Here is a 40,982-nt window from a genome sequence, read left to right on the forward strand (position 1 = left end):
GTACTCAGCATAAACTAAAGGCGAAATGTCTTGAAAATCAAAAACATAGATTTAGCTACGCTGAACCTTACGGTTTCTCGACTACACTTCGACTACGCTCTGTGACCACGCTCGAAATGACAGTTACATTTTGATTATTACACTTTAAGGATATACAGTAAAAAGGATAATCAATTTATATAATTAATATTTCATCTAAAGTATTAATTAAGCTAGCTATTAGAAAAGCGCGTTTTTTAATTGTAATCTAACCCTATGATGTTTCTTATTTGGTCTAAGGTGCTAATAAGTTCTATACTTTTATTAAAAGTCATAATATCACTTTCCGTTTTTCCTTTTCTTAGTAGCTCATTTATATGTTGTATTTCATAACTATAACCTAAGGTTTTGCAATTAAATAGTTTAGTTTCGGATTGGCCATTTTCATAAATGAGTTCCACAGAATTTGGTTGATGAAAATTATTATTTACTCTAATTGTACCTCTTTCACATTTAATAACAAGCTTAGTTTTTGTGTTTTTCAAAAATGTACTATTCAGAAAAGCTTTAGCTTTATTATAGTGAAATATTATGTTGCAGCTAGAATCAGTTCCGTTAGAGAAAAAATCTGCATTTGCTTTAATAGAGTTTGGTAACCCCAATAATGATAGTGCTGCAAATACAGGATAGATGCCGATATCTAATAGACTTCCTCCACCAAGACTTTTATCAAAAAGCCTTGAATTTTCGTCGTATTTAGGATGCAATCCAAAACCAGCTTCAAGTTTAATTACGTTTCCAAAATACTGGTTGGTTACTAGTTTTTTTATTTCCTGAAAGTGCGGTAAAAAAGCTGTCCACATTGCTTCCATTAATAATAAGTTATTCGTTTTCGCTGTGCGAATCATTTCATTTACCTCATTTAGATTCATAGCAAAAGGCTTTTCACATAACACAGGTGTTTTTAGATTAAGACAAAGCAATGTATGTTTTTTATGAAGACTGTGAGGTGTTGCTATATAAACAACATCAACCTGTTCATCTTTGGCAAGGCTTTCATAATTGCCATAAGCTTTCGTAGCTTTAAATTTACTAGCAAATTTTTCAGCTTTTTTAAGATTTCGAGAGGCGATACCATAAAGTTTGCAATTAGAAACTGAATGTAAATCTTTGGCAAATTTTTCAGCAATATTACCTGCTCCAATAATTCCCCATCTTACTACTTTAGTTTTCATGTATTTAAGACCTTTTCCCTGTCGTAGCTTGAATAATATGTGTAATAGAAATTACTAAAATACATCCAAAAAGGTTAAGCCATAGGTAAGGCATCCAGTCATACCACCAACCAACAATAATAATAACTTGTGTAATTAAAGCACCAATGAAAACAGCATTTCCTTTTATATGCTTAAAGAAAAATGCTAATAAGAAAATACCTAAAACATTACCATAAAAGATAGAGCCAATAATATTTACGAGCTGAATGAGATTTTCTGCTAAATTGGCAAAACATGCAATGATGATTGCTATGATTCCCCAAGTCAAAGTAAACCATTTAGTTACTCTAACCATATGTGCATCGTCTTTTTCTTCCTTTTGATTACGCGCATACAAGTCCATAGATGTAATCGTTGCCAATGCGTTTATTTCTGAAGCCGTCGAGGACATCGCAGCAGATAATATAACCGCTAATAATAATCCTATAAGACCAACAGGAAGATGTTTAAGCACAAACCGAATAAACATGTAGTCTCTATCATTGGTCTTTGTATCTTTTGCTGCAGATTTATAAAGTATTTCTAGTTCCTCAGATTTAGAAATATAAGCTTCGCTTTTTGGATTTACCGAGAGTTTTTCAACTTCAGATTTTAATGTGCTGTATTTATCAACATATTCTGGATAAATTGCTTTTTTAATCAAAAACTTTGACTCTAATCGATAAGCCTTTTCAATGCTATCTAATTTAAAAAGTTGATTGTACGTTGCTATATTTTCCTCTTTAGCTAATTCTAAACTCAGGCTTTTTTTCTCTAAGAATAATTCATTCTGCTTTTGCTGGAGTTTTTTGTATTCATCACTATATTCTGAAGCCAATACTTGTTCTGTAGATGTATCAATAAAGTTTAATGGCGAAGGATTAAACTGATAAAAAACAAATACCATAACACCAACCAAAAGAATAAAAAATTGCATTGGTACTTTCAATAAGCCATTGAAAATTAATCCCATTTGCATTTGTTTCATACTCTTACCAGAAAGGTAGCGCTGTACCTGACTTTGGTCTGTGCCAAAGTAGGAGAGTGCTAAAAAAGTTCCGCCAATTAAACCTGACCAAACGGTATATCGGTTTTCTAGATCAAAAGAAAAGTCCAAGACTTCCATGCGACCACTCGCACCGGCAATATCTAAAGCATCGGTAAAAGAGACGTCCTTAGGTATTAAGTCTAATGTAATAAATAATGCTGCTAACATTCCAGCAAAAATGACAAACATTTGTTGTTTTTGTGTTACTGTTACTGCTTTTGTACCACCGGAAACGGTATAAATAATAACCAATACACCAATAATAATATTGAGATAAATGATATTAATACCCAAAACTATAGATAAAATTATCGCAGGTGCAAAAATGGTAATTCCTGCTGCGAGTCCTCGTTGTATTAAAAACAGAATGGCAGTAAGACTTCTGGTTTTTAAATCGAAACGGTTTTCTAAAAACTCATAGGCTGTGTAGACTTTTAAGCGATGGTAAAGTGGTATAAATACCAAACAAATAATGACCATGGCTATAGGCAAACCAAAGTAAAATTGTACAAAACCCATACCGTCAGAGAATGCTTGACCAGTGGTCGACAAAAAGGTAATTGCACTAGCTTGCGTCGCCATTACCGAAAGTCCGATGGTCCACCAACGTGATGTATTTCCACCTTTTATATAGTCTTGCGCACTTTTATTATTTCGGGTAACCCAAGTACCATATCCAACGATAGTAAGTAGGGTAACAGCTAAAACCGTCCAATCAATCCAGCTTAAAGTCATATTAAAAGGCTTGGGTTAAAAAGTAAAATAAGATGATGTAGATGAGATTAGCCACGAGTACTAAGGTGTATGATTTTAACCAAGGCTGTTTTTTATGTGATTGCTCTTCCATGGACTAGTTTTTTAAATTTGTAGATGTTTTTTCTTTACCAGCCGAAAGCATATTAGCAAATAGGCGATAAGCCCCAGAAACACCTGCAGGAAATTCTCTAAAGAAACTCAAACCTGTATAGATATAGTTGCCTTTTCCGTACTTAGCTACTAATAGACTACCATCTTTTGGACTTTCGCCCTTATCATTTGAAGAAAATAACGGGGTAAATTCTTCAGACCATTTGTTTGGAAAGTATAAGCCTCGTTCTTGTACCCAACCCTCAAAATCTTGTTCTGTTATTTTATTTGGAAAGTTTAATAGCGGATGATTAGGTTCTAAAATGCGTATTTTGGCATTTTCGTCAGTAACTCTGTCACGAGATAATTTTAGTTCGTAAGGTGCAATGTTATCGACTTTTATGCGTCTACTAGTGTTGTATTGGACAATTAAATTTCCGCCGTCTTTTACAAAATCTAATAAATATTTTTGTTTAAATTTTAATTCATCCAAAATGTTGTAAGCTCTAATACCGACAACAATAGCATCAAAGTTACTCAGGTTTTTAGCTGTAATTTGCTCTGGTTTTATAATGGTAACTCTGTAACCAATTTGTCTAAGGCTTTCTGGTACTACATCTCCCGCACCTTCAATATAACCAATATTACTGCCACGTTTTTCGATATCTAGTCTTACCAATTTACTTTCACTTGGTAGATAAACGGTTTGGAAAGGGATATGGTTATAATCAATTTCTATGAGCTCTTTTGTGTAGAATTCACCATCGAGATTTACCATCGGTGTGATTAATCCTTCGCTTTGATATTTAGGAGGAATAACAGTAAACACCAATCTTTGTGCATCACCTTTATTAGCGATGTTTATTTTTTGTTTTTCCGGATAGACGCTCCAATCATTTGGGTAAGCCATCTGCACAAAACCTTCAATATTATCTTTACCAGCTTTTACAATGACTTCAATATCTTTCTGTTTATCATTTTCAAAAATGTAGACCTTGTCTTTTAAGTTTGCAGAAACTGGTGGTACAACTTCAAATGGTCTATACAATTCACCTTTGTCAGGTTTTGAATAGCGATATACCACTGGTTTTGTAATTGGAATTAAAACGTTTTCGATATTCAAGTTAAAAGTAACGTTAATCGCTCTTGGTGTTTCTGGTTTACCTATTAGTATTTGGTCTTCGACATTGTACATTCCTAAACTTCCTTTTTTATTGAGCCAATATGCAGATGTGTAATTACTATTATCAGGAATTGTGATACCTTCTTCAATATTAATACGCAGATTTTGTGGAAGTGTAATGTTTTTTGAAACAGCATTATCTAAAGAGGTCATGTTATAAGAAACCAATTGAATACCTATATTGCTTCTGTTTAAAGCTTCAATTCGTAAATTTACGGACTCATTTTTTGTAGCCGTTGGACTATTGGCTGAAACTTCTAAATACAAACCAGAACATGCCTCGATTATTGACTTTAATTCTTCAGATTTAATGGATTTCCAATGGTTATCTTTAACTTTTTGAAGCATTTGGTATGCTCTAACCAATTCTGGAATATGTGCTGATGGGTGAGCAAAGTTGAAATTATTTTCAACTGATTTTAAAATGGTACCTATTGCTTTTCCTCCTTCAATTCTATTCCAACTGATATCAATTCCAGCAAAAGGGTTATCGTCTTCTAGAGCATCACCTTTAAGGAATTCTATGTATTCTTCTTGCGAGCCTCGAGAGGTCATTCTACCAAAACCTTGACATAAATGCTGACTGCTAGCCATAGACGCCAATTCATTATTTGAAAGTCCTTTTAGCGGATAGTAAACACCAATATCAAAATTCAGCATATTGCTTTTATCGATTTTATTGAAAGCTTCTCGGCTACCATAACGCCACCAAGAGGTATTATAGAAGATACGTTTGGGTTGCCATGTATCTACATGTTTTAGTTGCGAAGGGTATGCCGAAGCATCATCTACTAAGTCAAAAGCCTCTAAACTAAGTATGGCTGAGCTTGTATGATGTCCGTGTGTTTGGCCTGCGCGTCTGTGGTCAAAACGGTTAATGATAATGTCTGGCTTAAACTGTCTAATATTCCAAACTACATCAGCCAAAACTTCGTCTTTATTCCAAATACTTAGAGTTTCGTCTGGGTGTTTTGAATAGCCAAAATCATTAGCACGTGTAAAACGTTGCTCGCCACCATCAATACCTCTTGCAGCCAAAAGTTCTTGGGTACGCATGATACCTAAAAGCTCTCTAATTTCTGGACCGATAAGGTTTTGTCCGCCATCACCACGTGTTAGAGATAAATAAGCAGTACGTGCTTTTACTTCGTTAGACATGTAAGCTATAAGTCTTGTGTTCTCATCATCAGGATGAGCGGCTACGTACAATACAGAAGCCAAAACGTTTAACTTTTGTACAGCTTCATATATTTCTGAAGAATTTAGTTTTTTTGGTTGCTGTGCATTTACAGAAAATAATGCTGAAAAAAGGAATAAAATCCCAAATGTTATGCGATGCATCTTAGAGCTGGTTAGTTACTTTTCAAAGTTATAAAAGTTGACTAGCTACTGGTCTGATTTTAGATTTATTTAACGGTTAAAATTACAACCACTTTTTTCTTTTGAAATAAAATAGAAGCCCAATAAACATAATAAACATTACACCTATAAGTACAAAATAGCCATAGCGGTATTGCAGTTCTGGAATATATTCAAAATTCATCCCGTAAATACCAGCTAAAAAAGTCAGCGGAATGAATATTGTAGATATTATAGTGAGTACTTTCATTACCTCATTCATCCTATTGCTAATGGTCGTCATGTACATATCCATTAAACTCCAAATCATTTCCCGGTAAATATCAATGTTTTCTGATACTTGGATTAAGTGATCGTAAACATCTCTATAGTAGGTTATTGTACGCTTGTAAATTAATGGATGTTCTCCTTTTTCAATACGACTTATGATTTCTCGAAGTGGAAATATAGCCCGACGTACTTTTAAGATTTCTCTTTTAAGTTGTTGTACTTCAACATTAATATTATCTCGAGATTGTCCAGCAAATAACTCGGTTTCTAAGTCTTCGATTTTGTTGCCTAAGGTTTCAATAATACTAAAATAGTTGTCAACGACTGCATCAATTAATGCGTACATTAAATAATCAGATTTTAAACCTCTAATACGTCCATTGGCATATCTAAGACGTTCTCTGATTGTATTAAAAACATCACCTTCAGATTCTTGAAATGTTATCACGTAGTTTTTACCCAATACAAAACTTACTTGCTCAATAACTATGTTTTCATCTCTATCGTAATACAACATTTTTAAAACTACAAAGAGATAATTTTTGTACTCATCTATTTTTGGACGTTGTGTTGTATTTACAATATCCTCTAAGACTAATGGATGAAGACCATATTGTTTACCAATATTTTCGATTTGATCTGTATACTTTAATCCATCGACATTAATCCAAGTTACAGAGTCGGTATCTTTATAGTTTACCGCATCTTCAATATTAATAAGCGCGGATTCTTCAATAGTATCTTTTGTATAGTCAAAACATTCTACGTGAAAATCTTTATCAGATTTTTTTCCAGTATAAATAAGTGTACCAGGTACTTGTCCAATATGTTTTTGAAAATCCTTGGTGCGCTTTTTTGGTTTTATCTTCATAGTTTATAAAATACTACTATCGTTTAAAGCATCTTTCTGAATTAAAGTTACAGCTTTTTGAAGTATGAGGTTGTTAGGGTAAGTTACTAAATCTCCATTATCTTCCCTTAAAATTAACTGAAACGCTCTTATATCTTCTATAATAGCTTCTATAGGGTAATCCTTGTCATGAATTTTTATTTTATCACCGACTTTGTATGGAAAGGAAAAGAACATAATAACACCTGAGGTTACATTGCTCAATATTGACCAAATAGCAAATAAAGCAATACCAATAACTGCAAATACGGATGAAAATACGACGGAAATATCACCAAAGTCAGCACCAAGTATAAATGCCTCTATGAGTAATCCAAGAAGTAAAATAGTTACAGTGGCGTAACGTCCAATAAGATTGGCTCTTGCCTCTGTGGTACCACTACGCTTACCAATTTTTTTTACTGAAATTACGATTAACGCTCTAATAATTATTAGGATTACGAGCAAAATAGCTGAATATACAATTTCAGTCTGGTAAGTATTAAAGAGGTTGGCCATTTCTATATAGTTGTTACTACTAACAAATATAGCTTAGAGATTTAGATTTATTGTAGACCTAGGTCTTCTCTTAGGATTTGATACTTATTGGCATTCTTGCTCCAATATGCCGATTTAATCGTTTTTATTTTGGTTGCCTTAGTCGTTAACATTTCGGTATGAGACCCATATCCGCTAGGTGTAGTTTCTTCCCAACTAGTGATTTCAAAAGGAAATACTTTATTAAAATTAATAATTAAAGTTCTTTTTAATTCAGGATAGTCTAATGTATAAGAACCTTCCTTTAAAGTGGCACTAGCATTATAGGCTTTAAAATCTATGTGTCTTAAACGAATATATTCTAAGGAAGGAATAACGGATATCTTCCCAGTTGGAAGCGATTGAGGATTGATACGGAGTTTTGTCCATAATTCGTTTTCAGAGATACTTTTATCTAAATTAAACTTTTGGTCGGCTTCAGATTGAAAATAGGAGTGAGACATCACTTCAAAATCTGCTCTATTGTTTAATTGAGCATAGACATGTCCGCACCATTCTTGTATTGAGGCTGATGCTTTTATCAAATGCTGGTTATTAGCAACAGGGTAAAACGTACTCTGCATTATCGAATATGGATAGATACCCGTGTTAAAATTTTTAGTAGCGTTTAACTTTAAGACCGAGACGTTTTCTTCACTGTAATTATCTGCTTTTACTTGTACTTCTGGAAGAAAATCTTCTGTAACATAAACCATGACGGCATTGCCATTTCGTACCTCGGCATAACGTACTTGTTCTAATTTGTAAGATGTAATTTCGGCTTCACCACCATGCCAATAGTCATTAAATGCTTTTGAGGGTTTAAAAGCAGGTTTTTTGATTACCTCATTAATTTGAGCTTCAGCAATGATTTTTGAATTTTTTTTCTGAACCTCCTCCTTACATGATATCAAGGAAAATAAGACGATTGGAAGTACATATTTTAAGGCTTTCATAACATTCAATTTTTAGCAAAATTACAATGCTATTTTTCTTTAGCAATGGCATTTAACGTTTCGTAAAGTAAATGGGTAGGTAGACCAACGACATTGTTATAAGAACCTTCAATGCTTGTAATGCCAATAGAGCCAATCCACTCTTGGATGCCATAAGCACCAGCTTTATCAAAGGGTTTGAAGTTGTTTATATAAAACCAAATTTCCCTGTCAGATAAGGTTTTGAAAGTAACTTTGGTGCTGGTATTTACAACAATTTGCTTATCCGGTGTTGTAAAACAAACCGATGAAATGACTTCGTGCGTTGCATCGCTCAAAGATTTGAGCATATAAAAAGCATCTTGAGGGCTTTTAGGTTTGCCAAGGGCTTCATTCTTATACCAAACAATGGTGTCACTCGTGACTATAATGGTATTTTCTTTCAGTTCGTTTTGAAAAGGTTCTGCCTTTAATTTTGATAGGTAATCAGTAATAGCTTCACGCTCGAGATGTTTAGGATAAATTTCTTCAATAGGTTTTTGGGCAACTTCAAAATCTAAGTTTAAATCTTTAAAAAACTGGTGACGTCTGGGAGAACCAGAAGCTAGAATAAGGCGGTATGGCTTTAAAATTTTTTTTAGCATTATTTCAATAATATAAATTGAAACAATAAAAGCGAAAGGATACCTGTAAGCATTACTAATTTTAGAATGTTACTTATCATTTTATAATCTCTATTAAGTTCTGCGCTAAACAGCTTTATGCACGTATATATTAATGGTGCTATGATTAATAATAAGACATAACCCATGGCTATTGGCTGTTTGTAGAGATTGTTGGAAAGGTATATAATAATTACTCCGAGTGGAATTAAAGACAATATAAAAGCTAGTTTTGTGGCACGCTGTCTTCCTAAGACTATTGGTAGACTTTTAATTCCCATTTTATAATCGCCGTCTATGTCCTCAATATCTTTTATAATTTCACGAAGTAAATTGAGCATAAAAGCAAAAATGGCATAGTCTTTAATGAGATCTAAGAAAAATAACTGCGACGATTGATTTGCTCTTGTTACAGCAGGAACTAAATCAAACACACCAACTAAAAGAATACTTAGACTAACAAGACCTGCAACAATAATATTACCAACTAAAGTGATACTTTTAAGGTATGTGGAGTAGATGTAAAGCAATGCAGAAGCTAACACAAAAATGATAAAAAAGGAAGGTTTGCCAATAGCTCTTGAGATTAGGAAACCTAAAATAACACCAATAAAATTTAGAGCGATAAATAAATTTGTTGCTGTTTTTTCAGAAATATGTCTACCGACTATAACTGATTCGGGTTTATTGATTTTATCAGCTGTAACATCTTCAATGTCGTTAATTATATAACCAGCGGCGGCAATAAAGACTGTAGCTAAAACTAAGATTATAAAGTCCATAGTACTTAAAGCTGTCCTGAAGCCGTAATCTTCTTTTAAAGGTTCTAGAAGTGCGTATTTTATGAGAGCTTGGGTTAAAACTATTAATAGTAAGTTTTTCCAACGAATGAGTTTAAGAATATAATTCATATATGCTTATCGCGACATAATTTGACTGATGAGGTGAAATACAGAAACGGACAATAATGCAAATAAAAAAAGAGTTAGAATTGCAGTTCTTTTATTAACGATACGCTCTTGTTTTCTAATTTTATCTTTTATTTTTTGTTTGTCTTCCTTAGTTAAATTCTTATGCAAAAAATCCATCTCGTAGTGCAAATGTGCTTCGAGGTCTAGTTTTTCTTTGTATTTTGAGAATGGTTTTTTTGAACTTTGATTGAAAGTGTTTTGATTGTTGCCAAAACCAATGTAACCGAATCCTGTGCTATGTCTTCTTCCCATGGTTTATTGATTTTAGACTTTAAAGATAATAATCAAAAATAATACTTTTATTTAAAGACTAATCAATCGTAATTAGCTTCAAAATTTCCATTCCATTTGCCTTGTACTTTTAGTACTTGTTCAATAACATCTCTTACAGCACCTGCACCACCATTTTTATGAGATATGTATTTGGAAATAGCCTTTATCTCAGGTACCGCATCTTGCGGACAACAGGGCAAACCTGCTAATTGCATTACAGGATAATCAGGGATATCATCACCCATATACAAAGTTTGAGATTTTGAGATATTGTTTTTCGAAAAATAATCGTTAAGCTGTTCAATTTTATTTTTTGCTCCCAAATAGACATCTTTAATACCTAAATGATTAAGTCTTTTCCTTACACCTTCGTTAGAGCCACCAGAAATAATACAAATATTATAGCCTAAGTCTACAGCAGTTTTTAGAGCGTATCCATCTTTAATATTAAAATTTCTAAGCATTTCGCCATCTGTAGTTACGGTAACAGTTCCATCCGTTAGCACACCATCCACATCAAAAATAAATGTGGTAATATCGTTTAGGTATTCTTTATAGCTTTTATCTTCCATATTATTATTAGCTCTTGCTTTTAGGTTTTTTAGCGTTTATTCCGTTTACGGTTGTAAGGATATTTAATGCCATGTGTTTTTTGAATGGATTGCGTTAGCAATTCATAAATATTAGAGTGTTCCTCATTTTCTAGTAACTTAAAGTGCTTCTTTAATGTTTTTATATCATTACGTTTTGCAGGACCAGTTTGTGCCATGTAAGGTGACATCTCTTGTACTTTGTTTGCTGTTTCAGCAATAAGGGGTTTTAATATTTCAAAATTAATACTTTTTGCATCGCTAATTTCATGAGCAATTCGGTATAACTGATTGGCGAAATTATTTACAAATACAGCCGAAAGATGAAGGGTTTGCCGCTGTTCTGTGGAAATTTTGTAGTGTTTACTACCTACAGCTTCAGCCAAGTTTTTAAGTACTTCAAGTTTAGATTTGTCTTCAGTTTCAATGCAAAAAGGGACATTAGCAAAATCCATTTCCGCATCTTTAGAAAAACTTTGCAGCGGATAAAAAACACCACGGCTATTTTTCTTGTCCAAATCATGCAAACCTACACTTCCAGAGGTATGTACAAGGAAGCGATTATCAAAAGGTAATGCTTCAGATAGTTTAGCTACAGCATCATCAGTGACTGCTAAAACGTAAATATCTACATCTTTTAAATTTGAAAGATTATCTATAACCTCAGTTTCATTTTGAAATGACTTTATTCGTTCAAACGTGCGGTTATACCATTGCTTAACGGCAATAGATTTAGACTTTGAAAACGCGCGATATAGATGCGAAGCCACATTACCAGCTCCAAGAATTGTTACAGTAATCATAGCGTAAAAATACTAAGAATTATAGCGTCTAAAAAATGAAGTGTCTTTCAATAAAATAAAAAATTAGTCTACCTTTAAAACCATGTCAAAACTAGATATAAAAACCAGAGAAGATGTTTTTCTTCTTGTTACTAAATTCTACGAAAAAGTGAAAAAGGACTGGGTTCTTGCCCCTTTTTTTAACAATACGATTAAAGACTGGGATGAGCATTTGCAACATCTAACAACGTTTTGGGAGTCGAGTTTGTTTTTAAAAACAAAGTTTACAGGAAATCCGTTAGAAGCTCATGTAAATATTGATAAAGCTCATCATAATAGTATAACAGAATTGCACTTTGGTTTGTGGTTAAATCTTTGGTTTGAAACTATTGACGAATTATTTGTAGGCCATTATGCTGAAAATGCCAAACGTCGCGCCCGTAAAATGGGGACTTTCTTGTATTTAAAAATTTTTGAAGCAAGACAAAATCAATGAGTTTTATTATAAATATAAAAATAACATGAAATTACTAAAAGAATTTAAAGAGTTTGCTGTTAAAGGAAACATGATGGACATGGCGATTGGTATTATCATCGGTACAGCTTTTAATAAAGTTATCGATGTATTAGCCAAGCAAGTTTTACTGCCACCGCTATCATTATTGTCTGATGGTGTCAATCTCCAAAACCAAAAATTTGTATTACGAGAAGCAGTATTTAATGGTGAAGGAGAACTCACTATATCTGAAGTTGCTATTGCCTATGGTAAGCTCGCTGAGGTCTTTTTAGATTTTTTCATCATTGGATTTACTGTTTTTATCATCGTTAAATTTATGAATAGGTTAAAGCGTAAAGCTCAAGACACCAGTGACAATACCGTTGTGACACCTAAAGACATTGAGTTGCTTTCAAATTTAAATACATTGATGGAAGAACAGAATCAACTATTGAAGGCTCAAAAAGCTTCATAATTATTGAAAGAAATTTAACAACTTTTTGCATTTGTTAGAAGTCAAAAAAATGGGTTAAAAGCCTTATCTTTGCCTGAGCTTAAAATAAGCCGTTCGTTATGCAAAAGAAAATCGCTAATTTCCTATTTTCCACAAGACTTACCTCAATATTATTTATTCTATTTGCTGTTGCCATGGCGGCAGGTACTCTTATAGATCGCAACATGGATACCTCTCCAACACCATTTACTAGGCATTACATATATAATGCTTGGTGGTTTGAAGCAATTATGGTGTTTTTTGTTATTAATTTTATGGGTAATATTTTTAGATTTCGTTTATGGCGAAAAGAAAAATGGGCAACACTCACATTACATTTATCTTTTATACTAATCTTATTAGGCGCATTTGTAACACGCTACGTTGGGTATGAAGGTGCACTAGCGATTAGAGAAGGTGATACATCTAATCAACTGCTATCTCTTAAAACTTATATTAAGGGGCGCATTATTGGTAATTATCAACTTAATGGTCAATTACAGCAATATAATTTTGAAGAACATGTCGATTTCTCTGAAAGATTAGATAATGATTTTGAACAGACGTATACTTACGGAAATATACCTGTAACCATTGCTGTAAAAGAGTTTATTAAAGGAGCTGAAAAAGATATTGTACCTAGTGATGAAGGAGAAAATTACCTTAAAATAGTTGAAGCTGGTGGAGGAAAACCACATAATCATTTTCTTAAAGAAGGCGAAACACAGAGCATCCATAATATTCTATTTACGCTCAATAAATTTCAAGAAGGCGCCATCAATATCACAAATAATGATGCAGGAATTTTTATTAACTCACCTTATGATGGAGAATACCTAACCATGGCGACCATGCGCCAAGGTAAATTGGTGAAAGATAGCTTACAGCGATTGGCATTGCGTTCTCGATATATTATAGAGAACATGCAAATGGTTTTCCCAAAGCCTGTGGTCAAAGGTAAATTTGCCGTGGTTAAAAAATCGCAAATTCTCAAAAATGATGAAGATGGTGTTATTTTAGATATTACCGCAAACGGAGAAACTAAAGAACTTGGTCTAATTGGAGGTCAAGGTATTAATAGCGGATATGAAACTATTAAAGTTGGTGGGTTAGATATAGATGTTCAGTATGGTTCTAAACTTATTGAACTACCATTCTCAGTAAAATTGAATGATTTTATAGCGGAGAAATACCCTGGTACAGAAAATCAGTACTCATCCTATGAAAGTAAAGTAACGGTCGTTGATAAAGAAAATGAAGATTTTGATTACCGAATTTATATGAATCATATTTTAGATTATCGCGGTTATCGCTTTTTTCAGTCAGGTTTTGACCCAGATGAAAAAGGAACTATTTTATCCGTAAATCATGATATGTGGGGAACTTACATCACTTATGCTGGATATTTATTGTTGTATTTTGGATTATTAGCAATCATGTTTGCAAGACATACACGTTTTGATGAGTTACGTAAAAACTTAAAGAAACTTAAAAAGAAAAAAGCTAAGATTTTAGCAACTTTATTAGTGTTGTTTAGTTTATCAGGTTTTTCTCAAGAGCATTCTGCAAATGACGGACATGACCATAGTATGGAATTGCAAAAACAGCAAATAGACTCTATACTTAAGGTTAATATTACACCCAAAAAGCATGCCGATAAGTTTGCAAAAATGGTCATTCAAGACATTAGCGGTCGAATGATGCCCATGCATACCTTTGCTTCAGAGATTTTACGTAAGCTCAGTAAAAAAGATACTTACGAAGATTTTAGTGCGACACAGGTTTTTCTTTCCATGCAAGAAAGCCCACAATTATGGTCTAATACACCTGTCATCTATATGAGGCGAATGGAGACAGATTCTATTAAAAAAATTATTGGTATAGATAAATCTGTTAAGTATGCACGGTTTGTAGACTTTTTTGATGAAAGAGGTGCCTATAAATTAGAGCCGTATCTAGCAGAAGCCTATAAAACACAAACACCAACTGGACATCAAAAGAAGTTTCGAGAAACAAATGACCGCGTTAGATTACTATTTGATGTGATAGAAGGTAATTCTCTAAAAATATTTCCAGTACCTAATGACGAAAATAATAAATGGATTTCTTCAGATGAATTTAGACTTGGAGATTATAGAACTAAAATAAAAGATACGCTTTACGGTAATTTTATTAATAATGGTTTTAGTGCTTATTTAATGACCCTCAACCAAGCTAAACAAACCGGTGATTTTTCACAAGCGGAAGCTTTATTAAAAGGTTTTAAAAAGTCTCAAGAGAAATACGGGAGTGAGGTTATGCCGTCTGATAAAAAGATTGAAACTGAAATTGCGTATAATAAGTATGATATTTTTCAGAAGCTCTTCAGCTGGTATATGTATGCGGGTACTTTGTTATTTATACTTATAATTATTCAGATTTTTAAGTATAAAAGCACATGGTTAAAGTATGCTATAAAAGCTTTTATTGGAGTTATTATTTTATTATTTGCGCTTCATACAGGAGGTTTAATTGTTCGTTGGTATTTGTCTGGACATGCACCATGGAGTGATGCTTATGAGTCCATGATTTATGTAGCTTGGTCTGTTATGTTATTTGGTCTATTATTTGGTAGAAAAAATAGTCTCACAATTGCTGCTTCGGCTTTCGTAACATCTATGATTTTAATGATTGCGCATTGGAGCTGGATGGATCCGGCTATTGCAAATCTTCAGCCAGTATTACAAGGTTATTGGCTAATGATACACGTATCTGTTATTGTTGGTAGTTATGGTCCTTTTGCCTTAGGTATGATTTTGGGGCTTGTTGCCCTGTTATTAATGATTTTTACGAATAAGGAAAATAAAGAACGTATGCTTATCAATATAAAAGAGCTTACTATTATAAATGAGCTGGCACTTACAGTTGGTTTAGTCATGCTAACCATTGGTAATTTCCTTGGCGGTATGTGGGCAAACGAAAGTTGGGGTCGTTATTGGGGCTGGGATCCAAAAGAAACTTGGGCATTAATCAGTATTATGATTTATGCATTTGTGATTCATATGCGGCTCGTACCAGGATTGAGAAGTAGATGGATGTATAGTTTAATGTCTGTATTGGCTTTTGGCAGTATTTTAATGACATATTTTGGAGTCAATTTCTATCTGTCAGGATTACACAGTTATGCTAGCGGTGACCAAATTCTAAGTTTTCAATTTATTGCCATAACACTAGGTATTATTGCTATTATAGGCTTTTTTGCCTATAGAAAGCATAAGACTTTTTACAGATAGTGTACAAATTTCTTACATTATTAATCAGGTCAACTTCATTTTTATGTAACTTGTGCCTATTAAATTAACCAATTAAATGAATTTCTTCAAAAAATTAGGAGCTGCCAATATTTTTATATTAGCTTTATGTGCAGTTATAATTATTGTTGCAGAGTACTTATTTTTAACTGGTAATAGATTACACGGTATCTTTATAGGTCTTTGGGCTCCAACGTTATTGGGTGTAATTATTTACCTCAAAATTATTAACAATGGAGGCAGATGATATAGTATTTTGGTTCTCCATTATAGTTTCGGCTCTAGTAGTTCTGTGGGCTTATTTTATAATAAGAGCTTTTAATAGAATTAAGTAGTAAAGCATAATTACATTAAGTTAAACACACTTTATTAATTATTTTTATTACTTTATAACAGGCGTTTATATAATTATTTTAATTTGTATACTCTCTTCATGACTTTGTTTGGTGATTTAGTTTCTTATTTAGTACTAATCAAAATAACACTGATTATAACTTGAAATTATCATGATAAAGTACCTTCGTATTATATTGATTGGTTTTTATGGGTTTGCAGGAAGTTATCATTTTATAAACCCAGAGTTTTATTACCCTTTAATTCCAGATTATTTACCGTATGCTGAGTTTATAAATTATGCAAGTGGTTTACTTGAGATACTGTTAGCAATTGGTGTAACACTACCGAGAACACGATTATTAGCAGTTAAAGGGATTATTACATTACTTATATTCTTTATTCCTTCACATGTCTATTTTATTACTGAAGGTGGTTGTATGTCAGATTCTCTTTGCGTACCGTTATGGATAGCTTGGGTACGGTTAATCGTAATTCATCCTTTACTGATTTTGTGGGCTTGGTCGATTAGAACAACTAATAAATTATGAGCATAAATGAGATACGCTTAATTATTGACTCTGGGTTTTTAGTATTGATTTGGGCAGTGCAATTAGTTATATACCCAAGTTTCGGTTATTATTCACAATCAAATCTATTCAAGTGGCATCAAAGTTATACCAAGCGTGTAACTATCATAGTATTACCTTTAATGTTTAGTCAGCTTATTTTAGGAATTATTCATTTATGGCAAACTCAGAATTGGTATACGGTTTTGAGTATGTTTATTATAATTTTACTTTGGCTTGTGACATTTCTTATTTTTGTTCCACTTCATCAAAGCATAGATAATAAACCCTTAGAAAATGTTTGTAAAAAACTAGTCAAGTATAACTGGACTCGAACACTTCTTTGGACATTATTGTTTGGTATTACATTATACTACTTTCTTTCTATTTTAAAAAATAATGTGCATATTTGTGCCATTATGGTTGCATAAGACACTTACTAAAAGAAAAATTATCGCTAGTTCTTTAGCGAATTAAATGCTGTTTCAGTTTCTGAAATAGCCAGTACTTATTTTACTTTCAATATTATGCAATCCAATAGAATTTCAATAAAACAATTTTTTAAATATTTACAAATCGCTGTTTCTGGTAAAGAACAAGATTTTACCAATGGTACTATTCGCAGAGCAGTTTTTATGCTTTCCATTCCGATGATTCTTGAAATGCTCATGGAATCTATATTCGCTATTGTGGATATTTTTTATGTATCTCAAGTGAGCGTTAATGCTGTAGCCACGATTGGTTTAACGGAATCTGTAATTACTTTAGTTTATGCTGTTGCTATAGGACTAAGCATGGCTGCAACCGCAATTGTGGCAAGACGGACTGGTGAAAAAGATAAAGAAGGTGCATCAAGGGCAGCTGTACAGGTTATATTCTTAGGTATTGTTATAGCTGTTTTTATTAGTGTAGTAGGAATTATTTATCCTAAGGAAATTCTTGGGCTTATGGGAGGAGAAGCAGACCTCATAGAAGAAGGCTATGGATATACCCAAGTACTTATGGGCGGAAACGTCACTATAATGTTACTCTTTCTTATTAACGCTATTTTTAGAGGTGCAGGAGATGCTTCTATAGCAATGTGGGCCTTGATTGTTTCAAATGGACTCAATATTATTTTAGACCCAATATTCATTTTTGGATTTGGACCAGTACAGGCATATGGTGTACAAGGCGCAGCAATAGCAACAACTATTGGCCGTGGTACAGCTGTCTTATTTCAGTTATTGATTTTGTTTTATGGATGGAGCAGAATAAAAGTTGGTTTTAAAGATTTGGTAATAAGGGTAGCCGTGATGATAAATCTTATAAAAGTTTCGCTCGGTGGAATAGCACAGTTTTTAATTGGCACATCCTCTTGGGTTTTTTTAATGCGTATTATGAGCGAATTCGGTAGTGAAGTATTAGCAGGTTATACAATAGCTATTAGAGTTATGATGTTTACGTTAATGCCTGCTTGGGGATTGAGTAATGCTGCCGCCACTTTAGTCGGCCAAAATTTAGGAGCAAAAAAACCTGAACGTGCGGAACAATCAGTATGGAAAACAGGAAAGTATAGTGCTTTTTTCATGGGAGTTGTTTCTATTGTCTATTTGCTATTCGCACCTCAGATTATTCAATTATTTTCTAATGAAGTTGAAGTGGTCAAGAATGGCGCTTTATGTCTTAGAATTATTGCAGCAGGTTATGTGTTTTATGGTTACGGTATGGTCGTTATTAATGCTTTTAATGGCGCAGGTGATACAAAAACACCTACTTGGATTAATTTTATCTGTTTCTGGGTATTCCAATTGCCATTTGCTTACCTCATGGCATTAACATTTGATTTTGGACCAATTGGCGTATTTACGGCTATTACATTAGCTGAAGTTTTAATAGTAATTTTAGGAATTATGTGGTTCAAAAAAGGCTACTGGAAATCTGTAAAAGTATAGATTAAATTTATTGATTTTTCATTACTTTTATGGAGATTAAAACAATACCATGTTAAAAGATAAATTAGGAATTAATACCATTTGTACACACGTAGGTGAAGTTAAAGATGAGCAGTTTAAAGGTGCTGTTTCTCCAATGTATTTAAGCTCTTCTTATGAGTTTTTAGACGTTGATGTAAAGCGATACCCACGTTATTTTAATACACCAAATCAAGAGTTCTTATCTAAAAAAATTGCAGCTTTAGAAGGTACAGAAGCAGCTATGATTTTTGGCTCAGGTATGGCAGCCATAAGTCATATGTTTTTGGCATTTTTGAAAAAAGGAGACCACTTGGTTGTGCAGAATACACTTTATGGCGGAACAGTTAATTTCATTAAAGAAGAATTTCCAAAGTATGGTATAGAATATACTTTTACAAATGGTTATAGAGCTAAAGATTTTGAATCTGTAATACAACAAAATACAAAGCTCATTCATATAGAAACGCCGTCTAATCCTTTATTAACGGTTACAGATATTAGAGATATTACACAGTTAGCCAAAACAAAAGGCATACTTACTTCAATAGATAATACATTTGCTTCACCAATAAATCAAAAGCCTATTGACTTCGGAATTGATATGGTCATGCATTCTGCTACTAAGTATTTTGGTGGTCATAGTGATATTTGTGCTGGAGCAGTAGCCAGTTCCCATGAATATATGGAACGTATTTGGAATGTATCTAAAAATTTAGGTGGAAGTCTAAGCGATATGACCGTTTGGATGTTAGAACGTAGCATGAAAACACTAGGCTTGCGGGTTAAAGCGCAAACCAAAAACGCGATGAAATTAGCAAAATGGTTAGATAAGCATCCTAAAATTTCGAAAGTGTATTATCCAGGTTTAAAGACACATCCTGAGTATAAATTAGCTAAAGCACAAATGAAAGGTTTTGGCGCTATGTTATCTTTTGAATTAACTAATGACTTGGATTCTTATAGATTTCAAAAGCAGCTAAAATTAATAAAATCCTCTATGAGTTTAGCAGGTGTAGAAAGCACAATGATTTCACCACATTTAACTTCACACGCTTTATTGACTGAAGCGGAACGTGCTGCTATTGGTGTTAGCGACCAATTGATACGTTTTTCTGTAGGTATTGAAAATGCTAAAGATTTAAAAAAGGATATCAATCAAGCTATAGACGCGATACGTTAGTCGTAGTTTTTCTGTGGTCAGTTTTAATACTTATACCAACTTGAATTCTATTCAAGCTATTTTTTCTGATATGTTGTTTTAAATAGCCTATTTGGAGTTGAGAATGTTCCATAATTTGAAATCCAATACCTAAATAAAAACGATTTTCATGAAATACTTGATCTTGAAAATTTACAAAAGGTTCTTCAGTTGCAATTAAGAAGAGTGTTTTGTTTAATGTATATTTTAGGCTTAGTCGATACCTAAATCTATTTTGTGTTTCATTTCTGTCTTTAAAATCTAAAAAACGCTGCTCTAAACGTGCGCGGTGTATTAGCACAAATTTCTCGAATTTTCTACTCAAAGTGTATTGCTCAAATAGGCGGTTTTCATGAACATTAGGTTCGTTATCAAACTCAAAAACAGTATCAATATCTAAATACGCATAGCCCAAACCAATAGACTGATTATCTTTTAAGTGGTAGTTTCCTCTTATAGAGAAAAAAGCTAAGTTATAATTGGATGAAGGTTCATAGAAGCGTAATTCTCCATAGGGATTTACACTATATTTTTCACTTAACCTATGGTTACTACCATAGGTATACCAAGAGCCTAAAAAGGCTTCTGAAGGACTTTGGCTTTTGCCAACTAAGGCTAATAAAGATACTAATAGTGTCAGTAATTTTTTCATCTATATATAATAAAAAAGAGAGCCCATTTCTGAGCTCTCTCGAATCATGGAATTATTAAACGTGGTCGTTTAAATGATGGTGCTCATCAATTAGTGGACCGCCTTCTATAATTTGCTCTGAAGCTTCACTTGCAAATTTTTCAAAATTTAAGTGGAATGAGTGTGCTAAGTTGATAGCCTTACTGATATAACCACCTTTCTGTAACCATGTGTTCATTGGGTCTAACATTTCTGTTGGAACATTAGGGCAGTATTTAGGCATAAATAAGCCAAATATTGGGTGTTGTTCGTAATCTACATTCTCTAATTCTCCATTAAGGATTGCCGTAATCATAGCTCTGGTGTATTTGAGTTTAATACGAGAACCTACGCCATAAGGACCACCGCTCCAGCCAGTGTTTAGCAACCAAACATTAACACCTGCTTCTTGCATTTTTTTACTCAACATTTCTGCATATTTTGTTGGGTGTAGTGGCATAAATGGCTCTCCAAAACAAGCTGAGAATGATGGTACAGGTTCAGTAATTCCAGCTTCAGTACCAGCAACCTTAGCAGTGTAACCAGAAATAAAGTGGTAAGCTGCTTGTCCTGGTGTTAATTTAGATACTGGAGGTAATACTCCAAAGGCATCACAGGTTAAGAAAAATATATTCTTGGGGTTATCTGCATACGATGGCTGTTGGATATTGTCTATATGATAAATAGGGTAACTTACACGCGTATTCTGTGTAATTGAGCTATCCATATAGTCTACTTCATTATTATCTTTAAAAACTACGTTTTCAAGAATAGCACCAGGCTTAATAGCTCTATAGATGTCTGGTTCTTTTTCTTCAGTTAAATCAATGACTTTGGCGTAGCAACCACCTTCAAAATTGAAGATTCTGTTTTCTGCTGTCCAACCATGCTCATCATCACCTATTAGCTTACGATTAGGGTCTGCAGATAATGTTGTTTTTCCAGTTCCTGATAATCCAAAGAAAATTGCAGTATCTCCATCTTCACCAACATTGGCAGAACAATGCATTGGTAATACATTTTTATCAACTGGTAAAATCATATTTAATGCAGAGAAAATACCTTTTTTCATTTCACCTGTATATGCAGAGCCACCTACTAGAGCTATCTTTTTTGTAAAGTTTAAAATGGAAAAGTTACCTTGTCTAATACCATATTTTTTTGGCTCTTTACATTCGTAACCTGGTGCGCAAAGGACCAACCATTCTTCTTCAAAATTTTCTAATTCTTCTTCTGAAGGTCTTAAAAACATATTATAAATAAACATGTTAGACCATGGATATTCTGTAACAGTTCTTACATTCATTTTATATTTAGGATCGGCACAAACGTAACCATCTCTAACATAGATTTCTTTCCCGCTTAGATAATTTTCAATTTCAGATTGTAAATAATCAAAGTTTTCAGGAGAAATACCCTTATTAGTTTTTCCCCACCAAACGCGATCTTTTGTATAATCATCTTTTACTAAAAAGCGATCCTGTGGGGAACGTCCTGTAAATTTTCCTGTGTTTATGGCTAATGTTCCGTTAGCTGTTTCTTTTCCCATTCCTTTTTTAAGAGTAATGGCTTGTAGTTCTTCTGGCAAAAGATTCCAATGGGCATTGGTGTCTTTTAATCCGTACTTGGTGAGGTCTCTTGTTTTCATAATCGGTTTTTTAAATAAAGTTTCCATGATTTAAAATTTTTTTAATTCGACTTTCGATTTAAAATGGCCATATCAATGGCACTAATAGTAAAGTTGTTATTAGAAATAGCAGAAGCAATGGTGCACCTACTTTTAGGTAATCTTTAAATTTATATCCGCCAGCAGTCATAACCATGGCATTAGTTGTTGTTCCTACGGGTGTTAAAAATGCTGTAGATGCACTAACAGCTACAGTTATCATAAAAGGCGCAGCAGATAATTCTAGAGTACTTGCTGCAATTAATACAATAGGTGCCATAAGTACTGCCGTTGCTGAGTTATTGATAACCTGACTAAATGTTGTAGTAAGTAAAAAAACACCAGCCAAAAGTGCAACAGGATGTAAAGTTCCCAATGTTTCGACTAATCCGTTTGCAATTAACTGTGCAGTTCCTGTTTTTTGTAGTGCAGTTCCCATAGGTATCATTGCGGCAATCATTACTACACTTATCCAGCTAATACCTTTATAGGCTTTTGCAATTGGTACACAACCAGAAATTAGTACAATACCGGCAGAAATCAACGCTGCAACTGCGCCTGGCACAATTTTAAAGACCAAAAGCACAATCATTAATGCTAAAGCAAATAAGGCAATGTAAGATTTGTTAGATAAAATAGTTACGGTTTTTGCCATACCTTCTGGACTACCACAAATGACTAGGTTTTCATGATATTCTTTTAATTGTTCTATATCGCTCCAAATACCTCTAACTAAAAATGCATCACCTGCCTTTATAGTTATTTCACGTTCTGTAAACGGTTTGTTATTACGAGATGCAGCCATAAGTTGCACGCCAAATCTTTTAAAGAAATTTCCAATTTTTATTTTACGACCTACTAAAACAGAGTTAGGTGTCACTAATATCTCTGCCATACCAACCTCTTGGTTTATAAGGTTGTTTTTAAGTTCATCTGCAATGGGCTCCAAAGGCAGTAAGCCTAATCTAAACTTTATCATTAAGGCATTAATTGCTTCTGTTTCACCTTTGACTGTAATAATATCGTGGTAAAGAAACTCAGTTGAATTTTCAGGAAATTCTATAAATGGTTCGTTACCTTTTAAACGGTTAGGGTGCCTTCTTTTAATTCTTATTATAGAGACATGATAGTTGTTTTCAAAATTCCATTCGCCAATCTTTGTGCCCAATAGCGGAGATACAGAACGTACTCTAAGTCTGTAGTAGTTATCATCTACTTTATAAGCTTCTATCCATTTGTGCATTGTAGTACTTATGTCTACAGGCTTATTGTTGGTTTTGTTTTTTGGTAGTAATCTGTAGCCAATATATCTGAAATAGATTAATGCGATAAGAAGTAGAGGAAGTCCAATTAATCCAAATTCAAAGAAAGAAAATCCCTCTAAACCACTTTCGAGCATTGTATTGTTAACAATAATATTTGGTGGCGTACCAGTTAAGGTTAATAATCCACCAGTATTAGACCCAAACGCAATTGGCATTAATAATTTTGAAGGTAAAGTACCTATACTCCAAGCAGAAGAAATAGTAACAGGCATTAATGTGGCCACTGTACCTGTATTACTAACAAAACCAGATAAAACGCCAGCACCAAGACTTGTTATAACTAGCAAACGTGAAATACTTTTACCCGCAAGACTCATAAATTTTTGACCTGCTAACGCTGTCCAACCTGTCTGAGATAAACCTTCACCAATAATAAAAAGAGCGGCAATCATAATCACAGTTGGGTTACTAAAGCCGCTTAAGGTCTCATTTAAATCCAGTATACCAAACATAAATAGACTTAACATAGATAAAAGAGCTACAATATCTGGCGTGAATTTTCCCCAAATGAATAGTAGAATTGTAATAGATAAAATGATTAGCATCAAGCTCATTGGAGAAATCTTTTTTATTATACCATAAAATTACAGGCATTTATATCCAATTATTATGACGGTTGTCATACTTATAAAGAATTGCTAATTTTTCAAATTTGTGCAGAAAAGTAAGGTTTATATCGAGATATTTTAAAACGAAACCGTTTGCGGAATAGAAAGAATCCTATAATCTATATTCTTTTTAATATTTTTGACAATGAATAGGTATATAATAGGAGCAAAAAAGCTTCTTTTTTTAAAAATATAAGATGAAATTAGACATATTAGCTTTTGGAGCGCATCCTGATGATGTAGAATTAGGTTGCGGTGGAACATTGGCAAAGGAAGTATCAAAAGGTAAAAAAGTTGGAATAATAGATTTAACTCGAGGCGAATTAGGCACAAGAGGTACTGCTGAAACAAGAGATAAGGAGGCTGCTGACAGCGCCAAAATTCTTGGTGTTAACTTAAGAAAAAACTTAGGTTTTGCTGATGGATTTTTTGTTAATGACAAAGCCCACCAATTCGAAATCATAAAAATGATTAGAAAATACCAACCAGAAGTTGTTCTTTGTAATGCTATAGATGATAGACACATTGACCATGGAAAGGGAAGCAAATTAGTTAGTGATGCCTGTTTTTTGAGTGGACTTATCAAGGTTAAAACTTCAATAAATAAAGTAGAACAGAGCAAGTGGCGACCAAAAGTTGTTTATCATTATATACAGTGGAAGGATATAGAATCTGATTTTGTAGTAGATATTAGTGGTTTTATGGATAAAAAAATGGATGCTGTTCTTGCTTATAAAACCCAATTTTACGACCCTAAAAGTAATGCTCCAGAAACACCAATATCTTCCAAAAATTTCACAGACAGTATAGAATACAGGGCCAGAAATCTCGGACGTTTAATCGGTGTAGAACACGCAGAAGGGTTTACGGTTGAGCGCTATGTTGCCGTCGAAAGTTTATTTGATTTGAAATAAAAAAAAGCCTTTCATTTCTGAAAGGCTTTACTGACAAGGGTGGAAGACCGGTCTCGAACCGGCGACCTCTGGTACCACAAACCAGCGCTCTAACCAACTGAGCTACAACCACCATTTTAATTAGGACTGCAAATGTAATTGAAAACTATATTTCAGCAAAACCTTTTTTAGAAATATTTAAAAAAATAAACCCTTCTAAATATCAGAAGGGTTTTGTTTATTGATAATGAGAAGTTTTATCTAAATCACTTTTATTCAGCTTTATCCACTACTGGACGATTTTTGCGATTGGCAAGTTCCCAAGCAGTATAAAAAACCAGTCTTGTTCTATTTTCTAACAAATCATATTCAATTTTATCTGGTGTATCGCTAGGCTTATGATAATCATCATGCGTACCATTGAAATAGAAAATTACAGGAACATTGTTTTTAGCAAAGTTATAATGGTCAGAACGGTAGTAGTAACGGTTAGGGTCGTTCTCATCATTATAAGTATAATCTAATTCTATGTTGGTGTACTTTTTATTAATCTCTTCAGATAGCTTATGGAGTTCTGTACTTAACTTATCACTTCCAATGAGGTAAACATAATTTCTGTCTCCTTCATTACGTTTTGGGTCTATACGACCAATCATATCTATATTTAAGTCTGCAACAGTATTTTCTAATGGAAATATTGGGTCTATGTCGGTATAATATCTAGAACCTAAAAGGCCTTTCTCTTCACCTGTAACGTGTAGGAAGAGTATTGAGCGTTTTGGTGTATAACCATCTTTAACAGCTTGCTGGAAAGCTTCAGCAATTTCTATTAAAGCTATAGTGCCAGAACCATCATCGTCTGCACCATTGTAAACCTCACCATTCTTTATACCTTCATGGTCAAGGTGTGCAGAAAGTACTAAAATTTCACCTGGTTTTTCAGACCCTTTTATAAAGGCCACTACGTTTTCAGACATAACGTCTTCAGCTTTTCTTTCAGCCTTTAACACCATGTCTGTTTTTAGAACTTTTGGTGTGTTGTCATCGGCTATAGAGTTGTAAATTTCTTTGGCTAAATCTTCGTTTATCATAACAAATGCAAAATCTCCATCGTCACTCTTAAGAGATAATCTCCCCGAAAATCCCGACTCGGCTTGTCTTTGATAGAAAGGCGCATACCTAGAAAATAAATTACCATCTAAATAAAGTAAAGCCTTAGCTCCTTGCTCTTGAGCAGCATTTCTTTTGCTAGAAAGCGATTGACGACCATTAGTCCATTTCGTACCTTCAGTTTTACCAGAAGTTACGTAGTTTCCATTAGCATCTTTTGGTTCACCTGCTTTTGCCAACACAATTTTGCCTTTAACATCTATATTCTTGTAATCTGAATAATTTTCATCATCGATGCCGTGACCAACATATATAATTTCTGATGTTTTTACATCTAAATCTTTTGAAAGTACTAAAACAATGTGGTTTGTAAAAGCGTCAAAGGATTTACCATTTACTGCTACTTGTGCTTCAGCAACTTTTTGTTTTTGTAAAGGGACTTCTTGAAAATAATCATCATTATTATAAGCTGATGAAATACCCATAGAAACGTATTGGTTTTTAAGATATTCAACAGCCATTTTTTGTCCTTTTTCTCCAGTGTTTCTACCTTCAAATTCATCGGAAGCATAGGTGTAAAGCATATCTTTTAACTCTTCTTGAGTTATGGTTTCTGCATAATCAACTGGGTTTGCAGTGCTTTTTTTAGAAGCTATTGACGTATTGGTCTTGCCGCCACCACAAGCTAGTAGTACTGTAGATAAACATAGTACAAAGAATAATCTTTTCATTATGTAATTAGATTTTATTTTAATTAATATACCTGTATTTGGTCTGAGGCATTAAAAATAACCAAATAATGACGAGTAAAAATACAAATCAAATATTATTAACAAACTTTAGTATCAAAGCACTTCTCTTAAGGGTGCATTATTAGAATTAGCAATATACCAAGTTGTTACAAATATAAGTTGTGTTCTTTTTTTTAAAGCTGAAAAACTAATTTTATCTATCGTATCTGAAGATTTATGATAGTCTTTATGCTCACCATTAAAGAAAAATATAACAGGGATATCTTGAAGCGCAAAATTATAATGGTCAGATCTATTGTAGTATCTGTTAGTATCGTTTATATCATTATACTTGTAATCTAAGTCTAAGTTAACAAACTCATCATTAGCTTCACGTACAATAAAGTCTAGTTCTGTACTAATGCGGTCAGAACCTATGAGATATACGTAATTGTCGTTACCCTCATGTCTTTTGTCAATACGACCAATCATATCTGTATTAAGATTGGCAACTGTATTTTCAAGAGGAAATACTGGATTTTGAATATAATACTGTGAGCCATAGAGACCAAGTTCTTCTGCTGTAACATGAAGAAAAACAATACTCCGCCGTGGTCTTATACCATTTTGTTCGGCAAGTTTGAATGCTTCGGCAATTTCAAGTATTGCTGAGGTTCCTGAACCATTATCATCTGCTCCGTTATAGACTTTGCCATCTACAATACCTATATGGTCGGAGTGTGCAGAAATAACCACATATTCGTCTGGAAATTCTGAACCTTCTACATAGGCAATGACATTTTGAGATGTATTTGTGTCCTCAGGAAGAAAAGATTTTGGAACCGTTTGAAAATAGCCTGGGTAATTCTTAGGAGCTTTAATTTGAAGGGCTTTGTATTGACTTTTTATATAGTCACATATTGCATTGTGCCCAGGTTCTCCAGACATGCGACCGGCGTATTTGTCACTGGCTATTTCTGTGAGGTGTTTCTCTAAATCAACTTCAGTGATTGTGTTTAAATACGTTTGTACTGTTGGGATTTTTTTAAATACAATAGACGCTTTTACTTCTTTAATTTTTTCACTATGCCTTTGTTTAGAACAGGTCCCTACTAAAAGTAGAAGTGAAGCTATAAGTATTTTCATTTTCTTTCAATTGGTGCTCAAAAATAAATGAATAAACAGACTTCTCTAACAAATCTACTCATCAATTTCTATATCTTCAAGAAGTTCTATAGCATCTTCTTCCGATTTGTCTTCACGTTGTTCTAGTTCTTCAGTATCTCCTATTTCAGCTTTATAGAAAACACTTTTATAAATGATAAAGCCAAGTGAAATTATACTAAGTAAAAAGACATACTGTATGGCTTTGGTTTTTATTTGTTTCTTTTTGGTTAGGTACAAAAGGCCTAGTCCGCAGAGAAAAGCAGCAATAACAGGAAAAACAGCTATTTTAAAAAGAGGTGTTACGGCGAGTATTACTGCTAAGACTGAAGTAATAAACCCTAAAATGACTAATAATCGTTTCATGTGTTTATATCTATTGTTTTTTTAAGGACACATGCTGTTCGCTATTAATTATTCCTTTGGATGATAATATGTTTAGCATGCTCGTTTCATGTGTTTATATCTATTGTTTTTTTAAGGACATATGCTGTTCGCTATTAATTATTCCTTTGGATGATAATATGTTTATCATGCGCGTTTTATAATTTTAGTGTTTAAGACCTGTTGCTGATTTGATTTTTAATTCGCCATTTCCAACGGGTATTTTAAACTTTGCTAGCAAAGGTACTTTATTAGCATCTGCTGTTAACCAGATAATATTAGTGTTATTTCCTTTTAATGCGTCAGAACCTTTGAGGGTAATGGCAATTTTATAGCATTCTTTTCTACCAATATTAGAAGAAATAGATTCTTTACCTAAATATTTAAAGACAACCGTAGATTCCTCATTGTCAAATAATACTTTAAAACTTGATGAATCCCCGACATTTGCTTTATCTATATCTAAGTTACGAAGTGTATACAAAGTAGCTACTAAATCTTTTGTGCCTGGGTTTATACTTACATTTTTCTTTTCTTCCCAAATAGTGCCATCACTGCGTCTTTTTTTCTTAACGCTATTTACAGTTTTTGTTTTATGGCGGTATTTGTACTGCATAAACTTATAATATCCACCTTCATCAATTTCTCTTTTGTAGAGGTAAGGCGTCAGATTGCTTGGGCTTACGTAACTTTCATATAAGTCTCTAATTTTAAAAAAACTATCAAAACTACTATAAGTACTAGCCGAGCACTTGAGGCGCATCAATGTACTTTTCGAGGTTTTAATTTTACTTGTTTCCATGGTGACTTGCGCAATATCAGTTAGTAAACCAGACATGTTGTAAGAAGCTGTATAAACTAATTTTTCTCCAAATGCAATTGTCTTATTCTGAGCAAATAAAGACAAACAAAAAAATAGACTTATAGATACTAGGATATGTTTCATTTATAAAGTTTTTTATATAAACGTTTTATGAATCATTTATTGTGCCGAAATTACAACTGTACAATTAATTCTAAACTTTTTTTGGATAAAATTTAAACAAAAGTAAAAAAGCAAAAAAAGCCTTGGCAAAAGCAAAAAAGGATTTTATATTTGCATCCGCATTTAGGGAATACCTAATGAGACACTCAAGGAGAAATGGCAGAGTGGTCGAATGCACCAGTCTTGAAAACTGGCGAGGGTCACACCTCCGGGGGTTCGAATCCCTCTTTCTCCGCAAAAGGAAACCTACAACCAAAGTTGTAGGTTTTTTTGTTTTCAGGCATGTTGAAAATTTATTTTCATAAATAGATGAAAACAAAAAAACAAGCAAGTGTAACTTGTGTAGGTTTCTATGCTTGTACTAGATTCCTTATTAGGGATCATTGAAAATAATCCCTCTTTCTCCGCCAAGATTTATTCAAAATCGACGAAAGTCCTGTAAACTCAATGTTTATGGGACTTTTTATTTTACCCAAAACATCAAAATATGTATTAAAAACCATTCTGTTGGTGACCTATTAGGTGACCTTTTTTAAACCTTAATTAGGTCACCTAATTACTTATAACTAATTATAAATCAGTAAGATAAAACAATTAAAAGACCTTAATATTTTGTAAATTAATGTATAATTAAAGGTCACCAGAATGAACAAAACATTTGGATTATTATTCTACTTAAAAAAGAGTAAAGTAGATGCACAGGGCAAATGCCCTATTTACCTACGTATTACTATAGATGGTAAGCGTACAGCGATTAGTACAAAGCGTACCATTGCCATTGAAAAATGGAGCGTTGAAGCCAATAAAGCTATTGGAAGAACAGAAGATATACGAGAACTAAATGCCTATTTAGATTCACTTGCTACAAAAGTATATCAAAGCCAAAGAGACTTAATTCAAGATAACAAAGAGGTTACTACAGAAACCCTTAAAAACAAGTTTTTAGGTGTTGAGGAAAAACAAAGAACACTAATAACCATCTTTAACAATCACAACAAGCAAGTTGAAAAATTAGTTGGTAGAGAGTTTTCGGCAGGAACTTTAGAGCGTTATAAAACGGTGTGTAAGCATCTGCAAGAGTTTATGCAACATCAGTACAAGGTAAGTGATATTCCTGTGAATAGAATAGACCACAAGTATATTACAGATTTTGAGTTCTATTTGAAAACCGTTAGAAACTGCGGACATAACAGTACTATCAAGTATATTAAGAATTTTAAAAAGATAGTGCGTATAGCAATAGCCAATGATTGGATTAAAAAAGAACCATTTCTAAATTATAAAGTGCGTTTAAAAGAAGTGGAACGCCAATTCTTATCAGAAGTAGAAATACAAACAATGCTCGAAAAAGAATTACACACTAATCGATTAGAGCAAGTAAGAGACATTTTTATATTCTGTTGCTTTACAGGTTTAGCGTATAGTGACGTTAAGAAGCTCTCAAAAGATAATTTGGTATTTGGTATTGATGGCGATAAGTGGATAAAAACAAAGCGTACTAAAACAGATACACGCAGTAATATTCCACTACTTCCAACCGCTTTAGAGATTATAAAAAAATATGAGAACCATCCAGAAGCAGTTACAAAAAGTTTGTTGCTTCCAGTATTAAGCAATCAAAAGTCTAATGCCTATTTAAAAGAGATAGCAGACTTGTGTGGTATCAACAAAAACTTAACCACCCATTTGGCTCGTCATACCTTTGCAACTACTGTAACATTGTCTAATGGTGTACCAATGGTGTCAGTTAGTAAAATGTTAGGGCATAAATCATTAAAAACGACACAACATTATGCAAAAATATTGGATAGAAAAGTAAGTGATGATATGGCTATTTTAAAACAAAAGTTTGCTGATAAAACTACTATTGACGCTTCTAAGAGAATAGCCAATTAACACTTATATACAATAACGTTAAACAAATTTCTTAAAACCGCTTAAAACCCTTGTTAATTCAAAGGTTTTCGCTTTTAATAGAGTGTCTTTTTTGTTTACAACTGTTAATAAGTTTGTTTTATGTAAAGGTCAAAATATCGTAAATTAACGTAATATAAATCAGGTGTTTACACCTTTTAATACGTTTTAATACAGAATGACATTTGAAGTAATTACAAAGGATGATTTAAAGACTCTTAAACAGGAAATCATCACAGAACTTAAGACAATTTTAGGAAGCCAAACAGAGCAAAAAAAGTGGTTAAAATCAGCAGACGTACGTGAGCTATTAAATATCTCACCAGGTACTTTGCAGAATTTACGAAATAACGGAACATTACCTTATACCAAAATGGGTAAAACAATGTACTATGAGTATGATGATGTAATCGGAATTTTAACCCAAAACAAGAGTGCTTAATGAAGTTACATTTTTATTTTCCAGAGAATTTAGATTTAGACAATCTAATTGATGACAACTACCCAACATTTAAGCCTTTTGTTAGAGAAAAAGCAAGATACTTACTACATCTAATTAGTGTAAAACGACTGAATAAAAAAGATTCGGTTACAGAAGAATACACCAAACTTTCATCAAAAATGATGCAGGATATGGTGCATAATTATCACGAATATTGGGATTACTTTATAAACGATTTAAAAATTGTTGAGCGCACCAAATCTTATCAAACAGACAAATACTGTAAAGGTTACAAGTTTGTTGAAGCGTATAACACATCAATAGTGAAATCACCTTTAACGCTTCAAGATAGATCCATTAGAAAAAAGCTGATAAACTACATCAACAGAATAAAATCTCAAAACAGGTCGTATACATATCTATCAAAATGGTTTGATGATAAGCTACAAATTGATGAAGAAATTTGTGTTTGGGCAATGAATGAGATATTTAACATCAAACAAGAATTTCCAGAGTTAAGAGATATTAATATTATAAACGGTAAAGAAAAAAGTCCACAAAAACAGAAAGACTTTGCTCTTGGCTCAATAGGGAGATTTAAAGAAGCATTAAATCAACCTCGTCGAGATAATAATGTACTGCGTTACCATTCTGTACTTACAAATATGAATAGCATATACAGAAATGCGGTTACCTACAATGGCGAAGAGTTGTATGCACTCGATTTAAAAAACAGCCAAGTGTTTTTGAGCACAAAACTTTTATCTACTAATTATTTAATAAGAAGCTATGGAAATGGTGCAAAAGTCGACATCATCTTTGATAATCCTATTGAAATGTATAAACGTTTAACTAATCAACCCTTTTTAGAGGTTGATAGTTTAAACTCTAAAATAACTAAATGTAATTTAAGTAAATCCTCTTACATTATGTTAGGACTTTTTAAAGATAGCCCTTTAAATATGAGGTTTCAGGAATACTTCAGATTGGCTATTAAGGGCAATTTCTACGAGAGTTTAAGAGAAAAGATACATCAGGAGTTAGGTGTGTATATTGAGTCCAGAGGAGATGTTAAGCGTAACGTATTCAAGTTTATGTTTTCAGAAGTACACTCTAAATCAAAGTTTGTAAAACTATTTGAGGCGCTCTTCCCAGAAGTATATAAAGTGTTTTATGATATAAAAGAATATGACCATACAATACTACCTCGCATACTGCAACGTATAGAAAGCAATTTATTTATAGATAGAATTGCAAAGCGTGTCTCAAAAGAATTGCCAAAAGCATCTATTCACACCATACACGACAGTATTGCATCTACTAAACAATATATTCCTGCAATAAGAAAGATTATGGAAGAAGAATTTGTAGGTGGCATAGGTGCGATTCCTGGTATTAAAGAAGAACATTGGTGTAAAGCCAATATTATTAAAGAAGTTAATGAACTAAAGCAAAAAGCATTTGCTGTAGCCTCATAATCAACAAATAGTGTTTAATATCAATACTGTATTGACTTTAAAAATATACTTGGAGAATTTCCTAATTCCTACAAAAAAGATTTATATTTTTAAGGTTCATTAAAAGCGAAGGTCAATCAAAAGAATGAATAAAACCAACACAAGAAAAGCATTAAATCCTGCATATAGAAAACACAAACCATTACGTAAAGACGTTACACATTTTACAACCCAATTAGTAGAATGTATTGAAGCTGTTAAATTAAGTGATGATAATGGAGAGCACGAAGAACATACAAAACAGCATTATATTAATTTCTTCAAATCAACATTTTATAAAGGAAACTATGTAAACACAAAAGAGCGTATCGATTTAGCAATCTATACAGATGCTACCGCTAATTCTGATGTTGGTGTTATTATTGAGGCAAAAAAGCCAAGTAATAAATCCGAATTTCTAACAGAGACTAATTTAAATCGTAAGGCATTACAAGAATTATTATTGTATTATTTACGTGAGCGTTTAGATAATGAGAATAATAATATAAAACATTTAATAGCTACTAATGGTTATGAGTGGTATCTATTTAAAGCAGAAGATTTCTACAATTTCTTTTACAAGAACAAAGCGTTACTAAAAGAATATAAAGCCTTTCGAGATGGTTTAAAAGACACCTCAAAAAATGAATTGTTTTATAATGAAATTGCAAAAAAATATATTGCAGAAGTTGAACAAGAATTACCATTTGTTCATTTAGATTTTACCAAAACCAATTTTAATAAATTAAGTGATGCGCATTTAAATACACTCTTTAAGATTTTTTCTGATGTGCATATGTTAGGTCACGCTTTTGGAAACGATAGCAACCAACTAAATAAAGCCTTTTATAATGAGCTACTTCACATTATTGGTTTAGAAGAAATAAAAGTAAAAGGTAAAAAATTGATTAGTCGTAAATCTCAAAAAAGCAGAGACTATGCCTCACTTTTAGAAAACACCATAGTAATACTTGAAGATAGAGATTACCTCTCGCAAATTAAAAGCATAGAAAACGGAGAAGATAAAGCCTTTAACGCTGGTTTAGAGTTGTGTTTAACTTGGGTGAACAGAATTTTGTTTTTAAAGCTATTAGAGTCTCAATTATTGTCATATCATAACAAAGACCCTAAATATAGATTTCTTAATGCATCATTTATAACTGACTACGATGAGTTAAACGATTTGTTTTTTTCCGCTTTAGCTAAAAAAGAAAACGAAAGACATCCTAAATACAAAGAAAAGTATAAAGATGTACCGTATTTAAACAGTTCTTTATTTGAGCGCAATACTTTAGAGAATGAAGCTTTTGAAATATCTGCGCTAAACAATGACGAAATTACCCTCTACAATAGTACCGTTTTAAAAGATGCTAATGGTAAACGATTAAAAGGAAAACTATCTACATTAGATTACCTATTTCAGTTTTTAGATGCCTATGATTTTGCTACAGATGGAAAAGAAGGTATTGAAGATGAGCAAGAAACAAAATCGTTAATTAATGCTTCTGTATTAGGCTTAATTTTTGAGAAAATTAATGGCTATAAAGAAGGCTCATTTTACACACCTGCATACATTACAATGTATATGTGCAAAGAGACTTTAAGACGTGCTGTAGTTCAAAAATTTAATGAACAAGAAAACGACCAAATAGAAACTTTTGAAGACCTACAAAGTTACTGCAACAAGTATTTTAAAATAGATGATTTAAAGCGTTTTAATACCATAGCAGACAGTTTACGTATATGCGACCCAGCAGTAGGTTCTGGTCACTTTTTAGTAAGTGCTTTAAACGAGCTTATTGTAATTAAAAACGAATTAGGCATTTTAGTAGATGCTAAAGGCTTACCATTACGTTGCGATATAGAAATTGTAAATGACGAACTCTATGTTATAGATGATAAAGGCGCATTGTTTGAGTATAATCCCAACGACAAAGAAAGCGTACGCATACAGCACACCTTATTTCATCAAAAACAAACCTTAATAGAGAGTTGCTTATTTGGTGTAGATATTAACCCAAATTCTGTTAAAATATGTCGTTTACGTTTATGGATAGAGCTATTAAAAAATGCCTATTATACTAAAGAAAATACGCTACATACCTTACCGAATATAGATATTAATATTAAATGTGGTAACTCGCTAATAAGCCGTTTTAATTTAGATGATGATTTAAAAGGTGCATTTAGAAATAAAAAGAACCCAAAACTGAAATATACGTTTACAGATTATAAAAATGCAGTTGCAGGTTATAAGGAAGCAAATAGCAAAGAACGTAAACGTGAAGTATTAGAAATAATAGAAGAGGTTAAGGATAACTTTAAAAGTACTTTGGATAATAAGTTTATTAAGAATTTTGAAGATGCGCAATATCAATATAACCTTAAAAACGACCAGATAAATAATCTGAAACAATTTGGTGAAAAAATATCTAAAGCAGAAAAAGACCGTTTAAAAAGTCTTAAAAAAGAGGTAGAAGATGCATATTTAGAAAAAGAAGAGATAGTAAATAATGTTATTTATAGGAATGCCTTTGAGTGGCGTTTTGAATTTCCAGAAGTTCTGGCAGAAGATGGCAGTTTTATAGGTTTTGATGCAATAATTGGAAACCCACCTTATGGTGTAAAGTTAGAAGAAAAAGAAATAAATTATTATCGTGAAACTTATAAATACATAGTTGGTCACGCTGAAATATATTATCTATTTACTGAATTAGCTTTAGAAGGTATTTTAAACAGTAAAAGAGAACTAACTTACATAATTCCAAATGCTTGGTTCTCTAATAAATATGCAAGAGAGTATAGAAAATCCCTTTTAGAAAATCATAAAATTATAAACTTGTTAAACCTTAATAATAAAAATGTATTTGAAGAAGCATCAGTAGAAACATGTATTATATCCATACAACGTACTTTGGTTGAGAATGATTATTTAGTGAAAGTAGGTACAGATGTTTTGGAAAAATTTCAATATGACTTTAAAGTTGATAAATGGAAAGGGGATAATTATTTGATTTTTTTCGCTGAAAACCCACTTATTAATAAGCTTATAGACAAAGTTAACAGCGCTAAATTTAAAATTGATAATGTTTTAGATGTATCAAATGGCATTAAACCATATCAAAAAGGGTATGGTGTAAATTTAGATGGGGATAGATTAAGTGAGACTGATGTAAAGAATAAAATTTATCATTCAAAAGAAAAGATTGACGATTCTTATAAAAAGGAAATAAAAGGGAAGCATATTAAGAATTATGTAACTCTAACAGGTGATATGTATATTAAATGGGGTAAATGGTTAATGTCACCAAAGGATATAAGGTATTTTGAAAATGATAAGATTTTAATGAGACAAATAATTGGTAAGAATTTGATTTGCTCAATAGATTATAATAATTTATATGCTGACCAATCTTTATACATATTGATTAAAAAACAAGAAACAATTGGTTCTTTGGAGTATTATTTATCAATATTGAACAGCAAGTTATATGGTTTTTATTTTCGTAATTATTTTTCAGAAGACGATGCTTTATTTCCTAAAATAAAAGTTAATGAACTAAAAAGCTTACCTATTATAGTCTTGGAAGAGAAAGAGCAGTTAATTTTCAAGGAAAAGGCTATGAATATAATAAAACTTAAAAAAGAGAGCCCAGAAGCAGACACCACTGTATTAGAAAAACAAATAGACCAAATGGTGTATGCGTTGTATGGGTTGACTGAGGAAGAAATTAAGATTGTAGAGCAATCTTAATTCACGAGTACCTATAAAAAAATAAATAATCGACGAGCTAAATCTCAATAGGTGAAAACTCTTGAGAATAACAATAGCATCAATTTAAAATAAAAATAACACCAACTAAATAAAAATTGTAGAAAAAACATCAAAATAAAACAAAGATGACTTCGCTACGCTCGTAATGACCAGTACAGCGTCACTGCGAGGCACGAAGCAGTCTCATATTAGCCCAAACAATGAAACCAGGTTTTATATACATACTAACCAATAAAAATAATACCACACTATATGTAGGCGTAACAGCTAACATTATAAACCGTATAAAGCAACACAAGGACAAAATTGATAAAAATCATTTTCGGCTAGATACAACCTAACAAAATTGGTTTATTATGAAGCTTTTCAATACATTGGTGATGCAATTGGTAGAGAAAAACAACTAAAAGCTGGTAACAGAGCAAAAAAGATAGAGCTCATTAAACGTTTAAACCCAAATTGGATAGACTTATACCCTAAGATTATCGATGAATTTTAATAAAACAATTTTACCAATTAATAAAAGATAAAGAACTAGAGAAAATAGTGTTAACTAAAGCTTAACCAATTAACCTAAAAAACACACAACAACACCTCGATACCTGGATAAAAACCTAATGTTTAAGGTGTTTAACTAGCTATACACAAATAATTTTTATGAATATTTCTAAGCTTTTTGACCTATTTAACCAAGACCCTAAAGAAGAAGAACAATCTTTAGAAGACATAGTGCCTATTCTTAAAAATAAACTAGTAAAAGCACACCAAGACAAAGAAGTTGTTATTTTTAAAATAATACGTGCAAAAAAAACAGGGTTTTTAGTTAAAGTTAAAGGTATTTATGCCTTTGTTCCTTTCTCGTTAATGGCTTGGGATTACCAATTAATGTCTTGGAAAGTAATGGAGCGCGAGTTAATTGGCTATAAATTTTTTGCCCAAATAATAGAAATAGATTTAACTAAAAATAGAATAATTCTAGATGCCAAAGTTACCGAGTTTAATGATTTTAAATTAATAGATGGGCATACCTATAAATGTATAATTTTAAGTAAACATAAAGATTATATTATTGTAGAATTAGGTCACAGATTTCAATGGAAATATGGTAGTCAGTGTTATATGGTTAGGTTAGATAGTCCAAATTATACCGAAATAGATTACAGCATACATTCCATAAGTGATGAAATTAATTTAACGTATGTAAATTCAGCCCATAATTGGAAAAAAATAAGCTTTTCAAAAAAGCAAGTAAAAACACATACGTTTAAAACAGCAAAAGAAGAAGAAAAGAATATTCAGGATAAAACCCAAGAATTAATCTCTAAAAATGAAAAATTAAAGGCCTCATTACTAAAGAAAAATGATAAATACAAAAAACTTAGAAATGATTACAAAAACCTTGTAGAACATAGAAAAGAAGAAAAACAAAAAATAATATCTCTACAAGAAAAATATAAAAAACAATCAAGCCTTATTTATTTTTTAGAAAACAAAATAGATGAATTAAATGTAAAATCAGAACGATTAAAAAGTCAATTGCAAAACGAGCTTAATTCTAATACATCTCAAAAAACTAAACAAATAGAAAAAGAGCTTTTAAATCTAGAAAATAACGTCAGCAAATTACACTTTCAAAACCAAAAACTAACTAAACAATTAGAGGACGCAAAAGATATAATATCAACCCAAGAAACCTTAATTTATTACTTAAAAAATGGAGCTAATAACGAGAATATTTAAGCAATGACTATATTAAAAAACAGAGCTGTTGAAAATATTGATAGAGAAACTGCATTAGCCAATAATCAGAATTGGAGCCTAATTTTTAAGTTAGATAAATCTATTTTAAAATTAAATTCAAAAATAAAAAACACTTCAATTTCTTTAAATTCTATTTTCCCAGAAATAAGCCAAGGTTTAATTGCTTATGACAAATATAAAGGACAGTCAGAGGCAATAATAAAAAATAGAGCATACCATACATTGGAAAAAACTAAAGAAACGCATAAAAAATGGTTGTATGGTGGTGATGTAAAGAGGTATTCTTTGAAATGGAACGGTATGGAATACATTGAGTATGATACTGGTATTGCTAATCCAAGAGACCCTAAATATTTTATAGGAAAACGTATTTTAATAAGAGAAATCACAAATCCAAGAATATATGCAAGCTTAACAGAAGAAGAATTATATAATGACCCTTCGGTATTAATCATTAAGGATAATGAAAGTTCTTTTAATATAGAAATTCTTCTTGCCATATTAAACTCAAAACTTGCAACATTCTTTCATTTCAAATCTTCACCAAAAGCATCGAAAGGAGCTTTTCCAAAAATATTAGTGTACGATATAAAAAATTTCCCTCTTCCAAAATCTATTAAAAATGATAGGTTGCTGACATTAGTGAATGAAGTTATAGAAATAAAAAACTTAAACCCAGAGGCAGATATAACTGTGTTGGATGATGAAATTGATAAAATTGTATATGAGTTGTATGGGTTAACGGAGGAAGAAATCTCAATAGTTGAGAATAGTTAAAAATAAAAAATATGGTAAATAGTATCGTAAATAATACAAAAATGTGTACTTTTGAAGTAACAGTACACACCACGCTACCCATAAGCACAGCGTCCCAGGGTGTGTCTTTTGCTTTATATACGCCTTTGTTTATGCTAAACACAACGTCTTTTTATGTTTAGTAAAACCCCTTTAAAAATTCCACAACAAATAGCACAACTTCAAAAAAGAGGGTTAGCGAATTATGTAATAATTATCGAAGAATAGTTAAAATAATCAATGTTAGAAAAAGGAGATTTTATAGTTTATATAGATGAGTCAGGAGACCACGGATTAAAAAATATTGACCCAAATTACTCCATATTTGTACTGACATTTTGTTGTTTTAATATTAAGGAATATATCGAAAAATCAGTACCAGCTTTACAGGCGTTTAAGTTTAAATATTTTGGTCACGACCAGGTTGTGTTGCACGAAACAGATATTAGAAAAAATAAAGAGCCTTTTCAGTTTTTAAGAACTAATAGGGCATTACGAGAATCCTTTCTTTCAGATTTATCAGATATTATAAAAGAAACTGCTTTTACAATTATACCTGTAGTTATTGATAAAGCTAAACTAAAAGCAAAATATACTTCACCTTATAATCCTTATCATCTTGGACTTCGTTTTGGTTTAGAAAAATTAAATGAAATACTTTTATATAATTCACAACACGATAAAGAAATCTCTCTTGTTTTTGAACAAAGAGGTGGTAACGAGGATAAAGATTTAGAACTTGAATTTTTAAGAATTTGTAGTAAAAATGAGCAGTTTGGATATAAACGAGTAAATTTCGGTAAGATGGCTTATCGTTTTTTATTAGCAAATAAAAAGTCTAATTCAAGTGGTTTACAATTAGCAGACCTTACAGCACATCCTATTGGATTAAAATATTTAAGACCTGGTCAAGAAAACAGGGCTTATGATATTATAGCACCAAAAATATATTATCATAAGATATTCCCTTAAAAACAAATTCCCCAGTAAAGACCGAGGAAGAATGCCGACCGGGAAATGCCCAATCCAATATCGTTTGATAGTACAAAGATACAAAATTAAAATAAATGACAAATAAATGCACCAACTCACCAAAACAGATTTTAAGTATTATTTAGATTGTCCAGAATCTATATGGTTATTAAAAAATAAACCACAGGTATATCCTAAAGGTGAGTTTTCATTATTTGCAGAGAAATTAATTAATGAGGGTTATGAAGTAGAAGCCTATGCAAAACAATTATTTACAAATGGTTTAGACTTACCAGAATATGGCAGTCCTAAAGAAACTCAAAACGCATTAACAGATGCGCATAATGTTTACTTTCAGCCATCATTTAGTACTACAA

General features: G+C 32.3%; 37 protein-coding genes and 2 tRNA genes. 20 read left to right on the plus strand and 19 right to left on the minus strand.

All coding sequences use genetic code 11. The annotated features are described in order from the left end of the window. Window positions 1–236 precede the first annotated feature (236 nt). The 11 genes from HKP48_RS02890 to HKP48_RS02940 form a co-directional block, all read right to left on the minus strand. The gene (locus HKP48_RS02890; RefSeq protein ID WP_296342621.1) at window positions 237–1,214 is read right to left on the minus strand and encodes a Gfo/Idh/MocA family oxidoreductase; all 978 of its coding nucleotides are present in this window, start codon (window positions 1,212–1,214) and stop codon (window positions 237–239) included. 4 nt (window positions 1,215–1,218) lie between these two features. Continuing rightward, complete coding sequence (locus HKP48_RS02895) at window positions 1,219–3,018, minus strand: sodium:solute symporter (protein WP_296342624.1); 1,800 nt, start codon at window positions 3,016–3,018, stop codon at window positions 1,219–1,221. A gap of 115 nt (window positions 3,019–3,133) precedes the next feature. Then, window positions 3,134–5,653 carry a PIG-L family deacetylase gene (locus HKP48_RS02900; RefSeq protein ID WP_296342626.1) on the minus strand — a complete coding sequence of 840 codons (2,520 nt, stop codon included), beginning with the start codon at window positions 5,651–5,653 and terminating at the stop codon, window positions 3,134–3,136. A gap of 82 nt (window positions 5,654–5,735) precedes the next feature. Further along, window positions 5,736–6,812, minus strand: a complete 1,077-nt coding sequence (gene corA, locus HKP48_RS02905) for a magnesium/cobalt transporter CorA (protein WP_296342628.1) — start codon at window positions 6,810–6,812, stop codon at window positions 5,736–5,738. Window positions 6,813–6,815: 3 nt separating this feature from the next. Further along, window positions 6,816–7,349, minus strand: coding sequence for a mechanosensitive ion channel domain-containing protein (locus HKP48_RS02910; protein ID WP_296342630.1), 534 nt, complete (start codon window positions 7,347–7,349; stop codon window positions 6,816–6,818). Window positions 7,350–7,396: 47 nt separating this feature from the next. Further along, complete coding sequence (locus HKP48_RS02915) at window positions 7,397–8,323, minus strand: septum formation inhibitor Maf (protein WP_296342632.1); 927 nt, start codon at window positions 8,321–8,323, stop codon at window positions 7,397–7,399. Window positions 8,324–8,352: 29 nt separating this feature from the next. Continuing rightward, window positions 8,353–8,946, minus strand: a complete 594-nt coding sequence (locus tag HKP48_RS02920; protein WP_296342634.1) for a Maf-like protein — start codon at window positions 8,944–8,946, stop codon at window positions 8,353–8,355. Continuing rightward, the gene (locus tag HKP48_RS02925; protein WP_296342636.1) at window positions 8,946–9,875 is read right to left on the minus strand and encodes a geranylgeranylglycerol-phosphate geranylgeranyltransferase; all 930 of its coding nucleotides are present in this window, start codon (window positions 9,873–9,875) and stop codon (window positions 8,946–8,948) included. The genes HKP48_RS02920 and HKP48_RS02925 overlap by 1 nt, the downstream gene beginning before the upstream one ends. 6 nt (window positions 9,876–9,881) lie before the next feature. Further along, complete coding sequence (locus HKP48_RS02930) at window positions 9,882–10,187, minus strand: hypothetical protein (protein WP_296342638.1); 306 nt, start codon at window positions 10,185–10,187, stop codon at window positions 9,882–9,884. Between the two features lie 62 nt (window positions 10,188–10,249). Next, window positions 10,250–10,780: an HAD-IIIA family hydrolase gene (locus HKP48_RS02935; RefSeq protein ID WP_296342640.1), complete on the minus strand. Its 531-nt coding sequence runs from the start codon at window positions 10,778–10,780 to the stop codon at window positions 10,250–10,252. A 29-nt stretch (window positions 10,781–10,809) separates the two neighbouring features. Further along, complete coding sequence (locus tag HKP48_RS02940) at window positions 10,810–11,601, minus strand: Rossmann-like and DUF2520 domain-containing protein (protein WP_296342643.1); 792 nt, start codon at window positions 11,599–11,601, stop codon at window positions 10,810–10,812. Window positions 11,602–11,683: 82 nt separating this feature from the next. Between HKP48_RS02940 and HKP48_RS02945 the strand changes: the two genes are divergently transcribed. From HKP48_RS02945 to HKP48_RS02980, 8 genes are all read left to right on the plus strand, one after another. After that, the gene (locus HKP48_RS02945; protein ID WP_296342645.1) at window positions 11,684–12,076 is read left to right on the plus strand and encodes a group III truncated hemoglobin; all 393 of its coding nucleotides are present in this window, start codon (window positions 11,684–11,686) and stop codon (window positions 12,074–12,076) included. 25 nt (window positions 12,077–12,101) lie between these two features. Then, a complete protein-coding gene (mscL, locus tag HKP48_RS02950; RefSeq protein ID WP_296342647.1) occupies window positions 12,102–12,551 on the plus strand; it encodes a large conductance mechanosensitive channel protein MscL in 450 nt (149 codons plus the stop codon). 98 nt (window positions 12,552–12,649) lie between these two features. After that, complete coding sequence (ccsA, locus tag HKP48_RS02955; RefSeq protein WP_296342650.1) at window positions 12,650–15,841, plus strand: cytochrome c biogenesis protein CcsA; 3,192 nt, start codon at window positions 12,650–12,652, stop codon at window positions 15,839–15,841. A gap of 76 nt (window positions 15,842–15,917) precedes the next feature. Then, on the plus strand, window positions 15,918–16,106 hold the full coding sequence (locus HKP48_RS02960; protein ID WP_296342651.1) for a hypothetical protein: 189 nt from the start codon (window positions 15,918–15,920) through the stop codon (window positions 16,104–16,106). Window positions 16,107–16,365: 259 nt separating this feature from the next. Continuing rightward, window positions 16,366–16,743, plus strand: coding sequence for a hypothetical protein (locus tag HKP48_RS02965; protein WP_296342654.1), 378 nt, complete (start codon window positions 16,366–16,368; stop codon window positions 16,741–16,743). After that, the gene (locus HKP48_RS02970) at window positions 16,740–17,192 is read left to right on the plus strand and encodes a hypothetical protein (RefSeq protein ID WP_296342655.1); all 453 of its coding nucleotides are present in this window, start codon (window positions 16,740–16,742) and stop codon (window positions 17,190–17,192) included. The genes HKP48_RS02965 and HKP48_RS02970 overlap by 4 nt, the downstream gene beginning before the upstream one ends. Before the next feature lie 96 nt (window positions 17,193–17,288). Then, entirely contained in the window at window positions 17,289–18,695 is a 1,407-nt protein-coding gene (locus HKP48_RS02975; RefSeq protein WP_296342659.1) for an MATE family efflux transporter, read from the plus strand. 49 nt (window positions 18,696–18,744) lie between these two features. After that, window positions 18,745–19,896 (plus strand): PLP-dependent aspartate aminotransferase family protein, encoded by a 1,152-nt coding sequence (locus HKP48_RS02980; protein ID WP_296342661.1) that lies wholly within the window; start codon window positions 18,745–18,747, stop codon window positions 19,894–19,896. Here the strand turns inward: HKP48_RS02980 and HKP48_RS02985 are convergent. From HKP48_RS02985 to HKP48_RS02995, 3 genes are read right to left on the minus strand one after another with little or no spacing between them, the layout of a single operon-like run. Next, window positions 19,877–20,566 carry a DUF2490 domain-containing protein gene (locus HKP48_RS02985; RefSeq protein ID WP_296342663.1) on the minus strand — a complete coding sequence of 230 codons (690 nt, stop codon included), beginning with the start codon at window positions 20,564–20,566 and terminating at the stop codon, window positions 19,877–19,879. The genes HKP48_RS02980 and HKP48_RS02985 overlap by 20 nt on opposite strands. A gap of 55 nt (window positions 20,567–20,621) precedes the next feature. Further along, on the minus strand, window positions 20,622–22,232 hold the full coding sequence (gene pckA, locus HKP48_RS02990; RefSeq protein WP_296342664.1) for a phosphoenolpyruvate carboxykinase (ATP): 1,611 nt from the start codon (window positions 22,230–22,232) through the stop codon (window positions 20,622–20,624). 58 nt (window positions 22,233–22,290) lie between these two features. Continuing rightward, the gene (locus tag HKP48_RS02995) at window positions 22,291–24,120 is read right to left on the minus strand and encodes an SLC13 family permease (protein ID WP_296342666.1); all 1,830 of its coding nucleotides are present in this window, start codon (window positions 24,118–24,120) and stop codon (window positions 22,291–22,293) included. Window positions 24,121–24,380: 260 nt separating this feature from the next. On the opposite strand from HKP48_RS02995, the gene bshB1 reads away from it, so the two are divergent. Further along, complete coding sequence (gene bshB1 / locus HKP48_RS03000) at window positions 24,381–25,097, plus strand: bacillithiol biosynthesis deacetylase BshB1 (RefSeq protein ID WP_296342668.1); 717 nt, start codon at window positions 24,381–24,383, stop codon at window positions 25,095–25,097. 37 nt (window positions 25,098–25,134) lie between these two features. On the opposite strand, the gene HKP48_RS03005 is transcribed toward bshB1, so the two are convergent. The 5 genes from HKP48_RS03005 to HKP48_RS03025 all read right to left on the minus strand — a co-directional run bounded on the left by HKP48_RS03005 (window position 25,135) and on the right by HKP48_RS03025 (window position 29,411). Beyond that, a tRNA-His gene (locus HKP48_RS03005) sits at window positions 25,135–25,210 on the minus strand. Window positions 25,211–25,348: 138 nt separating this feature from the next. After that, on the minus strand, window positions 25,349–26,917 hold the full coding sequence (locus tag HKP48_RS03010) for a M28 family peptidase (protein WP_296342670.1): 1,569 nt from the start codon (window positions 26,915–26,917) through the stop codon (window positions 25,349–25,351). Between the two features lie 114 nt (window positions 26,918–27,031). Continuing rightward, window positions 27,032–28,063: a M28 family metallopeptidase gene (locus HKP48_RS03015; protein ID WP_296342673.1), complete on the minus strand. Its 1,032-nt coding sequence runs from the start codon at window positions 28,061–28,063 to the stop codon at window positions 27,032–27,034. 54 nt (window positions 28,064–28,117) lie between these two features. After that, on the minus strand, window positions 28,118–28,447 hold the full coding sequence (locus HKP48_RS03020) for an FUSC family protein (protein WP_296342675.1): 330 nt from the start codon (window positions 28,445–28,447) through the stop codon (window positions 28,118–28,120). Between the two features lie 184 nt (window positions 28,448–28,631). Then, complete coding sequence (locus HKP48_RS03025; protein WP_296342677.1) at window positions 28,632–29,411, minus strand: DUF3108 domain-containing protein; 780 nt, start codon at window positions 29,409–29,411, stop codon at window positions 28,632–28,634. A 189-nt stretch (window positions 29,412–29,600) separates the two neighbouring features. On the opposite strand from HKP48_RS03025, the gene HKP48_RS03030 reads away from it, so the two are divergent. The 11 genes from HKP48_RS03030 to HKP48_RS03075 form a co-directional block, all read left to right on the plus strand. Continuing rightward, a tRNA-Ser gene (locus HKP48_RS03030) sits at window positions 29,601–29,685 on the plus strand. Window positions 29,686–30,095: 410 nt separating this feature from the next. Beyond that, the gene (locus HKP48_RS03035) at window positions 30,096–31,346 is read left to right on the plus strand and encodes a site-specific integrase (protein WP_296342679.1); all 1,251 of its coding nucleotides are present in this window, start codon (window positions 30,096–30,098) and stop codon (window positions 31,344–31,346) included. A gap of 196 nt (window positions 31,347–31,542) precedes the next feature. Beyond that, entirely contained in the window at window positions 31,543–31,806 is a 264-nt protein-coding gene (locus HKP48_RS03040) for a helix-turn-helix domain-containing protein (RefSeq protein ID WP_296342680.1), read from the plus strand. Continuing rightward, window positions 31,806–33,284 carry a hypothetical protein gene (locus HKP48_RS03045; RefSeq protein ID WP_296342681.1) on the plus strand — a complete coding sequence of 493 codons (1,479 nt, stop codon included), beginning with the start codon at window positions 31,806–31,808 and terminating at the stop codon, window positions 33,282–33,284. The genes HKP48_RS03040 and HKP48_RS03045 overlap by 1 nt, the downstream gene beginning before the upstream one ends. 124 nt (window positions 33,285–33,408) lie before the next feature. After that, entirely contained in the window at window positions 33,409–37,056 is a 3,648-nt protein-coding gene (locus HKP48_RS03050; protein ID WP_296342682.1) for a TaqI-like C-terminal specificity domain-containing protein, read from the plus strand. A 221-nt stretch (window positions 37,057–37,277) separates the two neighbouring features. Next, a complete protein-coding gene (locus HKP48_RS12195) occupies window positions 37,278–37,418 on the plus strand; it encodes a GIY-YIG nuclease family protein (protein ID WP_363928583.1) in 141 nt (46 codons plus the stop codon). Window positions 37,419–37,423: 5 nt separating this feature from the next. Next, window positions 37,424–37,576 (plus strand): hypothetical protein, encoded by a 153-nt coding sequence (locus HKP48_RS12200; RefSeq protein WP_363928584.1) that lies wholly within the window; start codon window positions 37,424–37,426, stop codon window positions 37,574–37,576. 158 nt (window positions 37,577–37,734) lie between these two features. Continuing rightward, entirely contained in the window at window positions 37,735–38,817 is a 1,083-nt protein-coding gene (locus tag HKP48_RS03060) for a hypothetical protein (RefSeq protein WP_296342683.1), read from the plus strand. A 3-nt stretch (window positions 38,818–38,820) separates the two neighbouring features. After that, complete coding sequence (locus HKP48_RS03065) at window positions 38,821–39,615, plus strand: TaqI-like C-terminal specificity domain-containing protein (RefSeq protein ID WP_296342684.1); 795 nt, start codon at window positions 38,821–38,823, stop codon at window positions 39,613–39,615. Window positions 39,616–39,873: 258 nt separating this feature from the next. After that, entirely contained in the window at window positions 39,874–40,605 is a 732-nt protein-coding gene (locus HKP48_RS03070; RefSeq protein WP_296342685.1) for a DUF3800 domain-containing protein, read from the plus strand. Between the two features lie 106 nt (window positions 40,606–40,711). Further along, window positions 40,712–40,982, plus strand: a 271-nt coding sequence (locus tag HKP48_RS03075) for a hypothetical protein (RefSeq protein ID WP_296342686.1), incomplete at its 3' end; no start/stop codon positions are given.

Origin of the sequence: Winogradskyella sp. (assembly GCF_013042245.1) — a bacterium.
Lineage (GTDB): Bacteria > Bacteroidota > Bacteroidia > Flavobacteriales > Flavobacteriaceae > Winogradskyella.

What these genes read in the sequence shown, in the direction of transcription:
- HKP48_RS03020 (WP_296342675.1), bottom strand. Translation starts at nt 28,447, where the DNA reads ATGAAACGATTATTAGTCATTTTAGGGTTTATTACTTCAGTCTTAGCA.
- HKP48_RS03010 (WP_296342670.1), bottom strand. Translation starts at nt 26,917, where the DNA reads ATGAAAAGATTATTCTTTGTACTATGTTTATCTACAGTACTACTAGCT.
- corA (WP_296342628.1), bottom strand. Translation starts at nt 6,812, where the DNA reads ATGAAGATAAAACCAAAAAAGCGCACCAAGGATTTTCAAAAACATATT.
- mscL (WP_296342647.1), top strand. Translation starts at nt 12,102, where the DNA reads ATGAAATTACTAAAAGAATTTAAAGAGTTTGCTGTTAAAGGAAACATG.
- HKP48_RS02915 (WP_296342632.1), bottom strand. Translation starts at nt 8,323, where the DNA reads ATGAAAGCCTTAAAATATGTACTTCCAATCGTCTTATTTTCCTTGATA.
- HKP48_RS03050 (WP_296342682.1), top strand. Translation starts at nt 33,409, where the DNA reads ATGAATAAAACCAACACAAGAAAAGCATTAAATCCTGCATATAGAAAA.
- HKP48_RS02980 (WP_296342661.1), top strand. Translation starts at nt 18,745, where the DNA reads ATGTTAAAAGATAAATTAGGAATTAATACCATTTGTACACACGTAGGT.
- HKP48_RS02995 (WP_296342666.1), bottom strand. Translation starts at nt 24,120, where the DNA reads ATGCTAATCATTTTATCTATTACAATTCTACTATTCATTTGGGGAAAA.
- ccsA (WP_296342650.1), top strand. Translation starts at nt 12,650, where the DNA reads ATGCAAAAGAAAATCGCTAATTTCCTATTTTCCACAAGACTTACCTCA.
- HKP48_RS02930 (WP_296342638.1), bottom strand. Translation starts at nt 10,187, where the DNA reads ATGGGAAGAAGACATAGCACAGGATTCGGTTACATTGGTTTTGGCAAC.
- HKP48_RS02975 (WP_296342659.1), top strand. Translation starts at nt 17,289, where the DNA reads ATGCAATCCAATAGAATTTCAATAAAACAATTTTTTAAATATTTACAA.
- HKP48_RS02985 (WP_296342663.1), bottom strand. Translation starts at nt 20,566, where the DNA reads ATGAAAAAATTACTGACACTATTAGTATCTTTATTAGCCTTAGTTGGC.
- HKP48_RS03065 (WP_296342684.1), top strand. Translation starts at nt 38,821, where the DNA reads ATGACTATATTAAAAAACAGAGCTGTTGAAAATATTGATAGAGAAACT.
- HKP48_RS03025 (WP_296342677.1), bottom strand. Translation starts at nt 29,411, where the DNA reads ATGAAACATATCCTAGTATCTATAAGTCTATTTTTTTGTTTGTCTTTA.
- HKP48_RS02965 (WP_296342654.1), top strand. Translation starts at nt 16,366, where the DNA reads ATGATAAAGTACCTTCGTATTATATTGATTGGTTTTTATGGGTTTGCA.
- HKP48_RS02920 (WP_296342634.1), bottom strand. Translation starts at nt 8,946, where the DNA reads ATGCTAAAAAAAATTTTAAAGCCATACCGCCTTATTCTAGCTTCTGGT.
- HKP48_RS02900 (WP_296342626.1), bottom strand. Translation starts at nt 5,653, where the DNA reads ATGCATCGCATAACATTTGGGATTTTATTCCTTTTTTCAGCATTATTT.
- HKP48_RS02890 (WP_296342621.1), bottom strand. Translation starts at nt 1,214, where the DNA reads ATGAAAACTAAAGTAGTAAGATGGGGAATTATTGGAGCAGGTAATATT.
- HKP48_RS02970 (WP_296342655.1), top strand. Translation starts at nt 16,740, where the DNA reads ATGAGCATAAATGAGATACGCTTAATTATTGACTCTGGGTTTTTAGTA.
- HKP48_RS02935 (WP_296342640.1), bottom strand. Translation starts at nt 10,780, where the DNA reads ATGGAAGATAAAAGCTATAAAGAATACCTAAACGATATTACCACATTT.
- bshB1 (WP_296342668.1), top strand. Translation starts at nt 24,381, where the DNA reads ATGAAATTAGACATATTAGCTTTTGGAGCGCATCCTGATGATGTAGAA.
- HKP48_RS02925 (WP_296342636.1), bottom strand. Translation starts at nt 9,875, where the DNA reads ATGAATTATATTCTTAAACTCATTCGTTGGAAAAACTTACTATTAATA.
- HKP48_RS03040 (WP_296342680.1), top strand. Translation starts at nt 31,543, where the DNA reads ATGACATTTGAAGTAATTACAAAGGATGATTTAAAGACTCTTAAACAG.
- HKP48_RS02940 (WP_296342643.1), bottom strand. Translation starts at nt 11,601, where the DNA reads ATGATTACTGTAACAATTCTTGGAGCTGGTAATGTGGCTTCGCATCTA.
- HKP48_RS02895 (WP_296342624.1), bottom strand. Translation starts at nt 3,018, where the DNA reads ATGACTTTAAGCTGGATTGATTGGACGGTTTTAGCTGTTACCCTACTT.
- HKP48_RS03035 (WP_296342679.1), top strand. Translation starts at nt 30,096, where the DNA reads ATGAACAAAACATTTGGATTATTATTCTACTTAAAAAAGAGTAAAGTA.
- HKP48_RS02945 (WP_296342645.1), top strand. Translation starts at nt 11,684, where the DNA reads ATGTCAAAACTAGATATAAAAACCAGAGAAGATGTTTTTCTTCTTGTT.
- HKP48_RS02960 (WP_296342651.1), top strand. Translation starts at nt 15,918, where the DNA reads ATGAATTTCTTCAAAAAATTAGGAGCTGCCAATATTTTTATATTAGCT.
- HKP48_RS03015 (WP_296342673.1), bottom strand. Translation starts at nt 28,063, where the DNA reads ATGAAAATACTTATAGCTTCACTTCTACTTTTAGTAGGGACCTGTTCT.
- pckA (WP_296342664.1), bottom strand. Translation starts at nt 22,232, where the DNA reads ATGAAAACAAGAGACCTCACCAAGTACGGATTAAAAGACACCAATGCC.
- HKP48_RS03045 (WP_296342681.1), top strand. Translation starts at nt 31,806, where the DNA reads ATGAAGTTACATTTTTATTTTCCAGAGAATTTAGATTTAGACAATCTA.
- HKP48_RS03060 (WP_296342683.1), top strand. Translation starts at nt 37,735, where the DNA reads ATGAATATTTCTAAGCTTTTTGACCTATTTAACCAAGACCCTAAAGAA.
- HKP48_RS02910 (WP_296342630.1), bottom strand. Translation starts at nt 7,349, where the DNA reads ATGGCCAACCTCTTTAATACTTACCAGACTGAAATTGTATATTCAGCT.
- HKP48_RS03070 (WP_296342685.1), top strand. Translation starts at nt 39,874, where the DNA reads ATGTTAGAAAAAGGAGATTTTATAGTTTATATAGATGAGTCAGGAGAC.
- HKP48_RS12195 (WP_363928583.1), top strand. Translation starts at nt 37,278, where the DNA reads ATGAAACCAGGTTTTATATACATACTAACCAATAAAAATAATACCACA.